Below are 56,982 nucleotides of genomic sequence, written 5' to 3'. Positions count from 1 at the left end.
TCGAGTCATGCTGCTTTCCCGATTTTAAAAATGGCGGTTTTCGACAGGAACTCGCGCGTTGATATGTGCCCATACTAATGGTTTACGCGAGTATCAGGTGTGCGGTCGAGCGGTCGGCCAGTTTTTTATGGACGCTTAATAATCCTTTTTAATTCAAATCTGCTTTGGCAAAGCATTTGTCCGCCCGGCAAAACATCCTGATTAATTTTGGTGGCGCGAAATCGTTTGCGAGATGCCTGTATTTAACGTAACTCATTGAATATATAGGATTTCACAATCTATAAAGAATGTCGCCTTTAATAATTTAATGTCGTGTCCCATAATTCGTCCGAACTTTGAATGCCGGATAGCACAGCGTAACGAACGGCGCCGCAAGTTGTGACGGACGTTGTGCGATTCGAATCCGATGCATCGATTGATGCGCGTCCGGGCGAATGCTCGTGGTGCGGAAGCGAAACGCCGGCTGCCGAAGACGAAATAAAAGAAGCGGGGTTGGTCGCGGTCGGCGCGACATCACACCAGAGGTATTTGTAACGGCAGGTTGAATCTCCGGATTCAGTCGAGGGCCGACTCGCCCATGAAAAGTAGTACGCATTCCTAATGCAGTTTCCTGATTGACGGAACGGGCCGTGAGAAGACGGCGTGCTCGGAGGCTTCGATCGTCCTGTCGAAACGGACGTCGATGCAGGCCGCTTCCGACAAGGCCACGCCGGATCCAGGAATCGGGTTCCGCACCGAAGTCGCAATCGAAATCGAAGTCGAAGCTGTCGAAGAAAGTAAGTAGTCCATATTCAAACCAGACGCTACACAACGGAGCAGAAGACCATGAAGAGGAAGCAGATTTCGGCGCTTGCCGCCGCGATGTTCACGGGCGCAGGTGTGCTGATCGCAGGTGCCGCGCACGCCGACAATTTCGTCGACCGCGGCAACCCGGACAACGCGCTGAACGGGCAGTGCATCGACGGCACCAACCCGCTGTGCGTTGCCACGAAGAGCGGCAATTTCGTGGCGGTGAGTACCACGAACGTGACGCAGGGTACGAACGCGAAGGCCGGCACCAGCGGCATCGCGATCGGCGACCAGTCGAACGCGAGCAGCAACGGCGGCAGCAGCAGCGGCGGCGCGATCGCGATTGGTGTCGGCTCGCAGGCGCTGGCGAACTCGTCCACCGCGATCGGCACGGTGGCCGTCGCGCAGGGCAACACGGCGCTGGCGATCGGTCGGCAGTCGGCCGCGATCGGCGATTTCTCGATGGCGCTCGGCAACGTCGCGGATGCGCACGGCACGAGCTCGATCGCGCTCGGCCACTCGGCGCTCGCCAGCGGCGACCGCTCGGTCGCGATCGGCGGCGCGAACCCGACGTCGAGCGACGGCGTATCGGCCGGTGCGTCGTACGACGCGGCGACGCAGACGCGTGCCGCCGGCACGCAGGCGGTGGCGATCGGCGCGGGCGCGCAGACGAACGGCAACAACCAGGTCGCGATCGGTTCGGGCGCCATCGGCGCCAACAACGGCGGCACGCCGGTCTTCGGCGGCACGGCCGCGCCGGTCGGCGGCGCGGTGTCGTTCGGCGCAATCGGCAGCGAGCGCCAGCTCAAGAACGTCGCGGCGGGCGCGGCCGATACGGACGCCGTCAACGTCCAGCAGTTGAAGAACGTGAACAGCACGCTCAGCACGGGTATCGGCAATGTCGACGCACGCGTGACGTCGGTCGGCAATTCGCTGTCGACCACGATCTCGAACGTCGACCAGCGCGTGACCAACGTCGGCAACAGCCTCAGCACCAGCATCGTCACCGCCACGCAGGACGTCGTGAAGTACACCGACAACACGCATGCGGCGATCGCGCTCGACGGCGCCGGCGGCACCACGATCGGCGGCGTCGCGGCGGGCGTGGCCGATACCGACGCCGTCAACGTCGGGCAATTGAAGGGCAGCGTTACACCGCTGCAGACGTCCATCTCGACGGCAACCTCGAACATCGCGAACCTGCAGAGCAGCGTGACCGGCATCAACACGTCGCTGAGCACGGCCGCGTCGAACATCGGCGGCCTGCAGGCGGCCGATGCGCGCAACGTCAAGTACGACGGCGCAAGCGGCTTCGACTCGGTGACGTTCGCGGGCACGAACGGCACGACGCTGCACAACGTCGCCGACGGCAAGGGCGTGCACGATGCGGTCAACCTCGGGCAATTGAGCGGCGGCCTCGCGTCGCTCAGCACGAGCGTGACGAACAACCTCAGCACGACGCTCGGCAACCTGAGCACGTCGATCACGAGCCAGATCGGCGACGCGACGAAGAACGCCGTGCAGTACGACAGCGACGCACACAGCGGCGTCACGCTCGGCGGAACGGGCGCGGCGGCACCGGTCGGCCTGCACAATGTCGCGGACGGGGTTGCCGCGAACGACGCCGTGAACGTGGGCCAGCTGGGCAAGGCGACCGACACGCTCAACCAGTCGATCACGACCGTCGGCAACCAGGTGACGACGAATACGGGCAACATCGCGGCGCTCCAGCAGGATGCGCTCCAGTGGAACCCGGGCCTCGGCGCCTACGATGCCAGCCACGGCGGCCACGGCCCGCAGCTCATCAGCAACGTTGCGGCCGGCAAGGCAGGCACCGACGCGGTCAACGTCGACCAGCTGACCGCGGCGATTCATGACGGTACGAGCCAGCTCGACGCGCTGGCCGTGAAATACGACGATGCGAGCAAGCAGCAGATTTCGCTCGGCGCGGGCAACGGCGGCAGCCCGGTGCGCGTGACCAACGTCGCCGCCGGCAACGTGGCGGCCGGCAGCACCGATGCGGTGAACGGCGCGCAACTGCGCAGCGCGATCGACGGTACCGCGGCCGCACTCGGCGGCGGCGCGACGTCGAACCCCGACGGCTCGATCAGCGCACCGAACTACAAGATCGGCGGCAGCGCGTTCAACAATGTCGGCGACGCGCTGACGAATCTCGACGGCCGCGTCGGCAGCAACACGACGACGCTCGCGAATCACGAAACGCGCCTCGGCAATGCCGAAACGAACATCGCCGGCAACACGGCCGCGATCGCCGGGCTGCAGCAGGACGCGCTGCAGTTCGACCCGACGCTCGGCGCATACAGCGCGGCGCGCGGCGGTGCGCCGACGAAGCTGACGAACGTGGCCGACGGCAACGTCGCCGCGGGCAGCACGGACGCGGTGAACGGCGGCCAGCTGTCGGGCGTGAAATCCGCGCTCGAGCAGCAGATCACGAACGTATCGAACCAGGCCGGCGAAGCCGTGAAGAACGTCGTCAAATACGACGTCGACACGAACGGCAACCGGCTGAATTCGGTGTCGCTCGTCGGCGGCGACGTCAATTCGTCCGTCGTGCTCAAGAACGTCGCCGCGGGCACCAGCGATACGGACGCGGTGAACGTGAAGCAGCTGAAGGACGTGCAGTCGAACCTCAACCAGCTCGGCGCGCTCGCCGTGCAGTACGACGACAGCTCGAAGAGCACGATCACGCTCGGCGGCGCCGGCGGCACGCGCATCACCAACGTGCAGGCAGGCACGCTCAGCGCTGCCAGCACGGATGCGGTGAACGGCTCGCAGCTGTATGCGACCAACCAGCAGGTGTCGAGGAACACCACCGACATCTCGAACCTGCAAGGGAGCGTGACCAACATCGCGAACGGCAAGGCCGGCCTCGTGCAGCAGCAGGATCCGAACGGCGCGATCACGGTCGGGAAGGACACGGGCGGCACCAGCGTGAACTTCTCCGGCACGGCGGGCGACCGCGTGCTGACCGGCGTCGCGGCCGGCGTGAACGCCAACGACGCGGTGAACGTGGGCCAGTTCAACACCGCGCTGCAGAATGTCGCGGCCAACGACAAGATCCGCGCGGCCGCGACCGACGCGAACACCACGTGGATCGCGCGTGCCGATGCGGGTGCGATCGGCTCGACGGCGACCGCGACCGGCAAGAACGCGGTGGCGGTCGGCCAGGGCTCGGTCGCCGATCGCGACAACTCGTTCTCGGTCGGTGCGAAGGGCAGCGAGCGTCAGGTCACGAACGTCGCGGCCGGCACGGCGCCGACCGACGCGGTGAACGTGCAGCAGTTGAACGACAATCTCGCGACGGCGTCGACGCAGGCGAAGGGCTACACCGACCAGCGCATCGGCCAGGTGTACAACTCGTTCAACGACCTGAAGAAGGACATGTACGGCGGTGTCGCGTCGGCGATGGCGGTAGCGGGCTTGCCGCAGCCGACCGGTGCGGGGCGCTCGATGGTGTCGGCGGCGACGTCGAACTATCACGGCCAGCAGGGCTTTGCGGCGGGGTACTCGTACGTGACGGAAAGCAACCGCTGGGTCGTCAAGGCATCGGTGACGGGCAACACGCGGTCGGACTTCGGCGCGGTGGTCGGCGCGGGTTATCAGTTCTAGCCGGCACGTTTGACGTGATGCAATCAACAGTCCCGTGCCGATGCTCGGGATTGCGGAACATCCCGATGTAATCGAACGCGGTCGGCACGTTTCTGGCAACGTGCCGACCCGATTTCTCCGTATCATACGGCTTCGCATCAAGCATTCACACCCTGCGGAGTTGCATCTTGAATGAAGCCAGCAAAGCAATAGCACGCCGTCTGCACGATGTCCGATTCGCTACGCGGTACTTCGTCGGCGACGGAATCGACGTGGGTGCGGGAGAGGATTCGATTGCGCAATATCATGAATTTTTCCCCGGCATGCGCTCGGTCCGTGCCTGGGACATGCCGGATGGCGACGCGCAACTCCTTGCCGGCGTGCCGGACGAAAGCTTGGATTTCGTGCACTCCTCGCATTGCCTCGAGCACATGCGCGACCCCGTGGAGGCGCTGCACAACTGGTTCCGGGTGCTGAAACCCAGCGGTCATCTGGTCTGCATGGTGCCCGATGAAGATCTGTACGAACAAGGCCAGTTCCCGTCCACGTTCAATGACGACCACAAATGGACGTTTACGTTATGGAAGGCACGGTCGTGGAGTTCCCGCTCGCTCAATCTGTTTGACTTGCTTCAGACGTTGGGACCGTGCGCGCAGCCGCTCAAGGCGGAGCTGCTCGATGCCACGTTCCGGTTCCGCCTGCCTCGAGCGGACCAGACATTGACGGCGGTCGGTGAAGCAGGCATCGAATTCGTGATCCGAAAGCGTCCCCCACCGGAAATGGTCATGCACGGGCGCCTCCCGGAAGCCGCCTGATCCGGCCGCGCGGCGCGGTACACGTGTCGTGCGTGGCCGGCCAGCCCGTCCCGAATGCGAGTAGCGCGTTCCGCCGCGATCGCCTCCACACGTCAACCGACGGCCCCGCACGGGTTTCACGCGCGGTCCGGACGCCTGTCCAATGCGAGTTGTTGAATGTGAGCCTTCGCTCGTATTCTGAAGTCGTCGGGCGGAACGGCATGGGGTCTCCGCCCATCACCGCATGCGAGAACACGACGATGACCGGCACCACACACACGATGAAGCTCAATCACCTGAGCTTCCCTTCGGCCGATACGCTGGCGACGGCCCGATTCTTCGAGCGCTACCTCGGCTTCACGATCGCGGGAAGCTGGGACCGATCCTGGATCCTGAAGCGCCCGGGCTTCGACGTCGTGATCGATCACGTCGGCGACGGCGTACCCGCATGGCCGGCGAATTTCCACGTCGGGTTCGAACTGCCGAGCCTCGATGCCGTGCGCGCGCTGTACGAGCGCTTCAGGGGAGAGGGCGTCGCGATGGAAACGGACATCTTCAACAACGGGCGCGGTTCGCGATTCTTTTGCCGGGAGCCCGGTGGCGTGATGTTCGAGCTGAACACGCGCGCGGATGCCGCGCCGGAATACCAAGGCACGTTCGACGACTGACGCGGGGCGCCGCTCACGCCGTGCTCAACTGCCGGCGCGGGCATGCCTGTCGATGAACGCGCGAGTATGCGAGGGCACGGTGATTTCCGTCCATTGCAGATGCGCGTATTTCGGGTCGTCGCGCAGTTTCGCGAACTTGATGCGGTTCGTGTCGAACGTGGTGTACGACCACAGCAGCACCGAGTCGCGCGAGCAGAACGCCATTCGCAGCGATTCCCGGTTGCCGTGGGAAAGCTCGGTACGCGTCAGTCCGCGGCCGATCGTGCGCCGGAGCACGCGGGAGAACACCGTCCAGCGCCCGAAGTTGAGCCAGACGACATGCGTGGCGCGCGACCACAGTACGTCGCGCACGGCGCTGTAGTTTCCGTCGGCGACCCAGCGGTCGCCGGTCGTCGCCGCCAGCACGGCTTGCTCGAACTGTTCGGGCGGCACGGCGGTCCAGCCGGGCCCCCAGTACAGTCGGTCGAGTTCGATGTACGGGCAGCCCGCGGCAGTGGCCAGCGCGCTGGAGAAGGTGGATTTCCCGGCACCGCTTGTTCCGACGACGACGAAGCGCATGGTTTGACCGCGGTCGAATGTTCAGGCCGCGTATTGTGCCTTATTGCGTGCCGTCCACACGATCGTGAAAGCGCTGGAACGCACCGAGCAGCCGCGCGCGCAGCGCGGCCAGCGCAGGATCGCGGCGATCGCGCGGCCGCGCGACCTCGACGCGAATCTCGTCGTCGACGCGGCCGGGGTTCGGCGCGAGCATCAGCACGCGATCGCCGAGATACAGCGCCTCGTCGAGATCGTGCGTGACGACGATCGCGGCCATCCGGTGCCGGTGGACGACATCGAGCAGCAGCGTCTGCAAGCGCATCCGCGTGATCGCGTCGACCGCGCTGAACGGTTCGTCGAGCAGCAACAGATCCGGCTCGCCGAACAGCCCGCGCGCGATCGCGGCGCGCTGGGCCATCCCGCCCGACAGCGTGGCCGGCAGTTGCCGCGCGACGCCGGCCAGGCCGACTTCGTCGAGCAGGCGCATGACACTCGGGTCGCGACCGCCGCGCGGGCCGGCCGGGAAGCCGACGTTGTCGGCGATCGACAGCCACGGCAGCAGCCGCGGTTCCTGGAAAATCACGCCGACGCGCGCGGACGGCCCGTCGAGCGCGATGCCGTCGATGCTCACATTGCCACGGAAATGCGCGTCGAGACCGGCGACGATCCGCAGCAGCGTGCTTTTCCCGCAGCCGCTCGGACCGACCACGCAGACGATCTCGCCGCGCGTCACCTGCAACGCGATGTCGGCGAGGATCGTGCGATCCCCGTATTGCTTGCGGGCGATCCGCAGGTCGAGCAGCGGCGTATCGGTATCCGCCATCGTGCGCGCAGAAGCCGCCGTACTCATGCCGAACCCTCGCGGGACGCGCCGTCGAATGCGTCGCGCCAGCCGAGCCAGCGCAATTCGATGCGCCGCATCGCGCCGTCGGTCAGCTTGCCGAGCAACGCGAGCAGCAGGATCGCGCCGAACACGAGATCGGGGCGCCCGGTTTCCCGGCCGTCGCTCAACAGGAAGCCGAGGCCGCGCGTCGCCGCGATCAGCTCCGCGGCAACCATGAACATCCACGCGAGACTGAGGCCGGTACGCAAGCCGGTGAAGATCTGCGGCAGCGCGGCCGGCAGCAGGATGCGGCGGAACAGCGCGAGCGGGCCGAGCCGATAAACCGCGCCGAGCTCGACGAGCTTGCGGTCGACGTCGCGAATGCCGGCGACGACCGCGAGGTGAACCGGGAAGAATGCGCCGATCGCGATCAGCGTGATCTTCGGCGCTTCGTCGATGCCGAGCCACAGCAACAGCACGGGCACCCACGCGAGCGACGGAATCGCGCGCAGCGCCTGGAACGTCGGCTCGAGCAGCGCGTCGATCCGGCGGCTCAGGCCCATCGCCGCGCCGACGGCGAGCGCGAGCCCGGCGCCGGCCGCAAAGCCGGCCGCGACCCGCAGCGTGCTCGCGCCGACATGGCGTGCGACACGCGTGACGCCCAGATGCGCGAGCGCATCGAGAATTTCGCTCGGCGCCGGGACGAGGTGGTCGGGCAGCCAGCCGCGCCGCACGACGCACTCCAGCAGCACGAGCGCAGCGAACGGCAGCGCGACGCCTGCGATGCGCCACGCGCGAAGCGGGTCGCGGCGGCCTGCACGGGCCGATGCCGCGTGACGCGTCGCGAGTGCGTCGCCGCGGGCAGCGGTGTCCGTCATCGCGATACCCTCACTTCGACGCGGCGACGAGCGGGCGCGCGAACGACGGATCGATCAACGTATCGACGATCTTCGCGGGATCGACACCCGGCTTGGTCAGTTGCTCGGCCGTCAGCACCGGCGCCGCAGCCTTCAGCGCCGCGCGCTGGGTGTCGCCCGGCACCGGGTCGCTGAAGTCGTTGCGCTGCAGCTGCAGCTTCGCGACCGGCAGCGACACCTTCGATTCGTCGGCCACGATCTGCGCGGTGTCGGCCGGATGCGCAACGATCCACTGGCGCGCGCGGTCGTAGACTTTCAGCACACGTGTGACCGCCTGCGGATACTGGCCGGCGAACGCATCGCGGACGTTCAGAAATCCATACGTATTGAACGCGACGTTGCGGTACAGGAGTCGCGCGCCGTCGTCGAGCTGCGCCGCGGCCATGTGCGGATCGAGCCCGGCCCATGCATCGACCTGACCGTTCGCGAGGGCCGTGCGGCCGTCCGGATGCTGCAGGTTGACGATCTCGACGTCGTCGCGCGTCAGGTCGGCCGTGTGCAGTGCGCGCAGCGTGAACAGGAACGGATCGGTGCCGCGCGTCGCGGCGATTTTCTTGCCCTTCAGGTCGGCGAGCGTGCGGATCGGCGAATCCTTGCGTACCACGAGCGCCGTCCACTCGGGGCGGGAGAACACGTAGACCGCGTGGATCGGGTTGCCGTTCGCGCGTGCGAGCACCGACGCCAGCCCGGCAGCCGAGCCGAAATCGACCGCGCCGCTGTTCAGGTATTCGAGCGCGCGATTGCTGCCGAGGCTCAGCACCCAGCGAATCGACGTGCGATCGGCCTTGAACTCGTCGTCGAGCCAGCCGAAGTGGCGGATCACGAGGCTCTCGGGCGAGTAGTACGCATAGTCGACGCGGATTTCCGCGGGTGTCGCCGCGTGCGCCTCTATCGATACGAGGCCGGCAAGTGCGGCAACGACGAGGGCCGCGGATTGCCACGCGCGGGACCAGAACGGCTTCATCGGGGAATCTCCGGAAGAGCGGCAACGCGCCGCGAACAGGCAGGTGATCGACTAATGTAACGAAGCGCGCGCGATCCGGTAACGAAGAAATCCGCGATTGAACATGCACGCTGCTGCTAAGCGTGCCGGTCGGGCAACTTTATGACGCAGGCCGATTAATTTATCGCTTTATATCGGTTGGGATACCCGGATCGGGGGAACAGAATGCCCGCTGCCGGAACGCAATGACGGCGCCTGTCGACGCGCCCGCGTTCCGTCGAGATCCCGCCTGTCGCGAATGCACGAGCCCGGTTCCCGGCTTCACGCCGAACTCGGCGTGCATTCCGCCAAACACTAAGGAATGCGATGAGTTCGATCGATCTAAGCCCCGCCACACCCATTTCTTCCCCCATCCGCTCGGCCAGCGATGTCGCGCGCCTGATCAATACGGTCGACAGTTCGGTCAGCCATGCGCGGATGATCGTGCTGCTGGCGCTCGGCGGCGTGTTTCTCGATGCGTACGACCTGACGACGCTGTCCTACGGCATCGACGACGTCGCGCGCGAATTCGGGCTGACTCCCGCGCTGACCGGGCTCGTCGGTTCGGCGATCATGATCGGCACGATCTTCGGCAGCCTGATCGGCGGCTGGCTGACCGACCGGATCGGCCGCTACCAGGTGTTCATGGCCGACATGCTGTTCTTCGTGGTCGCGGCGATCGCGGCGGGGCTGGCGCCGAACGTCTGGGTGCTGATCGGCGCCCGCTTCGTGATGGGCCTCGGCGTCGGCATCGACCTGCCCGTCGCGATGGCGTTTCTCGCGGAATTCTCGAAGTTCAACGGGCGCGGCAACAAGGCGTCGCGGCTCGCGGCGTGGTGCCCGATGTGGTACGTCGCGTCGTCGGTCTGCTTCCTGCTGATCTTCGGCCTGTATTTCCTGCTGCCGGCCGAACATGCGGGATGGCTGTGGCGCGCGTCGCTGATCTTCGGCGCGGTGCCGGCGCTCGTCATCATCCTGTTCCGGAACCGGTTCATGAACGAATCGCCGCTGTGGGCCGCGAACCAGGGCGACCTGGCGAATGCCGCGCGCATCCTGCGCGAGTCGTACGGCATTCACGCGCACGAAGCCGAGGATGCGCCGCGCGAGCCGAGCCCGCCGCCCGTACGGATTCGCGTGCTGTTCCAGCGCCCGTATCTCGGGCGCACGATCGTCGCCAGCGTGATGAACCTGTGCATCCCGTTCGAGTACACGGCGATTGCGTTCTTCCTGCCGTCGATCCTGTCGCAGTTTCTCGGCGCGGGCGTGTTCGAGACGATCGCGGCCTCGCTCGCGCTGAACGTGCTGTTCGCATTCACCGGCGGGCTGCTGGGCATGCGCCTCGCGTATCGCTATCCGTCGCGCCATGTCGCGATCGCGGGCTTCGCACTGCAAACGGTCGCGCTCGTCGCGCTGGCGCTGGCGGGCCATCCGCACGGTGCGCTCGCGGTCGGCATCGTGCTGCTGATGCTCGGGACCTGGCTGTTCGCCGAGGGCTTCGGGCCCGGTGCGCAGATGATGATCTATCCGACGCTGTCGTATCCGGCCGCGATCCGCGGCACCGGCGTCGGGTTCGGGCGTTCGCTGTGCGGCATCGGCCAGGCGCTCGCGCTGTTCGTGCTGCCGATCCTGCAGGCGCGTCTCGGCACCGACATGTTCTGGGTCGTCGCGATCAGTGCGGTCACGCCGATCGTGTTCCTGCTGATCGTGCGTTACGAACCGACGGCGTACGACGTCGATGACGAACGCGTTGCGTAGGCGCGACGGGGACGCTCGCCGTCCCCGGAAAACACCAACGGCTTCGTCGGACCGCACGAAGCCGTTTGCACTGCAGCCGGTCGCCGCGCGAATGCGGGCAGACCGGCCTCGACGTCCCGCTATGCGCTGACGGCCTCCCGCTCGGCTTCACGCTTGACCTGCTCGATATCGCGAAACTGCGCGGCAGGATGCTCGTCCGGCAGTCGTGCCGTGCCGCCGAACAGCTTCTCGCGCAGCGTGCCCGGCGCATACGCGGTCGGGTACACGCCACGCCGCTGCAGTTCCGGAACGAGGTGACGCACGACGTCCTCGAAGGTTTCGTGCGCGACCGCATACGCGAGATTGAAGCCGTCGACGTCGGTCGCCGCGACCCATTCCTGCAGGATATCCGCGACGGTCGCGGCGGAGCCGACGAACACCGGGCCCAGCCCGCCGATGCCGCCCCATGCGGCCAGCGCCTCGATCGTCCACGCCGTGTCGCCGCCCGACAGGTGCTCGACGGCCGACACGATGGCATTCGTTTCGACGCGCCGGACGGGATCGGTCGGCGCATACTGGCCGAAGTCGATGCCGGTCCAGCCCGACATGAATACCAGCGAGCCGTCGTACGACACGTAGCGGCGGTATTCGTCGAACTTGGCCTGCGCCTTTTCGTCGGTTTCGTCGACGATCACCGTGACGAGGTTGTAGATCAGCACCTTGGCCGGATCGCGGCCCGCCGCGGCAGCCTGCGCACGCACGTCGGCCACGTAGCGCGCGAGCTGCTCGCGGGTCGGTGCCGCGACGAACACGCATTCCGCGTGCTGCGCGGCGAACGCCTTGCCGGGGCCGGACGCGCCGGCCTGGAACAGCACCGGCGTGCGCTGCGGCGACGGTTCGCACAGATGGTAGCCGGGCACGTCGAAGAAGCGCCCCTTGTGGCCGATCTCGTGCACTTTCTCGGGATGCGTGAACACGCGGCCGTCGCGATCGCGCACCACCGCGCCATCCTCCCAGCTGCCCTCGAACAGCTTGTACAGCACCTCGACGTATTCGGCTGCGACCGCATAGCGGTCGTCGTGCGTGCGCAGGCCATGGTCGCCGACATTCTTCGCGCCGCTCTCGAGGTACGACGTGACGATATTCCACGCGAGCCGGCCCTTCGTGTGATGGTCGGCCGTCGACAGCCGGCGCGCGAACGTGTACGGGTGCTCGAACGTCGTCGACGCGGTGATGCCGATGCCGAGATGCTCGGTCGCCATCGCGATCGGCGCGGCGAGCTGAATCGGATCGTTGACCGGGATCTGCGCGGCCTGGTGCAGCGCGTGATAGTTGCTGCCCTTGTAGACGTCGTAATAGCCGATCACGTCCGCGATGAAGATCGCATCGAAGATCCCGCGTTCGAGCACGCGGGCGAGGTCGGTCCAGTAGTCGAGATCCTTGTACTGCCACGAGCGGTCGCGCGGATGCGCCCACAGGCCCGGCGACTGGTGGCCGACGCAGTTCATCTCGAACGCGTTGAAGCGAATCGTCTTGCTCATCGTGCGGCCCCCGTTTCCGCGCCGGCGCCCGCACCGTTGCCGACGCGCCAGACGAACGGCGGCGTACGGCCGTTGATGACCCAGTCGCCGACGATCCGCGCCTTGTAGACGAGCGGATTGTGCGACGACACCGTGCGTGCGTTGCGCCAGTGGCGGTCGAGCGCGGTCGTGGTGCGCGTCGCGGACGCGCCGAGCGCGTCGAACAGGCGCGTCGCCGCGCGCAGCACGAGTTCGGACACGACGAGCTGGCTCTGCGCGGATTCGATCTCGGCCGCGACGTTCGCCGCGTGCTCGGCCACTTCGTCGTCGCCGAAGTGCGCTTCATAGGCCTGCTGAAGCGGCTGCGCGGCGCGCAGCGCGAGCGCGTCGGCCGCGTACGCCCACGAAGCAATTTCGCCGATTACCTGCTGCAGTTGCGCGTCGTCGCCCGCGCGTGGTGCGTTGCCGTGGCTGTACACGCGCGTCCGGTTGCGCACGAGCTCGCCCGCGTCGCGCACGATCGCATGACCGATGCCGGCCAGCGTCGCGACGTGGAACAACTGGTAGAACGCGGTCTGGTATTTGAAGCGGCGCGCGAAGTCGATCACGTTGTCGGCGTCGACGGCCGCATCCTCGAAGCGCGTGGTGCCGCTGCCGGTCGTCGTCTGGCCGAAGCCGTCCCAGTCGTCCTCGCGGATCACGCCGGGCTGCGCGGTCGCGACGGCCACGATCACGTCGCTGCCGTCGTGTGCGCGCTGCGCGAACACGTCGATCCAGTCGGCGAACAGGCTGCCCGTGCTGTAGAACTTCCGGCCGTTCAGCACGAGCCGGCCGTTGCGTTCCGACACCTTGGTGACGGTCTGGCCGAGCGGCACGTCGCCGGCCTCCGACCACGCATTGCCGACGAGCTGGCCGCTGGCGAAGCGGTCGAACCAGGTCGTGCGCTGCGGCCCGGGCGGGGCGTTCAGCCAGTCTTCGACGAACGCGAAATGCCCGCGCAACGCCTGCGGCAGATTGGAATCGGCGGCCGCCAGCTCGGTCAGCAGCCGGAACAGCTGCGGCAGCGATGCACCGGCGCCCCCTGCGCTCGCCGGCAACCGTATCGCGCCGAAACCCGCGGCCTTCAGCCAGCCGATCGCCTCGTGCGGCAGTTCGCGGCGGCGTTCGCGCTCGGCGGTGCCGGCGGCGATGCGCTCGAAGATCGGCCTGAACCGGCTCGCGAGCGCGTCGTAGTCGGTGCCGGTGGAAAGGTCGTGGGCTGCGTGCGTCGAAGTCATGCGGTGTTCCTCGAAGAGCGGGGCCGATTGCGCCGGGAGGCCAGTATAGGAAGCGCGACGCGAGCGTTCCAATAACGGATTCGCAGATCGTTATCGTCGATGCGTATTACCGTTGCCGGACGGAGATGCACCGACGTTGACGCGTCGATTTCGATGCCGAAGCGTGTCGTCGCTGGCGCTCATCGCCAGGTCGTTTGTTATCCAAAGGAATATCGTTTCGAGAATCGCTCGTTTTTCCGGCCCGCGCTGCGCTGCTAGATTGAATGCTTTCGCCACTCGACAGGAGAATCCGATGTCAGACACGAGCGCCACGATCCAGGAGCAGCCGGCCGATGCGCAAACGCACGCGGCCCGCGTGATCGCCGACGATGCGCAGGCGATCACGGCCGCGCACGCGCTGGCGAAGCGGCTCGCGGAAGGTGCGGCCGAGCGCGATCGCACGCGCCGCCTGCCGCGCGACGAAATCGAATGGTTCTCGCAGTCGGGGCTGTGGGCGATCACGGTGCCGAAGGCATACGGCGGCGCAGGCGTATCGCATGTCACGCTGACCGAAGTCATCAAGATCGTCGCAGCGGCCGATCCGTCGCTCGGGCAGCTGCCGCAGAATCATTTCGGGCTGGTCGACGTGATCACGCTGACCGGCACCGACGCGCAGAAGCGTCATTTCTTCGCGGAAGTGCTGAGCGGCAAGCGCTTCGGCAACGGGTTCTCGGAGAAGGGCACGAAGCACGTGCTCGACCTGAAGACGCGCGTGCGGCAAGACGGCGACCACTATGTCGTCGACGGCACGAAGTTCTACTCGACCGGCGCGCTGTTCGCGCACTACGTACCGGTGCTCGGCCTCGACGATGCGCATCAGGCGTGGCTCGCGTACGTGCCGCAGCCGACGCCGGGGCTGACGGTGATCGACGACTGGTCGGGATTCGGGCAACGCACGACCGCGAGCGGCACGGTCGTGCTCGATGCGGTGCGCGTGCCGGCGTCGCACGTGCTGCCCGCGCAGCGCGTGTCGGACGTGCCGACGCTCAACGGTCCGCTGTCGCAGATCATCCAGGCAGCGATCGACGCGGGCATCGCGAAGGCGGCCATCGACGATACGCTGGCGTTCGTGCGGACCCGCACGCGCCCGTGGGTCGACAGCGGTGTCGAGCGCGCTGCCGACGATCCGCTGACGATTCGCGAGATCGGCCATCTGCACATCCAGCTGCACGCGGCCGAGGCATTGCTCGAACGTGCGGCACGCACGCTCGACGAGATCACGGCGCGCGGCGACGTGACCGAGGACGACGTCGCGCGCGCATCGGTCGCGGTCGGCGAAGCCAAGGTGCTGACGACCGAGGTTGCGCTGCTCGCGGGCGAGAAGCTGTTCGAGCTGGCCGGCACGCAGTCGACGCTCGCCGAGCACAATCTCGACCGGCATTGGCGCAACGCGCGCACGCATACGCTGCATGACCCGGTGCGCTGGAAATATCACCTCGTCGGCAACTACTACCTGAACGGCGTGCGTCCGGCGCGCCATGCGTGGAACTGAGCGGCTCGCGGGCCGGCCGATCGCCAGCCCGATCGATCGCGGCCCGATCGTCGCGCTAGCGATCGGCCGCCAGCACGGCGCGCGCCAATAGCCGCGCGATACCGTCGAGCGCGAACCCCAGTGCGCCGATGACGAGAATCACCGCCGTCAGTTCGGAATACGCGAGCCGGTCGCGCGTGTCGAGGATCAGATAACCGAGCCCCGCGCTGACGCCGAGCATCTCGGCGGGCACCAGCACGATCCACAGGATGCCGATCGCGAGCCGGATCCCGTTGAGCAGCGGCCCCGCGATGGCCGGCAGCACGATGTGGATCAGCAGTTCGCGGCGGGTGGCCGACAGGCTTGCGCCGAGTTGCAGCCAGCGCCGGTCGATCTGCGCAACCCCGGCGGCCGTGCTCATCAGCACGGGCCACAACGCGGCGAAACCGAGCAGGAAGTAGATCGCGCGGTCGCCGATGCCGAACGACATCACGGCGAGCGGCATCCACGACAACGGCGACACCATCCGCAGGAACTGGAAGGTCGGCGACAGCATGCGCTCGACCCATTGCACGCGGCCGATCAGCAACCCGAGCGGGACGCCGGCCAGCAGCGCCGCGCCAAGCCCGACGCCGATGCGCCGCAGGCTGACGAGCGCATGCTCGACCAGAAGATCGTCCGAACACAGCGCCCGCAGGCTGGCGAACGCGCTGTCCGGCGCGAACTGCCGGCCGAGCGAGCCGGGCGCGGTCAACACGTGAATCGCGGCCCACCAGACGACGACGGTCGCGACGAGGCCGGCCACGCCGAGCCATCCGGCGGTAGCGCGCACCGCGTAACGGGCGCCGCGGGTCCGGTGCGTTTCGCGAGCGGACGAGCGGTGGCTGGCAAGCGCGTCAGACAACGATGATCTCCTCACGCTTGAAGGCGCCGGGCAGGCCGAACGCGGCCATCCCGCCGACCGCGTCGATGCTCTTGCGCACGAACCGGTCGTCGACGAGATCGCGGGCCGCGAACGCGGGGTCGAGCGACGCCAGGAATGCACTGTCGCCGTCGACCACCGTGCGCTTCAGCCGCTGAACCAGCGCCTCGGTATAGCTCGGAAACGGATACGGCTGGAAATCGATCCGTTTTCCGTTCCAGTCGGCATGGCGGATCGCGCCGCTCGCACGATAGGTATCGGCAAGCGACGCCGACGGCACCAGCACGCGATCCAGCGCCGCGGCCGTATGCGGCGAATAGCGGTGAGCGCCGTCCTTCGACATCAACTGCGCGGTTTCCTGCGGATGCGCGCGCGCCCACACCTGCGCCTTCACGATCGCGTCGACAACCTTCTGCGACCACGCGGGGCGCCGCGTCAGATCGTTCTCGTGCATGAAAACGACGCAGCACGCGTGGTTCTTCCAGACATCGCCGGTGAAGCGCAGGATCTTGCCGATCTTCATCAATTCCGCCGTCGCGTTGAACGGCTCCGCGACGATATACCCGGCGATCTGGCGCGCGGCGAGCGCGGGCAGCATGTCGGACGGCGCCATGACGACCAGATTCACCTCGTTCGGCGCGGGCGTGCCGCGCCGCTTGAGCACGGGCACGAGCCCCTGCTGGCGCAGCATGTCCTGCAGCACGACGTTGTGGATCGAGTACCAGAACGGAATCGCGACGGTCTTGCCGCCGAGATCGCGCAGCGAATCGACGTCGGGCGCGACCGTCAGCCCCGAGCCGTTCACGTGATTCCACGCGACCACCTTCGCCGGCGCGCGGCTGCCGTAGCGCGCCCAGAGCGTCATCGGCGACAGCAGGTGCACGACGTTGACCTGGCCGGACAGGAACGCTTCGACGAGCTGCGCCCAGCTGCGCAGCAGCTTCGGTGGCTCGACGTTCAACCCTGCGGACGCGAAGTAGCCGTTGTTGTGGGCCACCAGCAGCGGCGCCGCGTCGGTAATCGGCAGATAGCCGATGCGAACGGGCGCGTCGGGGTCCGCCGCGGCGTGCGCGTTCGCCGTGGACAGCAGCGGGGCGGCCCCCGTCGCGGTGAACAGGGCCGCAAGCTTCAGCCATTCGCGGCGCGACATCGGAATCTGGCACATGGGTAGTCAGGTCAGGGAGGAGGGTTCGGTGACGTGCGGGCGCTTCATGCCGGCCTGCAATGCTTTCAGGATGTCGATGCGCATCGTGCCGAGTTCGCTGACGAACGCGTCGCGCGGATGCGGGAAATCGACCTGCCATGCATCGATGAAGCGGCCTTGCGTACCGAGCAGCACGATGCGGTCGGCCACGAGCAGCGCTTCGTCGATGTCGTGGGTCACGAGCACCGTCGCGCATCGTGTGGTCGAGACGATGTTCACCAGCAGCCGTTGCATCGCGGCGCGCGTGACTTCGTCGAGCGCCGAGAACGGCTCGTCGAGCAGCAGGGCCTGCGGTTGACGCGCCAACGCCCGCGCGAGCGCCGCGCGCTGCGCCATGCCGCCGGAGAGCTGGGCCGGACGCAGCGCCGCGGCGGCTTCGAGCCCGACCGCACGCAGCGCCGATTGGACGCGCTCGCGTTGCTGGTCGCGCGTGAGGCGGTCCTGATGCTTGAACGCGAGCCCGAACGCGACGTTGCTTTCGGCCGACAGCCACGGCAACAGGCACGGATCCTGAAACGCGATCGCAATCCTCGGATGCGGTCCCTGCAGCGTCGCGCCATTGACGGACACGGTGCCCGATTGCGGCCGCTCCAGGCCGGCCAGTGCGCGCAGCAGGCTCGACTTGCCGGTGCCGCTCGGGCCGATCAACGCGACGATTTCGCCCGCATCGACCGACAGCGAGACATCGGCGATCACGATGTTGCGCGGCGGTTCGCCATAGCCGAGCGTCACGTTGCGGGCATCCAGCAGCGCGGGCGTCATGCGGCGATGCTCCGCGTCCGTGCCGCGAGTTGCGCCTTCAACTGCACCACGCTCGGCGTGACGATCGGAATGAACGCCGCTTCGCGCCAGCGCCGATCGAAGCCGAGCCCGGCATCGCGCAGATAGCCGCGGCCGCCGCTCGCTTCGAGTTCGAGGTTCACGGCGGTCGCCACCAGCGTCGCGAGCGTGATGCGCAGCTCGAACAGGCGATCGGGGTGCATGCGCAGGCTGCCGTCGACCATGCCGGACGACAGCAGCGCACATGCGGCGCTCAGTTCGGCCGCGCAGGATTCGACTTCGGGGCCGAGAATACCGCGCGTCGTTTCTGCCGCGCGGCGCGCTTCGGCCAGCGACCGGCGCGCGAGCCCGATCGAAAGCCCGCACTGCAAGCCGAGGAACGCCGGTCGCACCGCGGGCAGGAAAGCCTGTGCGTCCGCATGGATCAGCCACGCGGCACCGGTCGGGACGTCGGCGAGATGCAATGCGGCGGTGTTGCTGCCGCGCAGCGCGATCAAGTCGAGATCGGTACTCCGTGTCAGGCCGGATGCGTCATGCGGGATGGCGACGATCGCGGACGGCCGACCGTCGCGAAACGACACGGCTGCCGCGACCACGAACTGCTCCGCGCGCAGGTTCGTCACCCAGGCCATCCTGCCGGTCAGGCGCCAGTCGTCGGTCGCTTCGATCTGAAGCGACTCGATTCCGCACAGATATTTCATCGCGTTCGACAGGCCGCTTGCACCCGCGCAGGTGCCGTCGAGCAGTGCCGGCAGCCAGCGCTCGCGCAGCGCGGCATTGGGGCTTTGCAGCAGATACTCGATGAAGCTGCGCTGGCCCCAGAGCACGAATGCCGCCGCCAGCGAATGCTCGGCCACCGCGGCGATGCTCGCGATCGCATCCGTGGTCGTGCCGCCCGCGCCGCCGAGGCTCGCCGGCACGCCGATCCGGAACAGCCCGGCGGCCGCGAGGCGCGGCACGACCTCGGCTTTCAGATCGGCGCTCGTGTCGAGCTGCGTCGCGTGCGAGTCGAGCCAGTCGACGAGCGATGCGTCGAGTGCGGGCGCCGTCAGGCGGCCTGTGTCCGGGGTTCCCATCGGTATGCCGCCAGTTCGGGGTTGAGTTCGTTGCGCGCCAGGTTGTTCGCGAAGTTGCACAACGTCGCGAGGCTCACGCCCAGCACCACCTCGAGCGCGTTTGCTTCGGTGAAACCGGCCGCGACGAACGCGTCGAGCGCGTCGTCGGCCACGGCGCCGCGGGTCGCGATCACGGCGCGCGTGAATTCGGCGACGGCGTCCAGCCGCGCATCGGCCACCGGCTCGCCGTCGCGCAACGCGTCGACGTCGGCGCGATCGACGTGCGCCTTTTTCAAGGCGGCCGCGGTGTGTCCGGCCACGCAGAACGCGCAGCCGTGAACGGCCGCGGCGGTGATCTGCACGGCTTCGCGCTCGGCGAACGTGAGGCCCGCGCGGCTGTTGATCTCGGCGACGGTCAGATAGGTTTCGAGGGCGACCGGCGCATTCGCGAGCGAGCGCACGAGATTCGGCAGGAAGCCGTTCGCGCGCTGCGATTTCTCGAGGAATGGCTGGCTGGGCGCGGGCGCCGTTTCGACGGTGGGCAAGGGCAGACGGCTCACAGGATTCTCCGGAAGGGCAGTGAGATCATTGTCGAGCCGGCACCGCCGCCGGACAATGCGCGAACATCCGCGATTCCTGTGCATTCGTCCCGCGAAGCGCCGTCGCGCCGTCCGGCTAGTGCAGGCGGGCGGCCGATTGCGAAGCGCCGTCGCGGTCGCGACGCCATGCGCCGGGCTGCATGCCCATCGTGCGCTTGAATGCGTGCGCGAATGCGGACTCCGACTGATAGCCGACGCGCTCGCCCGCGCGCGAAATCGGCAAGCCCTGCTGCAACAGGTCCGCCGCGAGCCGCATGCGCACCAGCGTGACGAATTGCATCGGCGAATGGCCCGACGCTTCGCTGAAGTGCTTGCAGAAGGCGGTGCGCGACATGTTGGCGAACGCGGCCATCGACCCGGTGGTCCACGCGTCGCCCGGCGCGTCGATGATCGCGGCCACCAGCGTGCCGAAGCCGGTCCGCTGCATCAGCGACGCGAGCCCGCTGGCCACGGAATCGTGCCCTGCGGCGTCACGGACTGCGTAGAACAGCAGCAGTTCGACCAGTTTGTCGATCAGCGGCGAAGGTTCGTCGACGCCATGCCGGCCCTCGGCGCGAATCAGGTCGAACAACCCATGGATGCCGCGATGGGCGCCGTCGCCGCGCCGCACGATCAGGCACGCCGGAAACAGCGACACGATCGCGCGTGAGAGGGTGGAGTGGAATTCGATGACGCCGCACGCGAGCCCGACGCTGCCGTCGACCGCCGGGTCGAGCGGTTGCATCGATCCGCGCCGCTCGACGGGCAGACCGCCGGCGACAGTGCCGGCCATCGGATTCACCGCGCTCGGCGACAGCCAGTGCGGGACGTCGCGCAGCAGGAAGACCGCTTCACCCTCGGAGACGAGGATGCTGTCGCGCCCGTCGGCAAAGTGAAGCCATGCGGTACCGTGCAGGATGATGTGGAAGCTCGCCTTGGCGCGGCCGGCGGTCGACGCCTGCCAGTCGCCGCAATACTGGCCGACGTGAAAGAGCTGGCTTCTGGGCTCCAGGCTGGAGAGCAGCCAATGGACGACCTTGTCTGTTTGCGCGGACATTCCGATGCTGGAGGGAGGGTGACGCGCCCATGCTACGGGCAGCGCCGCGCCGCTCAAACCAACGATTCGTAGAAAGCATTTTCCTGGCGCGGCGAAGGCGGGGCCGCCGTACGCCTACGACTCTCGTCGAACGCGTTCGAGCCCTTCAAAGAACTTCGTTATGGTCCAGGATGGCAAGCGCGTAGAACGCCACCTCGAAGCCTATCGCTTCGCAAGCGCTGGTCGGGTTCGATGCAATGATTGAGACGCTCCTTCTCGGGCACCGCGCAAAACAAGGCTCGCCTCATGGCATGCTCACGCCGTAAACCCGCGACCGGTGCGCCAGCGAGCAAGCCCGAAACATTACCGCCCGCTCGTGCTCGTTCTGCGGGGACGGATCGGCGCAGCGGCGCTGCAGCCGCGGTACGTCGAGCAAGCCGGCGATGCGGTCGGCGTCCGTTGCGAGTATTTCGCGCGTGTGCTGGCGCAATGACTCGCCGTTGCCTTGATCCTTGGGTAAGGCCGACTTCCTGCGCAGGCGCACGGCTTCCGGCAACGCACCGCGCGACGCTTCACGCAGCATGGCCTTTTCCACGCCATCACGTAGCGCCAGCTCGGCCGGAATGGTGGCAGCCAGGTTCAGAACTTCGGTATCGCTGAAGGGTACGCGCGCTTCCAGTCCATGTGCCATGCTCAACGAGCCCCGCACCGGGCTGCTCCGCACCGAGTTCGCCGCGGCGACCACCGGCGCGCTCAAGCGCGCGTTGCCGCTCACGCTTGAGACCGCCCGCGCGAGCCCCCTGATCTTGCATCTCTTGGTGAGCGTGTCCGGCATGCACCTTCGTCATGCCCTCCGACGGAAATGTGACGGCTTCAGGCCCTTGGCGCCGGCGCAGGAACGGATGCTGCATCCCGCCTTTTACCGGGCCCGGCTGGACGATCTCGGCCGCGCTCAAGCTCACGCATCAACTCGTGCATCTCGTGTTGTCGCCCGAGATGCCAGTCGGTCACGATGTTGAAGAACCCTCGCATCCACGAAAGCGGTGCCCACCGGAACGGGGCGACGATGCGCGGTTGGCGGGCTCGCAGCCCTTTGATGACGGCCTTGGCGACGTCATCCGGTTGTATCGGTCGCCGCAACGGTGCAGGAAACCCTTTTTCAATCAATTTCGTCGCTAGCGCATTTCCGCCAAAGCCGACCTTGGCAATTGCTGTAGCCACCCATCCCGGATAGAGCACGCTCGCGGTGGACCCGGTGCCGCCTAGCTCGGCGCGCAGCGAACGCGCGAGCATCTCGACTCCGGCTTTGGACGCTGCGTAAGGCGCATTGACCATGCCATTCACGAACGCATAGACCGACGCGGTGACCAGGACCTGGCCTCGATTGCGCACGATCTCCGGCAAGGCAGCCTTGATCGTGCGCCAGACGCCGAGCAGGTCGACCTCGACGATTCGTTCGAACTCCTGTTCATCGCAGCTGTACACGGTGGCGGGCACATCGTGCCATGAAATGCCCGCATTGGCGAACGCAATGTCGAGGCGACCGAATCGGTCGACGGCGTGTTGCACGACCGCCTTGGTGGCGGCAGCATCGGTAACATCGAGCGCCAGGGCGAGCGTGCGCTCGGAGTCAAACTCCGCGGCGAGGCGGTCCACTGAAGCCTGCGTCACATCGGTTAGAACGAGGCGTGCACCACATGCATGCAACGCACGCGCGGTCGCAGCGCCGATGCCGCCTGCAGCACCCGTGATAAGCACGACTTTTTCCTGAAGATCGTAAGCCACTTTGTACTGCTCCTCTGCCATTGGATTTCCATTGCTGCGCAAACAAGGGGCGATGGATGCCGGGCCATCGGCTCCGCTTATCTTGCGGAGCCGATCGGTTACCGCGGCCACCGGATTGCCATTCATTTCGCCGGGGCGTGCGCGGTCGAATCGTTCCAGCCAGTTGCCGACGCGAGACTGATGGCGCGTTCGATGTCCTCGCCGCGAAAGCCAGTGCGTTCGACGAAGCGCCTGAAGAAGCCGGGTGCCTTGGCCACGATCGTGTTGATCTTCGGGACGACGATCATGTCCGCGCGGCGCTCGATGCCTGCCACGATGTTCTGCACGACCTGCTCGCGCGGGATCATCTTCCAGAAGCCTCGATCGTTGCCTCCCCACAATGCCCGGCCGGCAGGATCGGCAACGACATCGTCCATCAGCGGCGTCGGGAAGAACGTCGGATGCGCGCTGCCGACCCCGATACCCAGATGACGAAGCTCCAGACGGATGCTGTCGCACATCGCCCAGACGCCCGCTTTGCTGGCCGTATAGGACGCCTGTAGCGGCGAATGCACAAACGCGGCCATTGACGAAATCGCCAGCATGTAGCCGCGCTGTTGCTGGACGAATGGCAAGCCGGCACGGAACGTACGCCACACGCCGTTGAGGTTGATGTCGATGACACGATCAAACGCGGCCGGGTCGATGGTGGCCATCGGGGCCATGGTGTCGATGCCCGCGTTTGCGATGACCACATCGATCCGGCCGAAGTGATGCGCCGCATTGGCCATGGCGGCTTCGAGGCTTTCGAAATCGCGGACGTCGGCAGTCCAGCCAAGAACGTCGGAAGGGTGGCCGAAGCCGCGAGTTTGCGCCGTGAGCCTGTCTGCCTCCAGATCGAAAAGTGCGAGACGCGCGCCCCGTGCATGCAGCGCTTCGGCCAGGGCCGATCCCAGGCCTCCGGTGGAACCGGTAATGGCCACCACCTTGTTCGCCAACTTATAAGTCGACATGCGTGCCTCCTTGCTTCGTAGGAACGTGACGGTGGAGAAATGCCAGCTGGTCGGCGACCACCTGTTCGAAGTCCTTGCCTACATAGATGTCGAAGTGGCCGGCCCGATACATGCGCACTTCCCCTTGGGGCGCGCGCCGGGCGTACCGTTTCGTCGGCCCCGCCGGAGCGACGGAGTCGGCTTCGCAAACGCAAAACAGAATCGGACAGGAAATGTCGCCTGCTTTGCGACCGGGTCGGTGCCGAACGATGTTCAGGCCGAAGCGTGCTGCGACCTGATTGCGAAATGCAGTACCGTCAGGTACCAGCGCGAGATAACCATCCAGGGCATCCGGTGCGGTCATCAACGCGGCAGAACCGGGCCGACCCGCCGTCGGCACCATCACCGGCGCCCCGCCGACGAGGGATAGCACTGCATCGCACAGAGCGAGCGCGGTGACCTTGAGCGCGCTACGCCAGTTCAACGCGAACAACGACGCGACCCCGTCCGTGAACGGGCATTGCGCGATGGCACCAGCAATCGTCCGGTCGCGTGCTGCGGAAAGAATCACATGACCGCCGCCGAAGGATGTTCCCCACAGGACCACCTGATCCGGACGGAGATTGCTGTGTCCGCGTGCAAAAGCGATCGCACCCGACCAGTCCTCCAGTTGACGATCGATATCTAGCAGTTGGCGAGGGGAGCCGTCGCTCGCGCCGAAATGTCGATAGTCGAACACGACGCACGCGTAGCCGTCCGCGCAAAAGCGCTGCGCATAGGCGTCGAGCCGCATTTCCTTGATTCCGCCCAGCCCGTGCGCCATCACGATGACAGGAAACGGGCCTGTCCCGCGAGGTTCGTACAGCCAGCCACGGCAATGTTCTCCGCGGCCGCCAGCCACGAACTCGATACTTGTCCGCCCGGCCATGTGTCCCTCCAAGATGTAAAATGCTAGATCGAAATCCAATGTTGGAATGCATTCTAAGATTGCAATACGTTCCAATTAATGAGGGAAAACCCCGTATGGAATCCAGAACTCAGCGCCGGGCAGCCGCGACCCGCCTGGCGATCGTGCAAGCCGCCGAGACTTTGCTGACGGAGGGCGGACTGGACGCGGTTACGCCTGAAGCGGTTGCGACCCGGGCGGATGTTGCAGTGCAGACGCTCTATAACCGTGTAGGTGGCCGTTCCGCGTTGCTCATTGCCGTGGCGGAGCGCGCGCTGGAGGAAAACCGCGAGTACATGGACGCGGCCTATGCATCCGATGGCGATGTGGAGACGAAACTACGTTGTGTGGCAGCTGCGTACGCGCGGTTCGCCAAGGAGCGCCCGCACCAGTTCCGTATCCTTGTCGAACCACCGAATGAGCCGGAAGCGCTCGCGCGCATTGCTGCCCTGATCAGGCAGCAAAACGCCAAATTGGCCGCATTGATCAGCCGAGGTATCGACGAAGGGTGGGTGCATGCAGACATCGAGCCGGAGCATGCGTCGACGGCGCTGTGGGCAATGATGAATGGCGTGATCAGCCTGATGTGGCGCCCCGACAGCCTTCGACTGGATGTCGATCACATCGACGATCTACTGGGTACCGCGATCTCGTTGTTGACCGGCGGTATCAAGAGGCGGGGCGATTGACGCGTTGAGTCCGGACAACTCGGCGCCTGCAGAAACCCTGCGTCACTCCGTCCAGGACGGACGTTCAACTTGGCTGCCTTTGCCAAGCACGGCATCTCGGCCGAGCGGCTACATGACGCCGAAAGGCCGCGCTGACCGATCGATTCGGTTTGGCTATCGCTTCATGCGAATTTCGGATTGTTCCGCTATTGCCGGGGCTTCAACATGGGCCCTGCAGAGGACATTCAATTCACATGAGGAGACGTTGCATGAAGTTGGTGCGCTTTGGTGTGCCGGGCGATGAGCGACCCGGCGTCATTGACGGGGACGGTCGAATTCGCGATCTGTCGGGTCACGTGGAAGACATCGCGTTGGACGCACTTTCCGACGAGAACTTGCGCCGCCTCGCGGCGCTCGATGCGGCGTCGCTTCCGCTCGCACCGGCCAACGTCCGGATCGGCCCGTGTGTCGGCCGGGTCGGCAAGATGATTTGCGTCGGCCTGAACTATTCGGATCACGCCGCGGAGTCGAACATGGCCGTCCCGACGGAGCCGGTACTGTTCATGAAGGCGACGAGCGCGATCGTCGGCGCGCACGACGACGTCGAGATCCCCCCTGGCGCGGAGAAGGTCGACTGGGAAGTCGAACTGGGTGTCGTCATCGGTCGCGAGGCTCGCTATGTGTCGCGCGAACGCGCACTGGAATACGTCGCCGGCTACTGCGTCGTCAATGACGTATCCGAGCGCGCGTACCAGCTGGAGCGCGGCGGGCAGTGGGACAAGGGCAAGGGATGCGACACGTTCGGCCCGCTCGGCCCGTGGCTCGTCACGCGCGACGAGATCCCCGATCCCCAGTCGCTGCGCCTGTGGCTCGAGGTCGATGGCAAGTGCTACCAGGATGGCAGCACGCGGACGATGATCTTCGACGTCGCCACGCTCGTTTCCTATATCAGCCAGTTCATGAGCCTGCAGCCGGGGGATGTGATTTCCACCGGTACGCCGCCCGGCGTCGGGTTGGGCCAGAAGCCGGAGCCGGTCTTTCTTCGCGCGGGCCAGACCATGCGGCTCGGTATCGACGGACTTGGCGAGCAGCAGCAACGCACGGTTGCCGCACGTATCCCGGAGGCGCGATGAACCAGATCGAATTGAGCGGCCGTGTGGTCGTGATCACGGGCGGCGCGCGCGGCATCGGCTATGCGGTCGCGCAGCGCGCGCTGCGCTCCGGTGCGGCGGTGTCGTTGTGGGACGTCGACGGGGATCGGCTCGCACGCAGCCAGCGCGAACTGTCGGAACTCGGCACCGTGTCGACCGTGATCGTCGAACTGACCGACGAAGCGTCCGTCGACGCCGCGGCCACGGCCACGTTCGAGCGGCACGGTGCGATCGACGTGCTGATCAACAGCGCCGGTATCACGGGGGGCAACGGTCTGACGTGGGAACTGCCGCCCGAGGTCTGGCGCCGCGTGATCGACGTGAACCTGATCGGCTCGTATCTGACCTGCCGCGCCGTGGTGCCGCGAATGCTCGAGAAGGGCTACGGCCGCATCGTCAACATCGCATCGGTGGCCGGCAAGGAAGGCAATCCGAACGCATCGCACTACAGCGCCTCGAAGGCCGGCCTGATCGGCCTCACGAAATCGCTCGGCAAGGAGCTGGCGACCCGCGGCATCCTCGTGAATGCAGTCACGCCCGCGGCAGCGAAGACCGAGATCTTCGACTCGATGTCGCAGCAGCATATCGACTACATGCTGTCGAAGATACCGATGAACCGCTTCCTGATGCCGGAAGAGGCTGCTTCGCTGATCCTGTGGCTCGCGTCCGAGGATTGCGCATTCAGCACCGGGGCCGTATTCGACCTGTCGGGCGGTCGCGCCACCTATTGATCGACGGTAGTCGACCCGCGCCAAGCGGGTCGCACGATACAGGGCGGAGCGACCGCCCGGACAAGGAGACACCACGATGCACGCGACGCAACCCACTGTCGAGCAGACGGTCGGCAGGGTCATGCGGAGGTTGCTGCCGTTCCTGTTGCTGATGTATGTCCTCGCATTTCTCGACCGGACGAATGTCGGCTTTGCCCAGCACGCACTGCAACGCGATGCCGGCCTGTCCGATGCGGCATTCGCTTTTGGCGCAGGCGTGTTCTTCGTCGGCTACGCGCTGCTCGAGGTACCGAGCAACCTGATCATGCATCGGGTCGGGGCGCGAATCTGGATGTGCCGGATCATGGTCACATGGGGGCTCGTGTCGGCGGGAATGGCGTTCACGAACAGCGCAACCACCTTTTACGTATTGCGTTTTCTGCTGGGCGTTGCCGAAGCAGGGTTCTTCCCGGGGATCATTTATTACCTGACGAACTGGTTTCCGCAATCGGCACGTGCCCGCGCGATCGGCGTGTTCTATTTCGGCGCGCCGTTGGCGTTCATCTTCGGCGCGCCCTTGTCGGGGTTGTTGCTGGATCTCCATGGCGCATTCGGCCTGGCCGGCTGGCGCTGGATGTTCATCGTGGAGGGCGGGCTGGCGTCGCTGGTCGGGGTATGGGCGCTTCGCTATCTCGACGATGCGCCGGCCGACGCGCAATGGCTCGGTGTGCCGGCTCGCCGCGTGCTGGTCGACGCGATCGAGCAGGATGCGAAGATCGCGACGCAACATGGCCCACGCAGCGTGATGGCTGCCATGACGAACGCGCGTGTGCTGGCTTATGCGGCCATCTATGCGTTGATCCAGATGAGCGTGTATGGCGTCATCTTCTTTCTGCCGCAACAAGTCGGTGCATTGCTCGGCCGACGTGTCGGCTTCGAAGTCGGGCTGGTCACCGCAGTGCCGTGGTTATGCGCGCTGGGCGCCGCATGGTGGGTACCGCGCCTGGCGGAGCGCTCGAGCGGACATCGGCGCTGGGCGATCGTCATGCTCGTGTGTGCCGCCGCCGGCATTGCGCTGTCGGGCATTGCGCCTGCGCCACTCGTCGCGCTCGCCGGGCTGTGCGCGGCCGCGAGCGGCTTCATTGCCGCCCAGCCGCTGTTCTGGACGTTTCCCGCGCGAGACCTGACCGGGGCGGCCGCCGCGGGCGGGATCGCGCTCATCAATTCACTCGGCAGCCTGGGCGGATTCATCGCACCGACGCTGCGCGCATCGGCCGATCGTTGGTTCGGTGCAGGGGCGGCCGGGCTGCAGGTTCTCGCGCTTGCCAGCTTGCTGGCGGCGTTGCTGATTGCGGTCATCGTGCCGCGTCGATCCGTCGGCATTGCCGCCGATCCATTCAAACCGCCTGTCCAGCGCATGCGGTAACCCAGCCAAAACATTCGGAGCTTATTCTTCATGGCCATGCCCACCATCAAGCATGTGCGTGCGTTCACCGTTCGCGGCGGCGGCGCGGATTATCACGATCAGGACGACGGACACTGGATCGACGACCACATCGCCACGCCGATGTCGCGTTACCCGGAATACCGTCAGAGCCGGCGGTCGTTCGGCATCAACGTCCTCGGTACGCTCGTGGTCGAGATCGAAGCGAGCGACGGCAGTGTGGGCTTCGCGGTCACGACGGGCGGCGAAATCGGCGCGTTCATCGTCGAAAGGCATCTCGCGCGTTTCCTCGAGGGCCGGTGTGTGACCGACATCGAGACGATGTGGGACCAGATGTATTACGCGACGCTCTACTATGGGCGCAAGGGCGTCGTGCTCAACACGATCTCCGGCGTCGATCTCGCGTTGTGGGATCTGCTCGGCAAGGTGCGTGGCGAACCCGTCTATCAGCTGCTCGGCGGCCCGGTACGCGACGAGCTGATGTTCTACGCCACCGGCGCTCGCCCGGATCTCGCGAAGCAGATGGGCTTCATCGGCGGCAAGATGCCGTTGCAGCACGGTCCGGCCGAGAACGAGGAAGGACTCAGGAAGAACCTGGAGAAACTCGCCGACATGCGCAACCGCGTCGGCGACGACTTCTGGCTGATGTTCGACTGCTGGATGAGCCTCGACGTGCGCTATGCGACGCGCCTCGCCAACGCCGCCCATGAATACGGTCTGAAGTGGATCGAAGAATGCCTGCCGCCCGACGACTACTGGGGCTATGCGGAACTGCGGCGCAACGTTCCGCGCGGCATGATGGTGTCGACGGGCGAGCATGAGGCGACCCGGTGGGGCTTCCGCATGCTGCTCGAAATGGGATGTTGCGACCTGATCCAGCCGGACGTCGGCTGGTGCGGCGGGATTACCGAGCTCATCAAGATTTCGGCGCTGGCGGACGCGCACAACGTGATGGTGGTACCGCACGGCTCATCGGTGTACAGCTACCATTTCGTCGTGACGCGCCACAATTCGCCGTTCGCGGAGTTCCTGATGATGGCACCGAACGCGGACGAAGTCGTACCGATGTTCACGCCGCTGTTGCTCGACGAACCGGTTCCGGTCAACGGGCGGATGAAGGTGCCGGACCGGCCGGGATTCGGCGTGCGGCTCAATCCGGAGTGCGCGCTGGTTCGTCCATACACGCATTGAACGCAACGAGGAGAAACAAGGTGCTGCTCGAAGACAAGGTCGTCATCGTCACTGGGGGCTCGCGGGGCATCGGCCGGGCTATCGCCGTCGCCAGCGCGCGTGAAGGCGCGGACGTGGTCGTCAATTACTGGGGCGACAACGACGCGTCGTATGGGCGGCGCTCCGCCATTGCCGAAGTCGTCGCCGAAGTCGAGCGCGCAGGTCGTCGCGCGATCGCGATCGAGGGCAACGTCGCGCTGCCGCAAACCGGCATCGACCTGGTTCGCCACGCGGTCGACGCGTTCGGCAAGGTCGACGTGCTGGCCAGCAACGCCGGCATCTGTCCGTTTCACGCGTTTCTCGACATGCCTCCGTCGGTCCTGGAGCGCACGATCGGCGTCAACCTGAACGGTGCGTTCTATGTGACGCAGGCGGTCGCACGTCAGATGAAGGAGCAGGGAACCGGCGGCGCGATCGTCGCAACCAGTTCGATCAGCGCACTCGTGGGCGGCGGCATGCAGACGCATTACACGCCGACGAAGGCGGGCGTGCACTCGTTGATGCAGTCGTGCGCGATCGCGCTCGGCCCGTACGGTATTCGCTGCAATTCCGTGATGCCGGGGACGATCGCGACCGATCTGAACGCAGCGGATCTCGAGGACGAAGACAAGCGGCGCTATTTCGAGAAACGCATCCCGCTCGGCAGGCTGGGGCAGCCCGAGGACGTTGCCGATTGCGTGGTGTTCCTCGCGTCCGACCGTGCACGCTATGTGACGGGTGCCGCGCTACTGGTCGATGGCGGGATGTTCGTGAACCTGCAGTGAGCGAAGGGCCGCCTTCGGGGCCCGCGTGATCAGTTCGCGATCGGCTGCGAGAAGCGGCGAAGCAGGGCAATGAAGTGAACCGCCGGCTCGGACAGCGGTTCCTCCTTGCGTGTGAGGATCCCGTAGCCGGGCAGGCTCTTGCCGATCTCGATCGGCAGTGCGACGAGCAGCTTTGCGCGCACGTGGTCGCGGACGACCGATTCGGGAAGCATTGCGACGGCATCGTACGTGCCGACGAGCTGCAGGGTGGCGAAGATCGAGCCGCATTCCGTGATGTTGGCCGGCGTCGACAGATTCGCGCGGGCAAGCTCCTCTTCCAGGATGGCGCGCGCGGGGCTCGTGACCGGCTGCGCGATCCAGGGCCATGCGACGAGCTCGTCGAGCGACACGCGGGACACGTCGGCGAGCGGGTGTCGGGGGCGCACGACGAGCACGAGCGTCTCGCGTGCGAGCGGCTCGAAGCTGAAGTCGTTGTGCTGGAGCGATGCGGTCAGTCGGCCAAGTGCAAGGTCGACATCGCGTCGGTAGAGGAGCTGAACGATCTGATCGCTGGTTTCGCCCAGGATCCGCATGTTGAGGAGCGGGCGCTCGGTTTTCAGCGTGGCGACGGCGAGTGCCAGTACGTCGGGTGCGGCGCCCATGATCGCGCCGACCGTGAGCTGGCCGTGCCCGCCGCGGCGCTTTGCGTCCAGATCCTCGGCGAAGCGGGTCAGGTCGGACAGTGCGCGGCGAGCGTAGGTGAGCACGACCTCTCCCAGCGCGGTAGGAGACATGCCGCGGGCGTTGCGCTCGAACAGCCGGAAACCGAATGCGTCCTCGATATCGCCCAGCATGCGGCTCGCGCTCGGTTGCGCGACGTTGATCTCGTCCGCAGCCTGATGGAGGTTGCGCGTGTCGTCGAGCGCCACGAGGAGCGCGAGGTGCTTGAACTTCAGGCGGTTGATGAGAGAGACGGTGGCGTCGTGCGGACTCATGTGAGGAATGCGATTCGGTTTGTGGATCGCCCAATCACGAATACGGATTGGTTTGTTATCGGTGGCGGAATTATAGTCGCTGCCATACGCCGCTGGCGCACGAAAAACGGCATGACACGACGGAGATTCAAACATGGAGACGATCGCCTTCCGGATGGTGCTGAACCCCGGGCAGAGCGAGGAGTACAGGCGACGCCACCGGGAGATCTGGCCCGAGCTGGTCGACACGCTTCACGAGGCCGGCATTCGCGACTACTGGATTTTTCTCGACGATGCGACGAACCATCTGTTTGCCGTGCTGAAGCGCGAGCGCGATCACCGGATGGACCAGCTCGTGACCGACGACGTGATGCGCAAATGGTGGGGCTTCATGTCCGACATCATGGCCACCGGTTCGGACGGCGCACCGGCACAGAAACCGCTGGTCCCGATGTTCTATCTTCCCTGACCCGCACACGGAGAAGCAGCATGCAAGTTATCGATCCCCATGTGCATTTCTGGTCGCCCGGTACGCACCACTACCCGTGGCTCGAGAATCCGGAAACGTCGTTCGTCGGCGATGCGCTGCTGTTGAAGCACGATTACCTGCCCGATGATCTGTTGAGCGAGGCGGGCGAGATCGAGATCGTGAAGATCGTGCACGTCGAGGCCAATCACGATCCGGCCGACCCGGTCGAGGAGACGCGCTGGCTGCAGGCGCTCGCCGATGCAGGCGACGGCCGTGCTGCCGGATGGCCGAACGGCATCGTCGCTGCGGCGGATCTGAGCGCATCCGACGTAGAGGCAACGCTGGCCGGACATGCTGCGTTCGCAAACATACGCGGTATTCGCCAGATCCTCAACGTGCATGACAACCCGCTGTACGGCTATGTTCAACGGCATTACCTGCGTGATCCGGTCTGGCGGAAAAACTTCGGACTGCTTGCGCGATACGGCCTGTCGTTCGACTTGCAGCTCTACCCATCGCAGATGGACGAGGCGGCGCAGCTGGCGCGGATGTACCCGGACATCCAGATCGTGCTGAATCACGCCGGAATGTTCGTCGACCGTGACAGCCCCGCCGGCTATCGCGCATGGCGCGAGGGTCTGAAAACGCTGGCCGCGTGCCCGAACGTGGCTGTCAAGGTCAGCGGGCTGGCGATGTTCGATCATCACTGGACCGTGGAAAGCCTGCGTCCGTATGTGCTCGAGACGCTGGATACCTTCGGCATCGAGCGTGCGATGTTCGCGTCGAACTTTCCGGTCGACAGGCTGTTCGGCTCGTACGACGCGTTGTGGCAAGCCTACGCGCGCATCGTCGCAGGCGCGAGCGATGACGAGCGCCGGCAATTGTTCGTCGCCAACGCCGAGCGCATCTATCGAATCTAGCGGTGACGGCGGCCGCCGCAACACGTGACGGCCGCACAACGACAATATCGACGGAGACAACAGTGCAGACATCCTCAAGCGGCACGGCCGTGCCGCGGCTGGCGCTCAGCGGCGCCAGCAAGTCGTTCGGCGCGGTGCGCGCGCTGATCGACGGCAACCTCGCGATGATGCCGGGCGAAGTGCACGCGCTGCTCGGCGAAAACGGCGCAGGCAAATCGACCCTCGTGAAGATTCTCGCGGGCGTCCATGCGCCCGACACGGGCACGCTGACCATCGACGGAGCCGAGCGGCGATTTTCGTCGCCGGCCGATGCGCGCGATGCCGGCATCGCGGTGATTTATCAGGAGCCGACGCTTTTCTTCGATCTGTCGATCGCGGAAAACATCTACATGGGACGGCAGCCCGTCGACCGGTTCGGGCGCATCGATTACGACACGATGCACCGGGAAGTGGCCGAGTTGCTCGTATCGCTGGGCGTGAACCTGAAACCGCAGCAGCTGGTGCGCGGCCTGTCGATTGCGGACCAGCAGGTCATCGAGATCGCGAAGGCGCTGTCGGTCGACGCAAACGTGCTGATCATGGACGAGCCCACCGCGGCGCTGTCGCTTCCCGAAGTCGAGCGACTGTTCGCGATCGTGCGGACGCTGCGCGAGCGGGGCGCGGCGATCCTGTTCATCACGCACCGTCTGGAGGAAGTGTTCGCGTTGACGCAGCACCTGACGATCATGCGGGACGGCGCGAAGGTTTTCGACGCGCGCACGTCGGACATGACCACGGCCGACATCGTCGCGAAGATGGTGGGGCGCGATCTGGAGACGTTCTATCCGAAAGCGCAGGTCGAGCCGGGCGACGTGAAGCTGGCGGTGCGGGGACTCACGCGCACCGGCGTGTTCAAGGACGTGTCGTTCGATGTGCGCGCCGGTGAAATCGTCGCGCTGGCCGGCCTGGTGGGTGCCGGCCGCAGCGAGGTGGCGCGCGCGATCTTCGGCATCGACCCGCTCGATTCGGGCGAGATCCGCGTGGCGGGCAAGGTGCTCGCGCCCGGTCAACCCGGGCGGGCGATCAAGGCCGGGCTCGCGATGGTTCCGGAAGACCGGCGTCAGCAAGGACTCGCACTGGAACTCAGCATCGCGCGCAACGCATCGATGACGGTGCTCGGCCGCCTGACACGGTACGGTTTGATCTCCGCTGCGCGTGAAGTGGTGCTCGCGCATGAGTGGGGAGCGCGCTTGCGCCTGAAGGCGAGCGACCTGACGTTGCCGGTCGGCACATTGTCTGGCGGCAATCAGCAGAAGGTGGTGCTCGGCAAGTGGCTGGCGACGGGGCCGAAGGTGCTGATCATCGACGAGCCGACGCGAGGCATCGATGTCGGCGCGAAGGCGGAAGTGTATGGGGCGCTGTCGGAGCTGGTCAGGGACGGCATGGCGGTACTGATGATTTCGAGCGAACTGCCGGAAGTGCTCGGCATGGCCGACCGCGTGCTCGTGATGCACGAAGGTCGCATCAGCGCGGAGATTCCGCGTGCGTTCGCGACCGAAGAGCGAATCATGCGGGCCGCGCTCGGGCAAGACGATATCGAACTGGGACGGGCGGCATGACAAGCGGAACGAATACGATGAATCGAACAGGGCGCCTCCCGAGGCGTGGGACACTGGCTGGCGGATTGTCTGCGGTCATGAGGCGCCGCGAGGCGACATTGTTCGTCGTCCTGGTGGCGCTGGTCGCATGCACGGCACTTGCCCGGCCGCAGTTTCTCAGCATGCAGAACCTGCGGGACGTGCTGCTGAACGTGTCGATCGTCGGTCTGCTGACCGCAGGCATGACGGTCGTGATGCTGATGCGGCACATCGACCTGTCGATCGGCTCGGTGGTCGGCATCAGCGCGTATGGCGTCGGTGCCCTTTATGTCGCGTATCCGGCCATGCCGGTACCGGTCGCGCTGGCGGCGGGGCTCGCCATCGGACTGGCGGCAGGTGCGATCAATGCCGGTCTGGTCGCCATCGGCCGCGTCCCGTCATTGGTCGCGACGCTGTCGACGCTCTACATCTTTCGTGGTGCAGACTATGCGTGGGTCCACGGCGGTCAGATCAACGCCACGAGCCTGCCCGATGCGTTCTCGCGGCTTGCAACCGGCTCGGTCCTGGGCATTCCGGTCCTGGCGCTGGTTGCCGCCGCCGTCCTTGCCGGATTGTCGATCTATCTGAAGCAGTTTCGCGGCGGGCGCGAGCATTACGCGATCGGTTCCAATCCGGAGGCGGCGCGGCTGGCCGGCATACGGGTCGATCGGCGAGTCATGACCGGCTTCATGATCTCCGGCGCGATCGCGGGCTTCGCCGGCGCACTTTGGCTCGCACGCTTCGGCACGGTCGATGCCAGTACGGGCAAGGGCATCGAACTCCAGGTGGTCGCGGCAGCTGTGGTCGGCAGCGTGGCCATCAATGGCGGCGTCGGCACGATCCTGGGCGCGACGCTTGGCGCGGTCGTGCTCGGTGTCATCAGCATCGCGCTCGCGGTGCTTCACGTCTCGCCGTTCTGGGAGCAGGCGATCCAGGGCGCACTGATCGTGGTGGCCGTCGCCGCCGATACGCTGCTCGCCCGCTCCATTGCAAAACGCATGATGAGGAAACGCGACCATGGTTAATCGATCCACGGCGGTTTCGGCCCGCCGATCCGCCACTGCCCTGAGCTGGGAAGTCCTGCTGGCCGTCATACTCGCAGCGTCGCTGGTGATGGCACGCGTGCTGTCGCCGGTCTTTCTCGACGTGGCCAACTTGACCAACATCCTGCTCGACATCACCGAAATCTCGCTGATGGCGCTGACGATGACGCTGATTGTCGTGACGGGCGAGATCGACCTGTCGGTCGCGTCGATCCTCGGTGCATCGAGCGCGCTGATGGGTGGGCTCTGGCATCTCGGCCTGCCGATGCCGGTCGTCATCATTCTGGTGCTCGCTGGCGGTGCGCTTGCCGGGTTCTTCAATGGCTGGGTGATCGTCCGCTTCGGGCTGCCATCGCTGGCGGTGACCATCGGTACGCTCGCGCTGTTTCGCGGCCTTGCATACGTGCTGCTCGGCGACCAGGCGATTGCGGATTTCCCGGCGGCTTACACGTCGTTCGGGATGAGCACGATAGGCGCGACATTCATTCCCGACCCATTCGTCATCGTCATCGTCGCTGCCGTGCTGTTTACCGTTTTGCTGCAGGCGACGGCATTGGGTCGCAGCCTGTATGCGATTGGATCCAACAACCAGGCGGCCGCTTTTTCGGGCATCGATGTCAAGAAGACGAAGCTGAAGCTGTTCGTGTTGTCGGGGGTGATGAGCGCGATCGCGGGCATCGTCTACACGCTCCGCTTTACGAGCGCGCGCGGCGACAACGGCGAGGGGTTCGAATTGGCTGTCATCGCTGCCGTGTTGTTCGGCGGCGTGAGTATCTTCGGCGGACGCGGCTCGTTGTACGGCGTGTTGCTGTCGCTGCTGATTATCGGTGTCCTGAAGAACGCGCTCACGCTCGTCGACGTCTCGAGCGAGACCTTGACGATCGTCACCGGCGTGTTGCTGCTGTCTTCCGTTCTGATTCCGAATCTCGTCGCAGGCTGGCGGGCACGCAGAGCGCGACGCGCGATCGCACATTGAACGGCACCGTGTGCCGAGTGTGAACCCAACGCATATCAACAACGCCGGGCGGGCGGCCCGGCGATTCATAGGAGACGTAGCATGATCAAGACACTGCGCATTGCGACGACCGTCGCGGTTTGCGGCCTGTTGTTCGGAGTCGGGGGTGTCGCCGGTGCAACCGGCGTGAAGGACGGCCTGAAGATCGCGTTCGTGCCGAAGCAGATCAACAACCCGTACGAGGTCATTGCCGACGAAGGCGGGATGGCGGCCATCAAGGAGTTCAAGGGTGACGGAAAGGTGGTCGGCCCTTCGGACGCGGGCGCGTCGTCGCAGGTTCAGTATGTCAATACGCTGATTACGCAGCGACAGAATGCGATCGTGATCGCGGCAAACGATCCCAATGCGGTCGTGCCGTATCTGAAGCGCGCGATGTCGCAGGGCATCAAGGTCGTCACGTTCGATTCCGACACGGCGGCGGATGGCCGCAATGTTTTCGTCAACCAGGCCAACGCCGAGAGTATCGGCCGCGGGCAGATCCAGCTCGTCGCGAAGCTGATGGGCGGGGAGGGCGAGTTCGCGATTCTGTCGGCAACGCCGAATGCCACCAACCAGAACACCTGGATCAAATGGATGCAGGAGGAATTGAAGAAGCCGGAATACGCGAAGATGAAGCTCGTCAAGATCGCATATGGCAATGACGACGACCAGAAGTCGTTTGTCGAAACCCAGGGCTTGCTGCAGGCCTACCCGAACCTGAAGGCGATCGTGTCGCCGACCTCGGTCGGTATCGCCGCCGCCGCACGCTATATCTCGACGTCGTCGAGCAAGGGCAAGGTGGCGGTGACGGGGCTCGGCACGCCGAACCAGATGCGAGCCTTCGTGAAGAACGGCACGGTCAAGGCGTTCCAGCTCTGGGATCCGGGCCAATTGGGCTACCTCGCCGCCTATGCTGCCGCCAATCTCGCATCGGGTGCGATCTCCGGCAAGGAAGGCGAGAGTTTCGAGGCCGGCAAGCTTGGCAAGCGCACGATCGGCAAGAGCGGAGAAGTGATCCTCGGGCCGCCCACGACGTTCGATGCGTCCAACATCGATCAATTCAACTTCTGATCCCAAGCTCCGCGACCCCGCCTGATGTCGGGCGGGGTGTCCCGCGGGACACGGCTCACGCATCCCGTGTTGCGCATTCGCGGCCACGCCGCGCACGTCGCGACCCGGTCCCGCGCATTCAACGCAGCATCTTCGAACTATCAATCAAATATGAACAGACAGGCGCTGTTTCAAGGCATGCGCGGATGGGTCGTTGCCGTGTCGGTCTGGGTATTCGGACCCGCGTGCGTGATGGCGCAAACCACCGATGGCGAGTTGATTCGTCCGGTTCGCGTCATCAGCACGGCGGGTAACGTGGCCAACGCCGACGCGTTGACCACGGGCGGCTCGACGACATTGACGATGGCGCCGGGCGGTCCGTCTCCGACCATCACGCTGGACTACGGGCGAGTGGTCGGTGGTCTGCCGGTGTTCCTGGTGAACTCGGTGTCCGGGCGTCCCGCGCTGCAGGCGGTCTATGCGGAAGCCCAACAGTACCTCGGCGCGAATGGAGACGGCTCCTATCCGGACGGCGCCGAGTTCAACGTATCTTTCGTCGGCAATGGCGGGGCGGTGAGCCTGTCGCGCGTGAACACGTATCGACCGAGCGGCCCAGGGCTGATCGTGAGTCGCCTGGTTCAGGGCGGAGAGCGCTTTCAGGTCATCCGGCTGACCCAGCCGGGCAGCGTGACGCTGTCTCGCGTGGGTATCCGTCCGCTCGTCCCCGCACCCCAAAAGCGCGCCGGCTATTTCACGTCCAGCGATCCGGCGTTGAACGAGATTTGGGATCTGGGGGCGCGCACGGTCGAGCTGGGTACGGTTCCGGCACGCAGCTTGCCGCCTACCTGGACCGTGACGCCCCAAGGTCTGGTCGTCAGGGACAGCACATTCTCGATCTACCAGGCCGGGACGAAATGGACCGGCTACACCGCGGAGTTCGACGTCCAGGTGCTGGAGAACGAGGCTGGCTGGATGGTCGGCGCGAGTCCGAGCGGCGGATTCAGGCTGGTACTTGCCGCGAGCGACGATGCTATCGGGACCCCGAATACGCTTCGGCTCACGCATCCTTTCGTGGCGGGCACGCTGGCCCAGGTCGCGTTGCCGTTCGAACTCAAGCGTGGCACGTGGCATCACGTGAAGACCGTGGCAGGAAGCGCCGTGCAGGTTTATGTGGACGACCGGCTCGTGCTCGACGCACCCATACCTTCACCGGGCTCATTCGGCTTCGCGGGATACGACGGCAGCGCAGGGCTGTTCCGCAACCTGAAGATTACCGGCGCAGGCGGTACGTTGCTCGATGCGAAGCTGACGGATCCGGCTGTCCTCGACGCCTTCGCCGCGGGAACGAACCGCTTTGCCGCGATTCTCGACGGTGCGAAGCGTGACCGGTACGTGTGGAGTGGCGACCTGGCCGTGAGCGCGCCCACGATTTACTACTCGACCGGTGCGACCGACGCCGTTGCCGGCTCCCTGGGGCTGGCTGCCGCCTATCAGCGATCGAACGGCATGTTCCCCGGCGATCTTCCGCCGCAACTGGCAGCCGGCGTGGCGCGCGCGGATGCAATGCCCGATGCGTACTATTACTCGCTGTCCTATTCGATCTATTTCCTGACGACCTTGTACGACTATTACCTGTACACGGGCGATCTCGACTTCGTGCGTTCGAATTGGGCAGCAGTGCGCCGTTCGTTCGACTATTTGCGCGGTCTGACCAATGCGAATGGCCTGATCGTGACGGATGCGTCGAATTCAGCGGACTGGCACCCGCACGATGCGTCGAAGTTGACCGGGACGGTGACGGAGTTCAACACCCTGTATTACGGTGCGCTGCGTGGCGGGGCGAAGCTCGCCGCGGCCGTGGCCGACCTTGGCGCCCAGCGCGACTACGATGCGCAGGCAGCCCGCGTGCGTGGGGCGGTCAACACGACGCTCTACGATTCCGGTAGCGGTCTGTACGTCATCAGCGACCAGATTCGCGGTCCGGTCGCCCAGGATGCAAATGCATTGGCGGTGCTTTACGGTATTGCGCCGCGGGACAGGTGGGCGACGATTCTCGGCAAGATGCGCACTGCGCTTTCCACCGTCAACGGTCCGCTCGCATTTTCGCCTGATTACCGGACGCCGCCGCTTCTCAGCCAGATCATCAGCCCGTTCGTTTCCAGTTTCGACGTTGCCGCGCGGTTTGAAGCCGGCGATGCGGGAGGCGCACTGTCGATCATTCGCACCGTATGGGGGCATATGCGAGCCGGCAGTCCTTACTACAGCGGTGCGACCTGGGAAGCGATCGCGCCTGACGGCACGCCCGTTCCGCCTGCCGACGCCGGCAACACCTACGCAAGCCTCGCGCACGGCTGGTCGTCAGGGCCGACGTCGGCATTGTCGAAATACGTACTCGGTGTGCGGCCACTCTCGGCCGGCTATCGATCGTGGCTCGTCGAACCCCAGCCGGGCGATGTGCGCTGGGCGCGGGGGAGGGTGCCGACGCCTTACGGCGGGATCGAAGTCGAGTGGCGGACTTCGGGAGTCGACTTCGAACTGACGGTCGTCGTGCCGCCTGGCACGACCGGGGCGGTTGGCGTTCCTGTTGGAGAGGGGCGTCGCACGATGGTCGTCAACGGGCGCACCGTGCAAGCCGACGTGTCGTCTGGCGGCCCGCAAGGCGTCAATCGTCGGAGCGGCTATGCTTATCTCGGCAATTTACGGGCTGGACGCTACCGAATTTTGGTGGGCAAACCTGGCTGAACCAGGATCGGCTCCGGGACGCGTGACGCCTCGCAAAAGTGCCGTGCGTCCGAAGTGAGGTCGCTTGCCTGGTCGATGGATCGATACGGTGACGTTGCAACATGCCGCTCGGCGGAGGATGCCCGGTTGGGCACCTCCACATTCCCGAAGGCGTAGATCGGATTTCTAGAATGCTGGCGAGTCGCCCAAACAGGGGCTTACTGGTGAGCAGCAACCGTGCGGTACTACCTCACTCTCCCTGCACCCGAAAATCAAGGCGATCACTCGGAGCATGTGTTCTTGCCGACGATTTTTTATCCAGAGCCCGCAGGTGCTCTGGCGCTTCTTTCCCAGCTTCAGATGACGCGGCCGGCCGTCTGCCAGGGCGGTTCAGACGAAAGCGGAGCGGCGGTCAGCGGGCATCGATGGATGACGGCCGTCATCCATCGTTCGGAAAATTGCACTTACTTCCGCATGCTCGCGACAATGGCCTCGGCCGCCCGGATCACCGGAAGATCGACCATGCGGCCGTCCAGGTTGAACACCGCTCCGCCGTGCTTCCCGGCTTCGTCGATCACGCGGCGTGCCCACGCCTGTTCGGTGTCCGAATAACCCATCGCGTCGTTCACGACGGCGACCTGCGTCGGGTGAATGCACAGCTTGCCGCCGAAGCCGAACGCGCGTGCGCGCCGGGCGTCGGCCGCGAGCTGCACGGCATCGTCGGTGCGAACGGTCACGCCGTCGATCGGCGCGGGTAGCCGGGCACGGCGCGACGCGGCCACGAGCGCATTGCGTGCAAAGGCCAGTTCCGGCTCGTCGGGCGACGCGCGCATGCCGAGGTCGAGCTGGAAATCCAGGTGGCCGAATGCCAGGCGCACGACCTGCGGATCGCGCGCCAGCGCATCCGCTGCATCGAGCCCGGCCAGCGACTCGATCAGCGCGACGATGCACGCTTCATCACCGAGCTGCGCGGCGACGGCGCGCAGCGCGTCCGGGTCTTCCGACTTCGGCAGCATCACGGCAACGCGTTGCGGCATCCAGTCGCGCAGCAGCGCGATATCCGCGTCGTGCCACGGCGTACCGACGGCGTTCACGCGCACGACGGTGCGCGAGCGCTGTGCCGAAGTCAGCCGCGGCAGGTGCTGCGCGAGTCGCGCGCGTGCGTCGTCCTTGCTGTCGATGCCGACCGCATCCTCGAGGTCGACGACGATGCAGTCGGCGCCCGAATCGAGCGCCTTCGCAAAGCGTTCGGGCCGGGTGGCCGGCACGAACAGGAGACTGCGGGCGTGCTGGACGGGGAGAGAGACCGTGGACATGGCTCAGATCGCGCCGGCGGCACGCAATTGTTCGATATCGGCATCGGTGCGCCCGAGCGCGCGGAGAATGGTCGTGGTGTGTTCGCCGAGCGCCGGCACCGGGGCCATGCGCACGTCGAAGCTGTCGAGCGTGGCGGGCGGCAGCAGCGCCTGCAGTTCGCCGGCGGGCGAATCGACGGTGCGAAACCGCTGGCGCGCATGCAGTTGCGGGTGCGCCCACAGATCGCCCACCTGGTTGACGGCTGCATTGGCGATCTGCGCGTCGTCCAGGCGTGCAATGACTTCCTGCGCGGTGAGGCCGGCAAATGCCGCTTCGATCACGGCCTTCAGTTCGGTGCGGTGTTCCGAGCGGCGCACGTTGGCGTCGAAGCGCGGGTCGGTCGCCAGCGCCGGGTCGCGCAGCACGGCATCGCAGAACACCTTCCACTCGCGCTCGTTCTGCAGGCCCAGCATCACCACGCGGCCGTCGCCGGCCGTGAACGGGCCGTACGGATAGATGGTCGCGTGCGCCGCGCCGCTGCGGCCCGGCTGCTGCTGGCCGTCATACGCGTAGTACATCGGGAAGCCCATCCACTCGCCGAGCGCTTCGAGCATCGAGATTTCGACGTGCGAGCCTTCGCCCGTGAGGCCGCGCTGCAGCAGCGCGCTGAGTATGCCCGTGTACGCATACATGCCGGCCGCGATGTCCGCGATCGACACGCCGGCCTTGCAGGGCTCGTCGGGCGTACCGGTAATCGACAGGAACGCGGCCTCGCTCTGGATCAGCAGGTCGTAGGCTTTCTTGTCGCGATAGGGGCCGTCGCTGCCATAGCCGGAGATGTCGCAGACGACGAGGCGCGGGTATCGCGCGTGCAGCGCGTCGAACGACAGGCCCATGCGCGCGGCCGCGCCGGGCGCCAGGTTCTGCACGAGCACGTCGGCCTGGGCCACGAGTTCGCCGAGCACGTCCTGCGCGGCGGGCTGCTTCAGGTTGAGCGTCAGGCTTTCCTTCGACCGGTTGGTCCAGACGAAATGCGACGCGAGGCCGCGGGTCCGTTGATCGTAGGCGCGCGCGAAATCGCCGACACCCGGGCGCTCCACCTTGATCACGCGCGCGCCGAGGTCGGCGAGCTGGCGCGTGCAGAAGGGGGCGGCGATCGCATGTTCGAGCGCGACGACGGTCATTCCGCTCAGGGGGCCTTTGCGTGCTTGCATGGTCAGTAGGAACGGGGAAGTTCCAGCACGTGCTCGGCCACATGCCCGAGAATCATGTTGGTGGAGATCGGTGCGACCTGGTACAGGCGTGTTTCGCGGAACTTGCGCTCCACGTCGTATTCGCATGCGAAGCCGAAGCCGCCATGCGTCTGCAGGCACGCGTTGGCGGCCTCCCAGCTCGCCTTCGCGGCCAGGTACTTGGCCATGTTGGCCTCGACCGCCGCGTTCCGGCGCGCATCGATCTTCTCGCACGCGCGCCAGCGCATCAGGTTCGCCGCTTCCAGCTCGATGAACGACTCGGCCAGCGGAAACTGGATCCCCTGGTTCTGCCCGATCGGGCGGCCGAACACCTTGCGCTCGACCGCGTAGTCGCGCGCCTTCTCCAGGAACCAGTAGCCGTCGCCGATGCACTCGGCCGCGATCAGCGTGCGCTCTGCGTTCAGGCCGTCGAAGATCACCTTCAGCCCCTTGCCTTCGGTGCCCAGCAACGCGTCTTCCGGCAGCTCCATGTCGTCGAAGAACAATTCGTTGGTCTCGTGATTGACCATGTTGGGGATCGGCCGCACCGTGAGGCCGTTGCCGATTGCCTGGTCCAGCTCGACGATGAAACACGACAGGCCCTCGCTCTTCTTCTGCACCCGGTCCAGCGGCGTGGTGCGCGCGAGCAGGATCAGCAGGTCGCTGTGCTGGACGCGCGAGATCCATACCTTCTGGCCGTTGACGACCCAACGGCCGTCTTTCTTCACGGCCGTGGTCTGGAGCCTGGTCGTGTCGCTGCCGGTGGTCGGCTCGGTCACGCCCATCGACTGCACACGCAGTTCGCCCGACGCGATGCGCGGCAGATAGCGCTGCTTCTGCGCATCCGTACCGCTGAACACGATCGTGTTCATCACGTACATCTGGCCGTGGCACGCGCCCGAGTTGCCGCCGGAGCGGTTGATCTCCTCCATGATGACGGATGCCTCGGCCATCGACAGGCCGGGGCCGCCGTATTCCTGCGGAATCAGCGCGGCGAGCCAGCCGGCCCGCGTGAGGGCGTCGACGAATGCCTCGGGATACCCGCGGGCCTCGTCGATCCTGCGGTGGTATTCGGCCGGAAACTGGTTGCACAGGCCGCGCACCGCGTCGCGGATGGCCTGGTGCTGGTCGGGGGCGGAAAAAACGGAAGCGCTCATCAATCCTGTCTCGTCACTGGCATCGTCGCGGTCCATAATAAGTTTTGATGGATTCGCCAAAAAATAGAATTTTTTGATCGATGGATCAGTTTTCGGTATCGAGGACCCTGCGATGGATCTGAAGCAACTGCGCGCGTTCGTCACCGTCGCGGAAACCGGCAACGTCACGCGCGCGTCGAGCCTGCTGAATCTCGTGCAGCCCGCTGTGTCGCGCCAGTTGCGCCTGCTCGAGGAAGACATGGGCACCGAGCTGTTCGACCGCAGCCGTAACGGGATGCAGCTCACGCCGTCGGGCAAGACGATGCTCGAATACGCGCGGCGCATCCTCAACGAAGTGGCGCGCGCCAAGGCCGAGATCCAGCCGACCGACGGTCCCGTCGCGGGCATCGTGAGCATCGGTCTGCTGGCCAGCACGTCGGATCTGCTGGCCACGCGGCTGGCGGGCGAGGTCGCGCGACGCTATCCGCACATCCGCCTGCGGCTCACGATCGGCTACGCGGGGCACCTGCAGGACTGGCTCGAAGCCGGCGACGTGGATGCCGCGCTGCTGTACGGGCAGAAGGAAACGCCTGCGCTGCACGTCAAGGCGCTGATCGAGGAAAGCCTGTGGGCCGTGGCAGCACCGTCGGCGCGTCTGGCGCGCAAGCGGCCAGTCGCGCTGTCGCGCGTCGCGAACGAGGCGTTCATCCTGCCGTCCGCGCCGCAGGGCCTGCGTGCGGCGATCGAGCACGCGGCGGCCGAGGCCGACGTGACGTTGCGGGTGGTGGCCGAAACCAATGCGCTGAGCGTGCAGAAGGAACTGGTCGCGCAAGGTCACGGGTGGACGATCCTGCCGGCCGTCGCCGTCACGCAGGAGATCGAGCAGCGCACGCTGAGCGCGGCGCCGCTCGCGCCGCCGGGGCTGCGGCGCACGATCGTGCTGGCGGCGCCCAGCAGCCGGCAGGCCACCGCGCCGGTTCGTTGCGTGGTCGGCGTGCTGCTCGACTGCGTGAAGACCACGTTCGAACAGGGCCACTGGCCCGACGCGCGCTGGCTCGGCTAGGGCTGCCGGACACACCGCGGCGGGCGTGTCCGGCAACTTTTTACGCGTCTTTCAGCCAGGGCATTTCCACGGGCGACACGACCAGTTGCCGGAATTCGCGCTTCAGGTCGAAGATGAACCCGACCAGGATCATCGAGTCGGCGTAAGGAATCGGAAAGACATGCGGATTTTCCGGCGTACGCAGCGGGCGCTCGGCGGTATCCGCCGTCGCCGCGGCATTCTCGCGAACGCTTTCCAGTTCGTCTGCCATGGCCGGGCCGGCACCTTTCAGCACACGGCTGCGCAGGTCGCTATAGGGCTCGATGCGCGCAGCGTCTTCGTGGTATTCGGGCACTTCGTATACGAACCAGGACATTTTCGTCTCCCATCACAAGGGGCGCTATTCTAACGCCGCGCGAGGGTTCACCGAAAATCGGCCGCGTCGTGCGATGGCCGCGGTCGCTGCGATGGAGTGCTAATCGTTCGCCATGAGATGGCTGATGATCAGCGCCGGATCCGCGATGTCCAGGATCAGCCGGCGAAAGATGCGCTTTCGCATGTGTTCTTCGTCGAGCATCCAGGGTTCGCCCTTTTTGCCGAGATAGTGTGCGAGCGCATCCTCGCTGGCCGCGTTGGCGGGAAGATCGAGGCGGGCGCACAGCAGCCCTGCCACGACATCGTCGATCTCGATGTCGAGCGGCTTCGAATCAATGTGAAGGACGAGTTTCATGTCGATTCCGGGCAAAAAGCGGCGCCGCATGCCGTATGCGTGCGTGCGGCGCCGAACGTGTCGCGCCGGCCGCGACTGTTTGGCCGGCGCATGCACGAACCGCTGCGAGGTCAGTACTCGAGCTCCGGTGTCGCAGGTTGCGCGGCCTTCTCGTCCTTGGGCGCATCGGCAACCGACGCGTCGGTCGTGAGGACCAGGCCGGCGATCGACGCGGCGTTTTGCAGTGCGGTGCGCGTCACCTTGGTGGGATCGACGACGCCGGCTTCGACGAGATCGCCGAACTCGCCGGTGGCGGCGTTGTAGCCGAAGTTGCCCGTGCCTTCCAGTACCTTCGCGATGACGACCGAGGGCTCGTCTCCGGCATTCGACGCGATCACGCGCAGCGGTGCCTCGAGCGCGCGCAGCACGATACGGATACCTGCGTCCTGGTCGCTGTTGGCGCCTTTCAGGCCCGTTATCGTCGAACGTGCGCGCAGCAGTGCCACGCCGCCGCCCGGCACGATGCCTTCCTCGACCGCCGCGCGCGTGGCGTGCAGCGCGTCGTCCACGCGGTCCTTCTTCTCTTTCATCTCGACCTCGGTCGCTGCCCCGACCTTGATGACGGCCACACCGCCCGCGAGTTTCGCGACGCGTTCCTGCAGCTTCTCGCGATCGTAGTCGCTCGTGGCTTCGTCGATCTGCGTGCGGATGGACTTCACGCGTGCTTCGATGCGCTGCGCGTCGCCCGCGCCGTCGATGATGATCGTGTCGTCCTTGCGCACCTCGACGCGCTTGGCCTGCCCCAGATCCTCGAGCGTGGCCTTTTGCAGCTGCTTGCCGGTCTCTTCCGAGATGACGGTTGCGCCGGTCAGGATGGCGATATCCTCCAGCGTCGCCTTGCGGCGGTCGCCGAAACCGGGTGCCTTGACGGCCGCGACCTTCAGGATGCCGCGCATCGCGTTCACCACGAGCGTGGCCAGCGCTTCGCCGTCGATGTCTTCCGCCACGATCAGCAGCGGCTTGCCTGCCTTGGAGGTCGCTTCGAGGACCGGCAGCAGATCCCGGATGTTCGAGATCTTCTTGTCGTGCAGCAGGATCAGCGCGTCATCCAGATACGCGGCCTGCTTCTCGGGATCGTTGATGAAGTAGGGGCTGACGTAACCGCGGTCGAACTGCATCCCCTCGACGACATCCAGTTCGTTGTCGAGCGACTTGCCGTCCTCGACCGTGATGACCCCTTCCTTGCCGACCTTCTCCATCGCATCCGCGATGATCTTGCCGATCGCTTCGTCGGCGTTCGCCGAGATCGAACCGACCTGCGCGATCTCCCTGTTCGTGGAAATCGGCTTCGACAGTTTGCGAAGCTCCTCGAGCACGGCGGCCACGGCCTTGTCGATGCCGCGCTTGAGGTCCATCGGATTCACGCCGGCGGCGACGTGCTTCATGCCTTCCTGCACGATCGCCTGCGCGAGCACGGTGGCCGTGGTGGTGCCGTCGCCTGCCACGTCCGCGGTCTTCGACGCGACCTGCTTGACGATCTGCGCGCCCATGTTTTCAAAGCGGTCCTTCAGCTCGATTTCCTTCGCGACCGACACGCCGTCCTTCGTAATGGTCGGCGCGCCAAAGCTGCGCTCGATCAACACGTTGCGGCCTTTCGGCCCGAGCGTGACCTTCACGGCATCGGCGAGCAGGTTCACGCCCTTGACGATATGGGCACGGGCGCCGTCGTGGAATTTGACGTCTTTTGCACTCATGGTGTTGCTCCGGATAGTAGTCGTTGACTCGGCGCGTCGCGAACGACCGGCAGGTGTTCGCGACCGGCTCGGGATCTCAGGCGGCCTTGCGGGCGGCGCCGGTATCGGCTTCGAGCACGCCCATCACGTCTTCTTCGCGCATGACGAGCAGTTCCTCGCCATCGACCTTGACGGTCTGGCCCGCGTACTTGCCGAAGAGAACCTGGTCACCGACTTTCAACTGGAGCGCGCGCTGTGTTCCATCCTGGAGCAGCCGGCCGCTGCCGACCGCGACGACTTCGCCTTGTTCGGGTTTTTCTGCGGCCGAGTCGGGAATCACGATGCCCGAGGCCGTCGTCCGCTGCGTCTCGATTCGCTTGACGATAACCCGGTCGTAGAGGGGACGAATCTGCATTCTCATCTCCTGAGCGATTGAAGGTTCACGAAAAAGGAATCCGGCTGCCGGCCGTCGCGACGTGAGTGTCGCCGCCGGGCAGCCGCACCACTGTCTGGCGGAAACCGAAATAGAGGCGTCCGCCGCGCGCTTCAAGAGGGCGTAAAAACACCAATATGTAACAAAATGTTTCAGCTTGAGGCCTATCGAAAAGGATCATGAGGACTCCCCGGCGACATGCCGAACGGCATCTTGAAATTTTCGTTTCTTGCGCTATGTTAGGGATCGCCAAGGCAGTCGCATCAAGCGCTGCGTGTTTCGATTTGTTTGTCGGCGGGGCTTCCCCACGGGCAGGCGGACTGGAGCGCGTGGTTCCGTTCGTCTCTCGTGAAGGGCCCCGGTTTCAAGGAGCCAGTCATGAGCGAACTCTTCTTCGGCACCGATCTGCTGGGCGAATTCGATCGCTTGCAACGGCAGATGGCCAGCCTCTTTGCGGCGTATCCCGCCAGTCTGCGCGCCACGCGCAGCGAAACTTTTCCTGCGGTGAACATCGGCAGCACCGACGAAAGCATCGAGATCGTCGCGTTCGCGCCGGGGCTCGATCCGGCCGCGATCGACGTCTCGATCGACAAGGGGCTGCTGACGATCAGCGGCGAGCGCAAGCCGCCCGAGTCGAACGAGGACGACGAAGCGCGCATCTACGCGAGCGAACGCTTCATGGGCGCGTTCCGGCGGGTGATCGAATTGCCGCAGCATGCCGATCCGGACAAGGTCGATGCGCGCTATGTGAACGGTTGCCTGACCATCAGCGTCGGGCGCTCCGAGGCATCGAAGCCGCGCGCCATTGCCGTCCAGTGAAAGTCGATCCAGGCACGAAACGAACGGAGGACATCATGAACGACAGCACCGAACTGACGAAGCGCGGGGCCGCCACCGGCGTGGCCGGCCGCGCCGAAGGGACGCCCGCGAAGCAAGTCACGCGGGTCGCGCCCGCCGTCGACGTATTCGAGGACAACCGCGGCATCACGCTGTATGCGGACCTGCCGGGCGTACCGCGCGAAAAGCTCGACGTGCGGGTGCAGGACGGCAACCTGACGGTGGAAGCCGAAGCGGTCATTCCGACACCTTCCGGACTGCGGCTTCAGCATGGGGAAGTTCGCCATCCTCACTTCTGGCGTGCGTTCAGCATCAGCCCGGACTTCGACGTCTCGCGCATCGATGCGCAGTTGCGCGACGGGGTCCTCAAGCTGACCGTTCCGCGCCGCGAGGAGGCGAAGCCGCGCCGCATCCAGGTGAACGTTGAATAGACGGCCGGCGCGGTGGGGGGCGGGGAAAACGATGCGCCAGGTGCGACCCGCGCTGTTTCGGTTCCATTGCTGACAGGAGGTGGACATGCTCAGTCCGCACGAATTTGCGACCCTGATGCTGGTCCGCCAGGCGCCGGACCAGATCGACATGAAGCGCGCCGAACTCGATGCGCTGCTCGAGCGCCAACTGGTCATGCTCGAGCATGGCGCGTCGGGCCGGCGCCAGGCCCACCTGACGCACAAGGGACGATTGCTGCTCGACGCACTCGATCCGGACAGCGCGCTTTACCAGGCGAGAATGCGCAAGGCGGGCGGGGACGTGGGCTGCAGCGTTCCGCTCGCCGGGGCGGTTACCCGCACGGTGGAGGGCTTCGCGCCGGAATGAGCTGTGCCGAATCCTGCGATCAGGGCGCCGGGCGTCAAAGGTAGATTGCGCTGCGGCGACGAGCGCGATTTTTCGTGAATGGACGCCCGGCGCCCGTGTGCATCCGCGTCTCCACCGTTTCTCCATTCGTCGTTCGACGGGTTCTCGAGGGCGTCGTATCGCCGTCTTTGAGGGGCATAGAAATCATAAGTGATGACTTTGTCAATGTAGACGTTTAAATCTATACTTGGGCACGAACCAGGATCGAACACGTCATGACGAATACACCGAGTCGCCGCACGCCCAAGCGCTCCGCTCCGGAAGCATCCAGTCCGGTGGCCGCCGCCACCGAAGAGCGCGAGCCCCGTGGCGCGCGCCGCAAGCGGGAGACCCGTGGCCGCCTGCTGGACGCCGCGCTCAGACTGATGGCCGCGAAGGGCATGGAAGGCGTCGCCATCAACGAAATCACCGAAGCCGCCGACGTAGGCTTTGGCTCGTTCTACAACCACTTCGAATCGAAGGAGGCGATCTACGCCACCCTGATGGAATCGGTATTCGAGGAGTTCGCGGATTCACTGGATCGCCTGGCCAGCGGCCTGTCCGACCCGGCGGAGATCATTTCCGTCTCGGTGCGGCATACGTTGATGCGCGCGCGGCGCGAGCCGGTCTGGGGACATTTCCTGATCCGCGAGGGCTTTTCGGCGCGCGTGCTGACGCTTGGCCTGGGGCAGCGGCTGCTGCGGGATATCGAACGCGGCATCGCCGAGAAACGCTTCGTGGTCGCCGATCCGTTCATCGGCTTCCTTTCGGTTGGCGGTACGGTGCTGACCGCCATTGCCGCCGAGCTCAACTTCGTCGCGCCGGGCGCACCGGCGTCCGGTGTGCTCAAGGAACTCGGCTTCAGCGGCGAGCATTTTCCGGAACGCACGGCGGCGACGCTCCTGCATATGCTGGGGCTCAAACGTGCGGAAGCGGAGAAGATCGCAAGCCGGCCGCTGCCGGTCGTGGAAACGGCCGAAACCGCACGGTGATGCAACAGGGTGATGCGGGCGCCGGCCGGGTCACCCGCACGGGTCGGGCCGGCTGAAACGATCGCCCGGGGCGATCGCCCGACCAGGCGTGAGCATCGCGGCATCCTAGGTTGGCTTGTCGTGCCGCGGCGAACCGGCCTTTGCCGCCCGGCGACTTCACCGCTGCGGAGTGCGGTTGACGGCAGGCTTCCGCGCCGGGGTTCCCGATAACGCGCATCGCCGGCTCACGTTCGCATCGGCACGACCAGCAAGCTCGCGAAGCGAAAGGCGTTTTCACCGAGATCCGCGCCGCGCGCGATTTGCACATGGTTCACGCCGGGCGCGAACGGGAAGACGTCGTTCGTTTCGTAATGGAAGAATTCCCGGCCGTCCTCGCCAAGAAGTGCGGGGCCGCTTCCGTGCGCCGCAAGCGTGGCCGACGCGAGCGTGCGCTGCGTGTCGGGCGTCATGAGCGTCAGGTTGACGAACGTGTCCGAGGTTGTCCGCACGTCTGCCAGAAGCGGGACAAGGCGGCAGGCGACAGGTGCCGCGGTCCGGTTCGTCACGACGAAGGTCAGGTGCTTGCCGACCAGGATCGACTTGCCGATCATCACGTCCGGATAGCCGGTCGGTGCGCCGAGCATCGACGAATCGGCAAGGCTGAAGCCGCAGGTCAGGTCGAGTTCGAGGCCGACGTCGGTGCCGTGCAATTCCGCGAGCTGCGAGGCGGACGAGTAGTGTCGCAGTGCCATGCCGGCATACGGAACGCTGCTGCCCGAATCTTCGCGACACGTCTTGCCGGAATAGGTACCCGGGGCCGTCAGGAACGCCGAGACGAAGTAACCCGGCTCAAGCTTCGCCGCGTTGCCGGGCGCATACGACTGTATGTAATCCGGATTGTCGACCAGATCGAGGACGTTGCCGTAGCCGTCGACTGCCGCCGAATAGCGTGTGCCGGTGCCGTCCTGCACCTGCAGCGCGTAGAGATACTGGTTTCCGTTGCGGCTGAAGATCGCTCCCCGCACGGATGCTTTCCAGATGCAGCCGAGGCCATCCGTCAACTCGCCCGCCGACTGATTCGCGGCGAACGAGTGCTGAATCGCAAGCAGGCTGCCCGACACACCGTCGAAGTCGCCGGTGCAACCTTGCGAGTCGATGTGTGACGATCGGCCCGCGCCGTCGACGAATGTCTGATTCATGCGGACGACGCACGGATCGCCGCCGTAACCGCAATGGCAGATGGCGAGCAGGTCCGTCACGTACGACGTGCGGGACGGGAGCGTGGCGTCGGCCGTGCTGCGCAAGACGTCGTGCGTGTAGATCTCCATCGAGTTGCGGAAGTCGATCTTCGTCTGATGCAATGCCGTGAAGTAGCTCTTCGCCGACTCGAGAAACTTCGCATAACCAAGGGTATAGAAGTTGCGGACGTACTCGTTCTTCTTGTCCGGATCGGAAAGCGAGTTCAAGTGCGCGGCGAGCACTTTCTGCATGGCATTCTGGTACCGGTAGATCTTCTCGCGCATCTCGCCCAGCGTCGCGGCGACCGTGTCGGGTGCGAGCGCGAGTGCGTCGCGCATCGACAGGTATGCGCCATACATCGACAACTGCGCGCCGCAGGCGAGCGCATGCATCGTCAGCCCCTGATATTCGGAACCCTTGATCAGGAACAGCGGCGTGAGCATCGTGCAACCGCTCCAGAACGCCACGAACTTCGCGACGATGGTGTCGCGCATCGACGCCGAATAGGGCGGTGCGTTGTTTCGCACGAATTCGACGAGGAAGTGCAGGTCGTCGTTGATGCCCGCCAGCGTCTGACGCATGATCTCGACGTTGTTTTTCGAAATCTCGTCCGTCGCAATGCGCCGGATCACCGATTCTTCATCCGGCCCGCGCTCGAACAGCGTATTCAGGTGGCTGAACAGCAGGTTCAGCACTTCGCCGACGAGCGGCCCGGCGCCCGGAATGAACGATGCGAGTGCCTTGATCGTGACTTCGCCGAATGCGATGAGCCCCGGCAGCGTATCGGCCGACAACGCCGCATTGACGACATCCGCAATCGCGATGGCCGCCGGCTGGTATTGCTCGATTTGCGTCCTGATGTCGCCGAGCTTCATTTTGAAACCGGGAACCAGCAAGTCGTTTTCGTCGAACGCATGGACGGGCAGAGCGGCTTTTTCCCCGAGACCCGATGCGATGGCGCGCGACCGGGTCAGTGGCGTGCCGTCGTCGCCGCCGCACGCGGCGAGAAGCGGCAGTACTGCGCTGCAGGCGCCATACATCAGGAAGGCTCGTCGGTCGATTCGAGTTGTCATCGCGTCTCCGTAGGAAAGTGACGGTGCAACGTACGGCCGGCGCAATCGGTGGTGAATCGGCTGGCTGACGTGCGGATGCCCGGTTTTGCCGGGCAACGGGAACGGATGTGGGGAGGGGCGGTTCGGGTGCCGCGAGTGTCCTGGACGAGGTGGCGTTTTGCTTGCTCGCCTTCTGCCTTATGGTCGAAAGGATAGCACTTCCGGATATCGGATCGGATGCAGAAGCGCGTCGCGCCATGCTGCGAGGGCGGCGCGCCGCCCGCGAATGCGACGCGCGTTGCGCTGCATCGAACGGGAATTTGACGCCTCGTCGGCGCCACGGCGGGCATGAGTCACGGATCGGCGCGTGGCCGCCGGCCGGTCACCCGCGCCCCATGATCCGCGTGCCGAGCGAGATGCCGAGTTCGGACAAAGACGCATTGGTCGCGAGCTGGAGGGCTTCCCAGCGCGACAGCGCGGCGTCGAAAGCGGGGCCGCGCGCGACGCCGCGCAGCGCCTCGGCGAGACCGACCGCATTCTCGGCCGCTTTCGCGACGCCAGCGGCCGTGTGCGGCCGGACGAGGCAGGCCGCATCGCCGAGCAACACCGCGCGGCCGAACACCATGCGGTCGACCGCGAGATCACGGATCGCCTGCGCGAACGGCGCGTGCGTCGCATCGACGAGTGCGGCGAGCGTCGGTGCCAGCATGCGGCAACCGGCGTCCACGAGTTCGAGCCGGTTGTCGTCCCGCATCGCGCCGGGCGGCAGCGAGCCGTCGCGCTGCGTGCCGTCCCGCGCGAGGAACAGCGACGGCATGCGGTCCTGCGCGAGCCGCCGGTACCAGACCCAGTTCACGCGCCGTTTGCCCGGTTCGATCGCACCGTCGCGGCCGGGCACCAGATAAGTCAGGAACAGATGCGTGTCGCCTTGCTGAAACGTGAAGCGGTTGCGCAGTACCCGCAGCACCGTGTCGGGAAGCAGGTACTCGTCGACGAGCCCGCGCCATGCGACATAGCCCGCGTACGCGGGCTGCGCGTCGGGAAGCAGTTGCGCGCGGACGGTCGAGCGGCCGCCGTCGGCGCCGACCAGCAAGTCGGCGTGCTCGACGCGGCCGTCCGCGAAATGCGCGATCACGCCGTCGCCTTCCTGCTCGAACCGCTCGAACGACACGCCGGCGTGCACGACACCGGCGGGCAGCGTGCGTTTCAGGTCCCTGTAGATCACGTTCCACGCGGTCTGCGTTTGCGGCCTGTGGAGACGTTGCACGATTCGGTCGTGCTCGTCGAGATAGATCCGGTCGATGGAATCGACGCGCGCCTCGCGCGGCACGGGCACGCCGCCGAACGTGAATGCGCGTTCGATCGGCGCTTGCAGCACGATGCCGCCGCCGCGGCTGTCGAGGTCGCTCGGCGATTGCTCGAACACCTTGACGCGCCATCCGGCCGCCCGCAGTGCGGTGGCCGTGAAAAGTCCGCCCACCGATCCGCCGACGACGATCGCCAGCGGGCCCGAAACGTCGCTCATGATTGCTTCCTCCCGATGATCTTGCGCGTGCGCGGCGATTCAACCTTCCCAGTGCTTGAGGAAGCCGTGCAGCAGGACGACGACGGGCCCGCTGCCGGCATCGATGCAGTGCTGGCGGATGCCGTTCGCGGTGCCGGTGTGATGGGTGATCGAAGGCGTGGTGTCGGTCATGCGGCGGTCCCGGTTCGGTTCGGCCTGCGCGCAACGGGCGCGGCTGCGAATGCCTGTCGAGGATAGGTGAAGCGGGCCGCGCGCCGGATAAATTGTTCTGAATTCGTCTGGTTACGCGCGCCGGCGGCGCCGGGCGGTCGCACCCGACCTGAGCTGCTGCAGCGCGGCGGGCGTGCCGTTCAGGAACGCGTCGACCAGCCGCTCGATTTCGGTGTCGAGATCGTCGGGCACCGTCAGGCCGTAGACCCATTTGCGAACGCCGAGATAGAAGATGCTCGCGTGCAGGCTCCAGACCAGTTCGATTTCCGCATTGCGCTGCGCGTCGGTCGCCGGCGTGGCGATCTCGTATTCGTGCCGCAGCTCGCGCAGCACCGGCAGGAATACGCGTTCGCGCAGCCGCGACAGGTAGCGCGTGTTGAAACCCTCGCGGCTGAGCCCCGCGAAGATGAAGGTACGGATCCATTCGCGCCGCAGGATGGTTTGCGCGTAGTCGCGGTAGAACGCGACGAGCCGCTCCTGCAGCGGGACCTTGCGATCGGCGATCATTTTTTCCCAGTCGGGATTCCACGTGTAGATCTCGTCGTAGACGCGATCGATCAGCGCTTCCTTGCTCGGAAAGTACCGGTACAGCAGCGGCTGGGTGACGCCGATCTGCCGCGCGAGCTCGCGCGTGCTGCCGGAAAAGCCGTGCGTCGCGAAGTGCTCGATCGCCTTCTCGACGATCTGCCGCTCGCGCGCTTCCGGCGTGAGCCTGCGGCCTCGCGTGACGGCGTTGCCGTCGGCGTCGGTCCCGGGTTCGCGGGTCGGCGTGCTGCGTTTTCTTTCGGTCATTCATCGGCTCCTGACGGCGCGCGTGCCTAAACTATCGATCGAAAAATAACACGATCGCGGCCAGCGAATCCGGCTGGCGGCGCGGTTTGGGCGGCCGCGCGGGACGTCCTGCGTCGAATCGGGCCGGCCGCACCGTCCCGCGCGCGAGCGGCGCATTCAGAAAAATTCAGGCCGCCGCCATGACATTAAGGCTGCCCTTGTCTAGTCTGGCTGACGAGCCGTTGCATGGGCCGGACGCCAGTCGGCAAGCCGGACCGGCCGGCGAAACCGGAGCGGAACATGCGTTATCTGATCTCGCCGGGCGCACGCATTGCGGTCGCCGGCGCAATCGACACCTTCAAGGAAGCCGCGTCATGCCGTCGCAGCCCGTAACCGCCGGCACTGCAGCGCCCGATCGCGTGCGCGGCGAGGACGTGTTTCTCGCGTCGATCGCGGGTTACGTCGACACGCTCGGCTTCGTCGCGCTGTTCGGCCTGTTCACCGCGCACGTCACGGGCAACTTCATCCTGATCGGCTCCGGGCTGGCCGGCGTCGGGCAAGGGCTCATGATCAAGTGGCTCGCGTTTCCGGCCTTCATCGCCGGCATCGTCGGCGCGCGCGTGCTCGATCATCGGATGCGTTCGCTGGGCCATGGCGTGCGCGCACGTTCGCTGTATGCGCTGCAGGCCGTGCTGCTGGCCGGGTTCATGCTGGCCGGCGTGATGGCGTCGCCGATCGCTGACGCCGATGCGCCGAGGACGATCCTGTGCGGCCTGCTCGGCGCCGCGGCGATGGGCGTCCAGAACGCGCACGGCCGGCTGACGGCCCGCTCGGTCGTTGCCAACACGGTGATGACGGGCAACGTCACGCAGGCGGTGATCGATGCGTTCGACTGGCTCGTGCCGCTCGCGGCGCCTGCCGAACGGGAGGCCGCGCGTGTGCGGCTGCGGCGCATGCTGCCGCCGATCGTGGGCTTTGCGCTCGGGGCGGGCGCGGGGGCCGCGGCCTATCTGTTCGCCGCCTTCTGGGCGCTGGCGTTGCCACTCGCGGCGCTGGGCTTCCTCACCTACCAATCCGGTCGGCCCGACGTGCGGCCGACATCACGCTGAATGCGCGCGCGCAGCGGGCTGCTGCGCTTGCCACTATCAAGGAGAACACGATGATTGCACTCAAATTGCGGCAGGTATTGGGGATGACGGCCGCGTCGACGGTCGTGCTCGGCGCGTTGCTGGCAACCGCGCCGGCCCATGCCGACGAGACGCGTCTGCTCGAGACCTCGTCCGCGCGTGTGCCGGCCGTCGCGGTCGGCCCGCAGTACGACACGACGCACGTGTGTGTCGCGCCCGAAGACTTCGACCGCTTCACCGACAGCTTCGTCGCGACCTTCGGCGGCAAGAAGTCGCAGCAGGGCGTGTTCCAGGTCACGCCGACGCCGAGCCAGACGATGTCGCAGCTCGTGCTGACGCCGGTCGGCACGATCTCGGTGTTCGGCTTCAAGACGCCGATCCCGTATCCGTTCTGCGAGGAGCGCACCGGCTATCTCGTCACCGACATGGACGTCGCGGTGAAGTCGGCGCGCGCGCACGGTGCCGATGTGATCGTCGACACGTTCCCCGACCCGATCGGCCGCGACGCGATCGTCCGCTGGCCGGGCGGCGTGAACATGCAGCTTTACTGGCACACCCAGGCGCCGCACTACGATCCGCTGCAGACGGTGCCGGAAAACCGCGTGTACGTGTCGCCGGAAAGCGCGAGCAAGCTGGTGCGCAACTTCGTCGCGTTCTCGCGCGGC

53 protein-coding genes and 1 pseudogene (1 of these 54 cut by a window edge) are annotated in these 56,982 nt (G+C 65.8%); 25 read left to right on the top strand and 29 right to left on the bottom strand.

The features are described 5' to 3' along the window. The first annotated feature begins 825 nt into the window (after positions 1–825). The 3 genes from DIE03_RS05680 to DIE03_RS05670 all read left to right on the top strand — a co-directional run bounded on the left by DIE03_RS05680 (position 826) and on the right by DIE03_RS05670 (position 5,860). Positions 826–4,419: a YadA family autotransporter adhesin gene (locus tag DIE03_RS05680; protein WP_124448327.1), complete on the top strand. Its 3,594-nt coding sequence runs from the start codon at positions 826–828 to the stop codon at positions 4,417–4,419. Between the two features lie 167 nt (positions 4,420–4,586). Continuing rightward, positions 4,587–5,213, top strand: coding sequence for a methyltransferase domain-containing protein (locus tag DIE03_RS05675; RefSeq protein WP_124448326.1), 627 nt, complete (start codon positions 4,587–4,589; stop codon positions 5,211–5,213). Between the two features lie 239 nt (positions 5,214–5,452). Then, entirely contained in the window at positions 5,453–5,860 is a 408-nt protein-coding gene (locus DIE03_RS05670; RefSeq protein WP_185658110.1) for a VOC family protein, read from the top strand. A gap of 24 nt (positions 5,861–5,884) precedes the next feature. Here the strand turns inward: DIE03_RS05670 and DIE03_RS05665 are convergent, their stop codons facing one another. The 4 genes from DIE03_RS05665 to DIE03_RS05650 are packed head-to-tail and all read right to left on the bottom strand — an operon-like array spanning position 5,885 to position 9,101. Continuing rightward, positions 5,885–6,418 (bottom strand): toxin, encoded by a 534-nt coding sequence (locus tag DIE03_RS05665; protein ID WP_124448324.1) that lies wholly within the window; start codon positions 6,416–6,418, stop codon positions 5,885–5,887. A 40-nt stretch (positions 6,419–6,458) separates the two neighbouring features. After that, positions 6,459–7,247: an ABC transporter ATP-binding protein gene (locus tag DIE03_RS05660; protein WP_124448322.1), complete on the bottom strand. Its 789-nt coding sequence runs from the start codon at positions 7,245–7,247 to the stop codon at positions 6,459–6,461. Further along, positions 7,244–8,098, bottom strand: coding sequence for an ABC transporter permease (locus tag DIE03_RS05655; protein ID WP_124448320.1), 855 nt, complete (start codon positions 8,096–8,098; stop codon positions 7,244–7,246). Before DIE03_RS05655 ends, DIE03_RS05660 begins: the two co-directional genes overlap by 4 nt. Positions 8,099–8,108: 10 nt before the next feature. Beyond that, the gene (locus DIE03_RS05650) at positions 8,109–9,101 is read right to left on the bottom strand and encodes an aliphatic sulfonate ABC transporter substrate-binding protein (protein ID WP_124448318.1); all 993 of its coding nucleotides are present in this window, start codon (positions 9,099–9,101) and stop codon (positions 8,109–8,111) included. 345 nt (positions 9,102–9,446) lie between these two features. On the opposite strand from DIE03_RS05650, the gene DIE03_RS05645 reads away from it, so the two are divergent. Then, positions 9,447–10,874 (top strand): MFS transporter, encoded by a 1,428-nt coding sequence (locus tag DIE03_RS05645; protein WP_124448316.1) that lies wholly within the window; start codon positions 9,447–9,449, stop codon positions 10,872–10,874. 119 nt (positions 10,875–10,993) lie between these two features. Here DIE03_RS05645 and DIE03_RS05640 read toward each other — a convergent pair whose 3' ends face one another. Both DIE03_RS05640 and DIE03_RS05635 read right to left on the bottom strand, forming a co-directional pair. Then, positions 10,994–12,394 (bottom strand): LLM class flavin-dependent oxidoreductase, encoded by a 1,401-nt coding sequence (locus DIE03_RS05640; RefSeq protein ID WP_124448314.1) that lies wholly within the window; start codon positions 12,392–12,394, stop codon positions 10,994–10,996. After that, on the bottom strand, positions 12,391–13,650 hold the full coding sequence (locus DIE03_RS05635) for an acyl-CoA dehydrogenase family protein (RefSeq protein ID WP_124448312.1): 1,260 nt from the start codon (positions 13,648–13,650) through the stop codon (positions 12,391–12,393). The genes DIE03_RS05640 and DIE03_RS05635 overlap by 4 nt, the downstream gene beginning before the upstream one ends. 292 nt (positions 13,651–13,942) lie before the next feature. Here DIE03_RS05635 and DIE03_RS05630 point away from each other — a divergent pair, with 292 nt between their 5' ends. Next, positions 13,943–15,181 (top strand): SfnB family sulfur acquisition oxidoreductase, encoded by a 1,239-nt coding sequence (locus tag DIE03_RS05630; RefSeq protein WP_124448310.1) that lies wholly within the window; start codon positions 13,943–13,945, stop codon positions 15,179–15,181. A 55-nt stretch (positions 15,182–15,236) separates the two neighbouring features. Here the strand turns inward: DIE03_RS05630 and DIE03_RS05625 are convergent, their stop codons facing one another. The 10 genes from DIE03_RS05625 to DIE03_RS05580 form a co-directional block, all read right to left on the bottom strand. Next, the gene (locus DIE03_RS05625) at positions 15,237–16,064 is read right to left on the bottom strand and encodes an ABC transporter permease (RefSeq protein ID WP_124448308.1); all 828 of its coding nucleotides are present in this window, start codon (positions 16,062–16,064) and stop codon (positions 15,237–15,239) included. Next, positions 16,057–17,247 (bottom strand): ABC transporter substrate-binding protein, encoded by a 1,191-nt coding sequence (locus DIE03_RS05620; RefSeq protein WP_124448306.1) that lies wholly within the window; start codon positions 17,245–17,247, stop codon positions 16,057–16,059. Before DIE03_RS05620 ends, DIE03_RS05625 begins: the two co-directional genes overlap by 8 nt. A 6-nt stretch (positions 17,248–17,253) precedes the next feature. After that, positions 17,254–18,048 (bottom strand): ABC transporter ATP-binding protein, encoded by a 795-nt coding sequence (locus DIE03_RS05615; protein WP_124448304.1) that lies wholly within the window; start codon positions 18,046–18,048, stop codon positions 17,254–17,256. Then, positions 18,045–19,142 (bottom strand): acyl-CoA dehydrogenase family protein, encoded by a 1,098-nt coding sequence (locus DIE03_RS05610; RefSeq protein WP_124448302.1) that lies wholly within the window; start codon positions 19,140–19,142, stop codon positions 18,045–18,047. Before DIE03_RS05610 ends, DIE03_RS05615 begins: the two co-directional genes overlap by 4 nt. Further along, a complete protein-coding gene (locus DIE03_RS05605) occupies positions 19,115–19,681 on the bottom strand; it encodes a carboxymuconolactone decarboxylase family protein (RefSeq protein ID WP_124448300.1) in 567 nt (188 codons plus the stop codon). Before DIE03_RS05605 ends, DIE03_RS05610 begins: the two co-directional genes overlap by 28 nt. Before the next feature lie 115 nt (positions 19,682–19,796). Further along, positions 19,797–20,756, bottom strand: coding sequence for an AraC family transcriptional regulator (locus tag DIE03_RS05600; RefSeq protein ID WP_124448837.1), 960 nt, complete (start codon positions 20,754–20,756; stop codon positions 19,797–19,799). A 283-nt stretch (positions 20,757–21,039) separates the two neighbouring features. After that, positions 21,040–21,570: an asparagine synthase C-terminal domain-containing protein gene (locus DIE03_RS05595; RefSeq protein ID WP_260434808.1), complete on the bottom strand. Its 531-nt coding sequence runs from the start codon at positions 21,568–21,570 to the stop codon at positions 21,040–21,042. A 38-nt stretch (positions 21,571–21,608) separates the two neighbouring features. After that, entirely contained in the window at positions 21,609–22,541 is a 933-nt protein-coding gene (locus DIE03_RS05590; RefSeq protein ID WP_260434807.1) for an SDR family NAD(P)-dependent oxidoreductase, read from the bottom strand. Positions 22,542–22,642: 101 nt separating this feature from the next. Next, complete coding sequence (locus tag DIE03_RS05585; protein WP_124448298.1) at positions 22,643–23,512, bottom strand: SDR family NAD(P)-dependent oxidoreductase; 870 nt, start codon at positions 23,510–23,512, stop codon at positions 22,643–22,645. Further along, complete coding sequence (locus DIE03_RS05580) at positions 23,499–24,419, bottom strand: alpha/beta hydrolase (protein WP_124448296.1); 921 nt, start codon at positions 24,417–24,419, stop codon at positions 23,499–23,501. The genes DIE03_RS05585 and DIE03_RS05580 overlap by 14 nt, the downstream gene beginning before the upstream one ends. Before the next feature lie 95 nt (positions 24,420–24,514). Here DIE03_RS05580 and DIE03_RS05575 point away from each other — a divergent pair, with 95 nt between their 5' ends. From DIE03_RS05575 to DIE03_RS05550, 6 genes are all read left to right on the top strand, one after another. Next, complete coding sequence (locus DIE03_RS05575) at positions 24,515–25,126, top strand: TetR/AcrR family transcriptional regulator (protein ID WP_124448294.1); 612 nt, start codon at positions 24,515–24,517, stop codon at positions 25,124–25,126. Positions 25,127–25,374: 248 nt separating this feature from the next. Next, positions 25,375–26,238, top strand: coding sequence for a fumarylacetoacetate hydrolase family protein (locus DIE03_RS05570; protein WP_124448292.1), 864 nt, complete (start codon positions 25,375–25,377; stop codon positions 26,236–26,238). Then, positions 26,235–26,987, top strand: a complete 753-nt coding sequence (locus DIE03_RS05565; protein WP_124448290.1) for an SDR family NAD(P)-dependent oxidoreductase — start codon at positions 26,235–26,237, stop codon at positions 26,985–26,987. Before DIE03_RS05570 ends, DIE03_RS05565 begins: the two co-directional genes overlap by 4 nt. Positions 26,988–27,063: 76 nt before the next feature. Then, positions 27,064–28,392, top strand: a complete 1,329-nt coding sequence (locus DIE03_RS05560; RefSeq protein ID WP_124448288.1) for an MFS transporter — start codon at positions 27,064–27,066, stop codon at positions 28,390–28,392. A 30-nt stretch (positions 28,393–28,422) separates the two neighbouring features. Continuing rightward, the gene (rhmD, locus tag DIE03_RS05555) at positions 28,423–29,601 is read left to right on the top strand and encodes an L-rhamnonate dehydratase (protein WP_124448286.1); all 1,179 of its coding nucleotides are present in this window, start codon (positions 28,423–28,425) and stop codon (positions 29,599–29,601) included. 20 nt (positions 29,602–29,621) lie between these two features. Beyond that, positions 29,622–30,404: an SDR family NAD(P)-dependent oxidoreductase gene (locus DIE03_RS05550; RefSeq protein WP_012363568.1), complete on the top strand. Its 783-nt coding sequence runs from the start codon at positions 29,622–29,624 to the stop codon at positions 30,402–30,404. A gap of 29 nt (positions 30,405–30,433) precedes the next feature. On the opposite strand, the gene DIE03_RS05545 is transcribed toward DIE03_RS05550, so the two are convergent. Continuing rightward, complete coding sequence (locus tag DIE03_RS05545; RefSeq protein ID WP_124448835.1) at positions 30,434–31,378, bottom strand: LysR family transcriptional regulator; 945 nt, start codon at positions 31,376–31,378, stop codon at positions 30,434–30,436. A gap of 133 nt (positions 31,379–31,511) precedes the next feature. Here DIE03_RS05545 and rhaM point away from each other — a divergent pair, with 133 nt between their 5' ends. From rhaM to DIE03_RS05510, 7 genes are all read left to right on the top strand, one after another. Next, on the top strand, positions 31,512–31,826 hold the full coding sequence (gene rhaM, locus DIE03_RS05540) for an L-rhamnose mutarotase (RefSeq protein ID WP_060210706.1): 315 nt from the start codon (positions 31,512–31,514) through the stop codon (positions 31,824–31,826). 20 nt (positions 31,827–31,846) lie between these two features. Next, positions 31,847–32,746, top strand: coding sequence for an amidohydrolase (locus DIE03_RS05535; RefSeq protein ID WP_124448284.1), 900 nt, complete (start codon positions 31,847–31,849; stop codon positions 32,744–32,746). A gap of 62 nt (positions 32,747–32,808) precedes the next feature. Beyond that, positions 32,809–34,344 carry a sugar ABC transporter ATP-binding protein gene (locus tag DIE03_RS05530; protein WP_185658109.1) on the top strand — a complete coding sequence of 512 codons (1,536 nt, stop codon included), beginning with the start codon at positions 32,809–32,811 and terminating at the stop codon, positions 34,342–34,344. A gap of 77 nt (positions 34,345–34,421) precedes the next feature. Next, positions 34,422–35,387, top strand: a complete 966-nt coding sequence (locus DIE03_RS05525) for an ABC transporter permease (protein WP_409364411.1) — start codon at positions 34,422–34,424, stop codon at positions 35,385–35,387. Further along, positions 35,380–36,381, top strand: coding sequence for an ABC transporter permease (locus tag DIE03_RS05520; RefSeq protein ID WP_124448280.1), 1,002 nt, complete (start codon positions 35,380–35,382; stop codon positions 36,379–36,381). Before DIE03_RS05525 ends, DIE03_RS05520 begins: the two co-directional genes overlap by 8 nt. An 81-nt stretch (positions 36,382–36,462) precedes the next feature. Continuing rightward, positions 36,463–37,470, top strand: a complete 1,008-nt coding sequence (gene rhaS, locus DIE03_RS05515; RefSeq protein WP_124448278.1) for a rhamnose ABC transporter substrate-binding protein — start codon at positions 36,463–36,465, stop codon at positions 37,468–37,470. 150 nt (positions 37,471–37,620) lie between these two features. Next, positions 37,621–40,191 (top strand): alpha-L-rhamnosidase C-terminal domain-containing protein, encoded by a 2,571-nt coding sequence (locus DIE03_RS05510; protein ID WP_185658108.1) that lies wholly within the window; start codon positions 37,621–37,623, stop codon positions 40,189–40,191. A 443-nt stretch (positions 40,192–40,634) separates the two neighbouring features. Here DIE03_RS05510 and DIE03_RS05505 read toward each other — a convergent pair whose 3' ends face one another. The 3 genes from DIE03_RS05505 to DIE03_RS05495 are packed head-to-tail and all read right to left on the bottom strand — an operon-like array spanning position 40,635 to position 43,855. Further along, a complete protein-coding gene (locus tag DIE03_RS05505) occupies positions 40,635–41,486 on the bottom strand; it encodes a CoA ester lyase (protein ID WP_124448274.1) in 852 nt (283 codons plus the stop codon). Positions 41,487–41,489: 3 nt separating this feature from the next. Continuing rightward, positions 41,490–42,680 (bottom strand): CaiB/BaiF CoA-transferase family protein, encoded by a 1,191-nt coding sequence (locus tag DIE03_RS05500; RefSeq protein WP_124448272.1) that lies wholly within the window; start codon positions 42,678–42,680, stop codon positions 41,490–41,492. A 2-nt stretch (positions 42,681–42,682) separates the two neighbouring features. After that, on the bottom strand, positions 42,683–43,855 hold the full coding sequence (locus DIE03_RS05495) for an acyl-CoA dehydrogenase family protein (protein WP_124448270.1): 1,173 nt from the start codon (positions 43,853–43,855) through the stop codon (positions 42,683–42,685). 112 nt (positions 43,856–43,967) lie between these two features. On the opposite strand from DIE03_RS05495, the gene DIE03_RS05490 reads away from it, so the two are divergent. Beyond that, the gene (locus DIE03_RS05490; RefSeq protein ID WP_124448268.1) at positions 43,968–44,897 is read left to right on the top strand and encodes a LysR family transcriptional regulator; all 930 of its coding nucleotides are present in this window, start codon (positions 43,968–43,970) and stop codon (positions 44,895–44,897) included. A gap of 40 nt (positions 44,898–44,937) precedes the next feature. Here the strand turns inward: DIE03_RS05490 and DIE03_RS05485 are convergent, their stop codons facing one another. From DIE03_RS05485 to DIE03_RS38135, 5 genes are all read right to left on the bottom strand, one after another. Next, positions 44,938–45,252 (bottom strand): helicase, encoded by a 315-nt coding sequence (locus tag DIE03_RS05485; protein ID WP_124448266.1) that lies wholly within the window; start codon positions 45,250–45,252, stop codon positions 44,938–44,940. Positions 45,253–45,351: 99 nt separating this feature from the next. Then, the gene (locus DIE03_RS05480) at positions 45,352–45,606 is read right to left on the bottom strand and encodes a hypothetical protein (protein WP_124448257.1); all 255 of its coding nucleotides are present in this window, start codon (positions 45,604–45,606) and stop codon (positions 45,352–45,354) included. A gap of 110 nt (positions 45,607–45,716) precedes the next feature. After that, the gene (gene groL, locus DIE03_RS05475; protein ID WP_124448255.1) at positions 45,717–47,339 is read right to left on the bottom strand and encodes a chaperonin GroEL; all 1,623 of its coding nucleotides are present in this window, start codon (positions 47,337–47,339) and stop codon (positions 45,717–45,719) included. A 76-nt stretch (positions 47,340–47,415) separates the two neighbouring features. Further along, complete coding sequence (gene groES / locus DIE03_RS05470; RefSeq protein ID WP_124448253.1) at positions 47,416–47,733, bottom strand: co-chaperone GroES; 318 nt, start codon at positions 47,731–47,733, stop codon at positions 47,416–47,418. A gap of 25 nt (positions 47,734–47,758) precedes the next feature. Next, positions 47,759–47,932 carry a hypothetical protein gene (locus DIE03_RS38135; RefSeq protein WP_185658107.1) on the bottom strand — a complete coding sequence of 58 codons (174 nt, stop codon included), beginning with the start codon at positions 47,930–47,932 and terminating at the stop codon, positions 47,759–47,761. 197 nt (positions 47,933–48,129) lie between these two features. Between DIE03_RS38135 and DIE03_RS05465 the strand changes: the two genes are divergently transcribed. The 4 genes from DIE03_RS05465 to DIE03_RS05450 all read left to right on the top strand — a co-directional run bounded on the left by DIE03_RS05465 (position 48,130) and on the right by DIE03_RS05450 (position 50,414). Further along, positions 48,130–48,570, top strand: coding sequence for an Hsp20/alpha crystallin family protein (locus DIE03_RS05465; protein WP_124448251.1), 441 nt, complete (start codon positions 48,130–48,132; stop codon positions 48,568–48,570). Positions 48,571–48,605: 35 nt separating this feature from the next. After that, positions 48,606–49,019, top strand: a complete 414-nt coding sequence (locus DIE03_RS05460; RefSeq protein WP_124448249.1) for an Hsp20/alpha crystallin family protein — start codon at positions 48,606–48,608, stop codon at positions 49,017–49,019. Positions 49,020–49,104: 85 nt separating this feature from the next. Continuing rightward, positions 49,105–49,404 (top strand): hypothetical protein, encoded by a 300-nt coding sequence (locus DIE03_RS38660; RefSeq protein ID WP_260434805.1) that lies wholly within the window; start codon positions 49,105–49,107, stop codon positions 49,402–49,404. A 254-nt stretch (positions 49,405–49,658) separates the two neighbouring features. Further along, entirely contained in the window at positions 49,659–50,414 is a 756-nt protein-coding gene (locus DIE03_RS05450; protein WP_124448247.1) for a TetR/AcrR family transcriptional regulator, read from the top strand. 224 nt (positions 50,415–50,638) lie between these two features. Here the strand turns inward: DIE03_RS05450 and DIE03_RS05445 are convergent, their stop codons facing one another. The 4 genes and pseudogenes from DIE03_RS05445 to DIE03_RS05430 form a co-directional block, all read right to left on the bottom strand. Continuing rightward, positions 50,639–52,705 carry a hypothetical protein gene (locus DIE03_RS05445; protein ID WP_124448245.1) on the bottom strand — a complete coding sequence of 689 codons (2,067 nt, stop codon included), beginning with the start codon at positions 52,703–52,705 and terminating at the stop codon, positions 50,639–50,641. 361 nt (positions 52,706–53,066) lie between these two features. After that, positions 53,067–54,209 carry an FAD binding domain-containing protein gene (locus DIE03_RS05440; protein ID WP_124448243.1) on the bottom strand — a complete coding sequence of 381 codons (1,143 nt, stop codon included), beginning with the start codon at positions 54,207–54,209 and terminating at the stop codon, positions 53,067–53,069. A 60-nt stretch (positions 54,210–54,269) separates the two neighbouring features. Continuing rightward, positions 54,270–54,380, bottom strand: a pseudogene (locus DIE03_RS05435) (alpha/beta hydrolase); the annotation flags it as partial. Between the two features lie 111 nt (positions 54,381–54,491). Then, positions 54,492–55,211: a TetR/AcrR family transcriptional regulator gene (locus tag DIE03_RS05430; protein ID WP_124448241.1), complete on the bottom strand. Its 720-nt coding sequence runs from the start codon at positions 55,209–55,211 to the stop codon at positions 54,492–54,494. Positions 55,212–55,564: 353 nt separating this feature from the next. On the opposite strand from DIE03_RS05430, the gene DIE03_RS05425 reads away from it, so the two are divergent. Then, on the top strand, positions 55,565–56,299 hold the full coding sequence (locus DIE03_RS05425; protein WP_124448239.1) for a YoaK family protein: 735 nt from the start codon (positions 55,565–55,567) through the stop codon (positions 56,297–56,299). Between the two features lie 50 nt (positions 56,300–56,349). Next, on the top strand, positions 56,350–56,982 hold the 5' portion of the coding sequence (locus tag DIE03_RS05420) for a glyoxalase (protein ID WP_124448236.1). It continues 309 nt past the right edge of the window; only the first 633 of its 942 coding nucleotides appear in the window; it begins with the start codon at positions 56,350–56,352; its stop codon lies beyond the right edge, outside the window.

Origin of the sequence: Burkholderia sp. Bp8992 (genome assembly GCF_003853705.1) — a bacterium.
Taxonomy (GTDB): domain Bacteria; phylum Pseudomonadota; class Gammaproteobacteria; order Burkholderiales; family Burkholderiaceae; genus Burkholderia.
This window is presented reverse-complemented; position numbering and strand designations above follow the sequence as displayed.

Coding starts and splice junctions, on each gene's coding strand:
- DIE03_RS05610 (WP_124448302.1), bottom strand. CDS start 19,142: ATGGGAACCCCGGACACAGGCCGCCTGACGGCGCCCGCACTCGACGCA.
- DIE03_RS05565 (WP_124448290.1), top strand. CDS start 26,235: ATGAACCAGATCGAATTGAGCGGCCGTGTGGTCGTGATCACGGGCGGC.
- rhaM (WP_060210706.1), top strand. CDS start 31,512: ATGGAGACGATCGCCTTCCGGATGGTGCTGAACCCCGGGCAGAGCGAG.
- DIE03_RS05485 (WP_124448266.1), bottom strand. CDS start 45,252: ATGTCCTGGTTCGTATACGAAGTGCCCGAATACCACGAAGACGCTGCG.
- groL (WP_124448255.1), bottom strand. CDS start 47,339: ATGAGTGCAAAAGACGTCAAATTCCACGACGGCGCCCGTGCCCATATC.
- DIE03_RS05595 (WP_260434808.1), bottom strand. CDS start 21,570: ATGCCGGACACGCTCACCAAGAGATGCAAGATCAGGGGGCTCGCGCGG.
- DIE03_RS05535 (WP_124448284.1), top strand. CDS start 31,847: ATGCAAGTTATCGATCCCCATGTGCATTTCTGGTCGCCCGGTACGCAC.
- DIE03_RS05670 (WP_185658110.1), top strand. CDS start 5,453: ATGACCGGCACCACACACACGATGAAGCTCAATCACCTGAGCTTCCCT.
- DIE03_RS05575 (WP_124448294.1), top strand. CDS start 24,515: ATGGAATCCAGAACTCAGCGCCGGGCAGCCGCGACCCGCCTGGCGATC.
- DIE03_RS05545 (WP_124448835.1), bottom strand. CDS start 31,378: ATGAGTCCGCACGACGCCACCGTCTCTCTCATCAACCGCCTGAAGTTC.
- DIE03_RS05635 (WP_124448312.1), bottom strand. CDS start 13,650: ATGACTTCGACGCACGCAGCCCACGACCTTTCCACCGGCACCGACTAC.
- DIE03_RS05480 (WP_124448257.1), bottom strand. CDS start 45,606: ATGAAACTCGTCCTTCACATTGATTCGAAGCCGCTCGACATCGAGATC.
- DIE03_RS38660 (WP_260434805.1), top strand. CDS start 49,105: ATGCTCAGTCCGCACGAATTTGCGACCCTGATGCTGGTCCGCCAGGCG.
- DIE03_RS05510 (WP_185658108.1), top strand. CDS start 37,621: ATGAACAGACAGGCGCTGTTTCAAGGCATGCGCGGATGGGTCGTTGCC.
- DIE03_RS05650 (WP_124448318.1), bottom strand. CDS start 9,101: ATGAAGCCGTTCTGGTCCCGCGCGTGGCAATCCGCGGCCCTCGTCGTT.
- DIE03_RS05440 (WP_124448243.1), bottom strand. CDS start 54,209: ATGAGCGACGTTTCGGGCCCGCTGGCGATCGTCGTCGGCGGATCGGTG.
- DIE03_RS05430 (WP_124448241.1), bottom strand. CDS start 55,211: ATGACCGAAAGAAAACGCAGCACGCCGACCCGCGAACCCGGGACCGAC.
- rhaS (WP_124448278.1), top strand. CDS start 36,463: ATGATCAAGACACTGCGCATTGCGACGACCGTCGCGGTTTGCGGCCTG.
- DIE03_RS05560 (WP_124448288.1), top strand. CDS start 27,064: ATGCACGCGACGCAACCCACTGTCGAGCAGACGGTCGGCAGGGTCATG.
- DIE03_RS05590 (WP_260434807.1), bottom strand. CDS start 22,541: ATGGCAGAGGAGCAGTACAAAGTGGCTTACGATCTTCAGGAAAAAGTC.
- DIE03_RS05465 (WP_124448251.1), top strand. CDS start 48,130: ATGAGCGAACTCTTCTTCGGCACCGATCTGCTGGGCGAATTCGATCGC.
- DIE03_RS05520 (WP_124448280.1), top strand. CDS start 35,380: ATGGTTAATCGATCCACGGCGGTTTCGGCCCGCCGATCCGCCACTGCC.
- DIE03_RS05525 (WP_409364411.1), top strand. CDS start 34,422: ATGAGGCGCCGCGAGGCGACATTGTTCGTCGTCCTGGTGGCGCTGGTC.
- DIE03_RS05505 (WP_124448274.1), bottom strand. CDS start 41,486: ATGTCCACGGTCTCTCTCCCCGTCCAGCACGCCCGCAGTCTCCTGTTC.
- DIE03_RS05640 (WP_124448314.1), bottom strand. CDS start 12,394: ATGAGCAAGACGATTCGCTTCAACGCGTTCGAGATGAACTGCGTCGGC.
- DIE03_RS05585 (WP_124448298.1), bottom strand. CDS start 23,512: ATGTCGACTTATAAGTTGGCGAACAAGGTGGTGGCCATTACCGGTTCC.
- rhmD (WP_124448286.1), top strand. CDS start 28,423: ATGGCCATGCCCACCATCAAGCATGTGCGTGCGTTCACCGTTCGCGGC.
- DIE03_RS38135 (WP_185658107.1), bottom strand. CDS start 47,932: ATGATCCTTTTCGATAGGCCTCAAGCTGAAACATTTTGTTACATATTG.
- DIE03_RS05665 (WP_124448324.1), bottom strand. CDS start 6,418: ATGCGCTTCGTCGTCGTCGGAACAAGCGGTGCCGGGAAATCCACCTTC.
- DIE03_RS05655 (WP_124448320.1), bottom strand. CDS start 8,098: ATGACGGACACCGCTGCCCGCGGCGACGCACTCGCGACGCGTCACGCG.
- groES (WP_124448253.1), bottom strand. CDS start 47,733: ATGCAGATTCGTCCCCTCTACGACCGGGTTATCGTCAAGCGAATCGAG.
- DIE03_RS05425 (WP_124448239.1), top strand. CDS start 55,565: ATGCCGTCGCAGCCCGTAACCGCCGGCACTGCAGCGCCCGATCGCGTG.
- DIE03_RS05460 (WP_124448249.1), top strand. CDS start 48,606: ATGAACGACAGCACCGAACTGACGAAGCGCGGGGCCGCCACCGGCGTG.
- DIE03_RS05680 (WP_124448327.1), top strand. CDS start 826: ATGAAGAGGAAGCAGATTTCGGCGCTTGCCGCCGCGATGTTCACGGGC.
- DIE03_RS05615 (WP_124448304.1), bottom strand. CDS start 18,048: ATGACGCCCGCGCTGCTGGATGCCCGCAACGTGACGCTCGGCTATGGC.
- DIE03_RS05630 (WP_124448310.1), top strand. CDS start 13,943: ATGTCAGACACGAGCGCCACGATCCAGGAGCAGCCGGCCGATGCGCAA.
- DIE03_RS05495 (WP_124448270.1), bottom strand. CDS start 43,855: ATGAGCGCTTCCGTTTTTTCCGCCCCCGACCAGCACCAGGCCATCCGC.
- DIE03_RS05500 (WP_124448272.1), bottom strand. CDS start 42,680: ATGCAAGCACGCAAAGGCCCCCTGAGCGGAATGACCGTCGTCGCGCTC.
- DIE03_RS05445 (WP_124448245.1), bottom strand. CDS start 52,705: ATGACAACTCGAATCGACCGACGAGCCTTCCTGATGTATGGCGCCTGC.
- DIE03_RS05620 (WP_124448306.1), bottom strand. CDS start 17,247: ATGTGCCAGATTCCGATGTCGCGCCGCGAATGGCTGAAGCTTGCGGCC.
- DIE03_RS05490 (WP_124448268.1), top strand. CDS start 43,968: ATGGATCTGAAGCAACTGCGCGCGTTCGTCACCGTCGCGGAAACCGGC.
- DIE03_RS05660 (WP_124448322.1), bottom strand. CDS start 7,247: ATGAGTACGGCGGCTTCTGCGCGCACGATGGCGGATACCGATACGCCG.
- DIE03_RS05645 (WP_124448316.1), top strand. CDS start 9,447: ATGAGTTCGATCGATCTAAGCCCCGCCACACCCATTTCTTCCCCCATC.
- DIE03_RS05600 (WP_124448837.1), bottom strand. CDS start 20,756: ATGTCCGCGCAAACAGACAAGGTCGTCCATTGGCTGCTCTCCAGCCTG.
- DIE03_RS05450 (WP_124448247.1), top strand. CDS start 49,659: ATGACGAATACACCGAGTCGCCGCACGCCCAAGCGCTCCGCTCCGGAA.
- DIE03_RS05580 (WP_124448296.1), bottom strand. CDS start 24,419: ATGGCCGGGCGGACAAGTATCGAGTTCGTGGCTGGCGGCCGCGGAGAA.
- DIE03_RS05570 (WP_124448292.1), top strand. CDS start 25,375: ATGAAGTTGGTGCGCTTTGGTGTGCCGGGCGATGAGCGACCCGGCGTC.